Here is a 57,671-nt window from a genome sequence, read left to right as displayed (position 1 = left end):
AACCTGAAAATGCCATCGATATTTAAAGCTAACTTAAGCTATAACAAGATTATTGGGGAGCGATTAAGGCTGGGTCTTAATTTGCTTTATTCTTATACCACAAACAATTACGTGTATCTGGATAAGAATATGGCAGATAATCCATACTTCACTCTTGTCAATGAGGAAAATCGAGGGGTATTTGTACCTGCGGAAACGATTACCGCGTCAGGGATTACCAATAATGTTCTGGGCAGAAAAACAAACGAGGTGGGCCGGGTATTGATGTTGACGAACGGGGCTACCTTAACGCAAAAGGCCATGATCCTGGATGCGAGTTACCGATATTTGAAGGATGGATATGTTAACGTAAGCTATACGCTTAACGATGCGAAGGACAATTCATCCTACAACGGAAACGTAGCGAATACTTCTACCTTCCGCCCGGTAAAATCAGACCCGAGAGACCTCTCACAGGTGGTGTATTCGGATAATCAATTTAGAAACAAATTGGTAGTGTATGGTAGCACACCAAGCTGGAAGGGTTTTTCAATGGCTGCTACATTTAGAGGGATTGGCGGAACACGCTATTCGATGACGGTTGATGCCGATATTAATGGAGATTTTGTAGGAGGCCCCGGAAATGATAATGACCTGGCCTTTGTGTTTGATCCCAACAGCCCCTTAACCAGTGCATCCAATAAAGCTTCTATGGAAAAAGTGCTTAATAATCCTGATAACCGGGCAAAAGAATATATACTGAAAAGCCTTGGTAAGATAGCAGACAGGAATGGTGGTATTAATCCTTTTTCAGGAACCTTCGATATTCGGGTGCAAAAAGATTTTAAAACTTATAAAAACCAAAAGCTAACGCTGAGTTTCGATGCTTTCAATTTTGCCAATATCCTGAATAAAAAGTGGGGTGTAAATTATAACCTTGGCGACCAGACGCTTCTAACGGTAACGCGCTTTAATCAGGCAAGCAAACAATATGAATACAGGGTGAATGAAAATGTTGGCGTAACACAAGCTGCAGGAACACCCTACCAGATTCAGATTGGTGCGAGATATTCGTTTTAAATACAATATACATTTTATGGATTCACGTAGAGATTTTATTAAAAAGGCAGCCCTCCTTTCCGGAGGGGCTGCCTTAGCCAGTGTACTACCGCCTGCAATTCAGCGTGCCCTGGCCATTGACCCGGCTTATGGAAGTACTTTTTATGATGCAGAGCACATCGTTTTCTTAATGCAGGAAAATCGTTCCTTTGACCATGCGTTCGGGATGATGCAAGGTGTTCGTGGCTTTAACGATCCAAGAGCTATTGATCTTCCCAACAAAAATAAGGTATGGCTGCAAACGAACAAGGAGAAGGATACCTATGCGCCGTGGCATATGGATATCAAAAACACCAAAATTGCCTGGATGGGTTCAACCCCGCATAACTGGACGGATCAGACTGATGCCCGGAATGGTGGTAAATATGATAAGTGGCTGGATGTGAAAAAACCATATAAGGCCACTTATGCACACATGCCCTTAACAATAGGCTATTGTAAGCGTGAAGATTTTCCTTTTTATTATGCCCTGGCTGATGCCTTTACTGTTTGTGATCAGAACTTTTGTTCTGTTATTGCGGGTACACATCCAAACCGATTTTATTGGATGACGGGTACGGTGCGGGAAAGTAATACGCCGGAGGGTGTTGCACACTTGTGGAACAATAGCAATTATGATAAACCTACCCTAAACTGGAAGACTTACCCGGAAAGATTGGAAGAAAACGGGGTTTCATGGAAAATTTATCAGAATGAATTGACCATGGGTTTTGGTCTCAATGGAGAATCTAGCTCCTGGCTGAGCAATTTTGGTACTAATGTGATGGAATACTTTGAACAGTATAATGTCAGGCTAACTCCTACGGCAATTGCTAATTTAAAGTTGAAAAATGAAATGCTTTTAAAGCAAATCGCCGAATCAGACAAAGAAAATCTTTCGCCAGAAGAACGCAGCAAGCTTGAAGCCTTAAAAAAACTCCTTCTAAAAACCCAGGATGAACAAGAGAAATACACAATGGAGCACCATGCGGCGCTTTCTTCAAAGGCTAAAAATCTGAATAAAAATGCCTTTTGTGTAAACGAAGGTGATCCGGATTTTCACGAGCTAACTGCCATGAAATATGATGAAAAAGGAACTGAAAGGGAGCTAAATGTACCCAAAGGGGATATTTTGCATCAATTTAGAAAAGATGTAGACCAGGGCACGCTCCCAACTGTTTCCTGGTTAATGACTCCGGCAAACTTTTCTGATCATCCTGGAGTGCCATGGTTTGGGTCATGGTATGTAAGCGAGGTAATGGATATTCTGACTAAAAATCCGGAACAATGGAAAAAGACCATTTTTATCATGACTTATGATGAAAATGATGGCTATTTTGATCACGTTCCTCCATTTGTTCCTACTCATCCTTTCAAAAATCATGCGGGTAAGGTGTCTTCCGGGCTGGATACGAAGTTAGATTATGCCGCAAAAGCCCAGCAGACCAATCCTTCTACAAAGGAGGAAAATATCAGGGAAAGCCAGATTGGCTTGGGCTATCGTGTACCCATGGTGATTGTTTCGCCATGGAGCAGGGGTGGTTATGTAAACTCCGAAGTTTTTGATCATACCTCATCGCTCCAGTTTCTGGAAAACTTCATCGGTAAGAAATTCGGTAAAAAGGTGATTGAAGAAAATATAACGCCTTGGCGACGTACCGTATGCGGGGATTTGAGTTCCGTTTTCAGGCCTTTTAACGGCGAAAAGATTTCTTATCCAAACGGACTTGAAAAAAAATCATTCATGGAAAAGATCTATTCAGCTAAGTTTAAGGATTTGCCTGATGGTTACAAAAAGCTGAGTGATGAAGAAATCGATACCATAAACCATCATCACGACCGCTCACCTTTATTCCCGCAACAGGAAAAAGGAATCCGTGCGGCATGTGCGCTTCCCTACGAACTTTATTTGGATGGGAAGGTTTCCGGTGGTCAATTCAATCTGAGTTTTTCCGCCGGAAATCAGGTGTTTGGAAAACGGTCATCAGGTTCACCTTTTACGGTTTATGCAATGAATACTTTTAAAGGTGAAGTGCTTCGGGTATGGGATTATACGGTAAGCGCCGGAGATACCCTGCAGGATGATTGGTTAATTGATGATTTTCAAGATGGTAAATACCATCTTCGGGCTTATGGACCAAATGGATTTTTCAGGGAGTTTGCGGGTATGAAAGATGCTTCAGGGATCTCGGTAAAATGCAGCTATGAAAAAGCGCATGCTGGTTTAGGGTGGAGTGGAAATGTAATTATTCATCTCCATAATACCCAATCATCGCAAGTTACGGTCGTTATAGAAGATATGGCATACAAAACCGCTTCTCAGTCGATAACCCTTGCTGCTGGTGGCAATAAAAACTTGGTGATGAATTTAAGTAAAAGTTACAACTGGTATGATTTCAAAGTGAGTGCTCAAGGTAATAAAGACTTTATGGAACGTTTTGCAGGAAGGGTAGAAACAGGTAAGGAAGGTAAAACTGACCCTTTGATGGGCGGAGTGATTTAGATTTCCACTGCTAGTCTCTTAAAAATATCGAAATAGCCAGGAAATTTTTTCTGGCTATTTAATTTAGCGAAAGCTTATTCTGCCTAATTAAATACATTATTTTCGGATATTACCACTTCAAGGTCTGTCTAAAAAACTTTATACGCTAACTAATTTCAACAAATTACTATCGTTTTGATATTTTGTTATGTGTGATCGCTCTTTGTAGATTGCTTTTAAATCTGGTCATATCCTTCGCCCTTAAGGCAGCATGTTTAGTGGGACGGTTTTTCGTTCTCTTTCTCCATAATTTAAAACTGCTGGCCTTCATTTCTCTGCGCATCAATGCAATTACATCGGTCTGCTTCAGGCCAAACTGAATTTCAATGGCATCAAAAGTGGTACGGTCTTCCCATGCCATTTCTATAATTCTATCAATCTCTGTTAGCGAAAATATTCGTTCGTCCATATTTTTATTTCCTGTGTTGATGCTGTTAAATTAACTATACGTATTACATAGCTGAACAGTTTTACACTAGAACTGTTCGGTTAGTGATGTATTTTTTTATTGCACTTTAAACTTATTTAAACTAAAAACGTTCCCTGGAAAAGTTGATTATTTTTCCAGGGAACGTTTTTTCTATCAAAAATATTAATCTATTTCTTTCTGGATAGGTAAGTAATGGCAAGCGAGGCTACCAGGGCCGTAACAAAAACCTTTTTAACCAATCCTTTGGGGTTGTATTTCAGTTCGGCTTTCCATCCTCGTTCTGCTAAAATATTAGGAATGTAGCCTTTTTTTAAATCTTCAAAAATGCCTTCCCAACTATTCACTCTGTCTGCCAAAATCAAGGGAATCCAATGGCGGTACCTGTCTTCGCTATGTTTAAAAGCATATCGCCTGATGGCGCCACTCAAACCAGAAGGCGGAACGGTATTACCCAATACTGCTGAATATTGTGGCCTTTCAATAGATTTAAGAACTTCAACGTCAACTGGCTGCTGAGGTGATTTTTCATAATCACTGCGTTTATGGTCATCGCCCGTATAATTCTTCATCGGGTAGGTTGGCTCATTCTCCGGATCAATATCCATTCCCCATCCCGGGATGCTTTTATAATCGAAATTTTCTGTGTTCATCTTTTTATGCTTTAGTTGAAGTAATGAGAACGGTTTTGATACATTCATCCAATTTAGAAGAGAAAATGTGATAAGCATCAGATACCTCTTCCAAAGGAATCCGGTGGGTAATTAATCCTTTCGGATTCAGTCTTCCCGATTGTACATGATCAATTAGCTTTGGCAGGAGCCGTTTCACAGAAGCCTGATTTGCCCTGATGGTAATTCCTTTATTTAATACGTTGCCAATTGGAATATAATTAAACGGCGGACCATAAACGCCAACGATAGAAACGATGCCGCCTTTTTTAACGCTATTAATAGCCCATTGTAAAGCCGTTGCCGAACCGGCCTGCATTAAGGTAACTTTGCCCGTAAAGGTTTGCAGGGTATTTCCTTCCGCTTCGCAGCCTACGCAGTCGATACATACATCTGCTCCGTACCAATCGGTAATCTTTTTAATAAACATTACCGGATCTTCCATCGATTTGAAATTATACGCTTCACACTTGGCGTAGTTTTTTGCAAATTCCAAACGATAATCAACATGGTCGATGATAATTACCCTGGCAGGGCCAAAAAACCAGGCACATCTGGCGGCCATAATTCCAATCGGACCAGCGCCGAAAACAACAACGGTATCGCCTTCTTTTATTCCACCCATTTCTGCTGCCTGGTATCCGGTTGGCACTACATCGGTAAGTAAAACGGCATCATCCGGATCCATATCTGCAGGGATTACGGTAGGCCCAGTATTGGCATAAGGTACACGCACGTACTCTGCCTGGCCACCATCGTAACCACCGGCGGTGTGCGAATAGCCAAATATTGAGCCAACAGCAGTAGACATGGAATTGGATTCGTGACAATTTCCGTAAAGGCCCTGCTTGCAGAAGTTACACTTTCCGCAGGCGATATTAAAAGGCACTAAAACCTGATCGCCAATTTTTACATTGGTAACCAGTGGGCCAACCTCTTCAATTATACCTGTAAATTCATGGCCAAAGGTAGAGCCCACCCGGGTATCTGGAACCATGCCATGGTATAAATGCAAATCCGACCCACAAATACAGGTTCTGGTTACCCGTACAATTGCATCCTCCGGATGAAGGATTTCTGGCATCGGACGCTGTTCTGCTCTGACCCTGTAGGGACCTCGATAATTCATTGCTAGCATAACTTTTTCTTTTTTATTTATATGAACAGATATTTATTTTCGTCTGGCTTTTCCTTCCAATTGCTAATGGCTAAGTTCATTGCAGCAAGTGCAGTGTAAGGCCAAATGGTAGGCAAGTACTTTTTTCTTTCTGCGTACAAAATGAAAAAGAGGAAGGGTAGGGAGGAGCGCAATATTGAAAAGATCAATATGAAGGTGTGTTTTTCTCTTGATGGCTTTTGCTGCACTATAATAATGATAGCTTAGTAAATTGTAGGCCAATTGATTGATGCTCAATGTGCTGTAGCGGATTACAGAAGACCGATCCAATCCAATCACCTTGGGCAGAACCAGTGCAGAAGTTGTAAATGAGCAATCACTTATTCCATCATGATTGTAGGATAGTTTTTTTGTTTCCATGCCTAAAGAACAAGGGCATGTGAAATGAAGTTTAGAATAAGATGAATTAAACTTAAAAGCTGTCTAAAAATTATAATTGATCAACTTACGAAATTTCAAAAGGCTGTGCGCTGAAGAATTTCGCAAGTTTGATGACAGTACCATAAAACTTGCGAAGTATTTCCCACAACAAAGGTCACCAAAACTTCTCAAGTTGATCTTTCGTGATTTTTCTCCAAAAAGGAAAAGGATTCCGGTAGTTTTTTAGCCTCGCCTTATTTCAATTCTTTATGTTTCTGTGCCCATTTATCGAGGTGCTGAATAATAGGGCCTAATTCGTATCCAATCGGGGTAAGTTCATATTCTACTTTTGGCGGTACTTCTGCATAAACTGTTCGGGTTAACATTTTGTTTTCTTCCAGTTTACGCAGTTGCAGGGTAAGCATTCGCTCTGTAATGTTTGGTAAACGCTTTTTTAGTTCGCCAAACCTTAGCTTTCCATTCATTAACCAGGAGCAAATTACCAATGCCCATTGGCCGCTTATAATATTGCTTGCATAGGCTTCGCCGCATTCTTCTGCCAGGGCTTGTTTATTGGCAAAGTTGGTAGATGTTTCTTTGATGTTAGACATTAGTTACATTTTTTATAGTAGATAACAATGGGTAGCTAAAGTGGCTAATTTAGATTACCTACACTATTTTTACAACAGATAAATTTAAAATTGATCAAATGAAAACATTAATCGTTGTTATTCACCCAGATATTGAAGGTTCCATTATTAATAAAAGATGGTTAGCAGAATTGAGCAAATTTCCTGAGCAATACGCCATTCATCAGTTGCATAAGTGCTATCCTGATGGGAAAATTGATGTTTTAGCGGAGCAGAAGCTGATGGAGCAATATGATAAAATTGTTTTTCAGTTCCCGTATTATTGGTTTAACAGTCCATGGTTATTTAAAAAATGGCTGGATGAGGTGATGCTACACGGCTGGGCTTATGGAAGTGAAAGTGGTTATAAGCTTGCCGGGAAAAAGATTTCTATGGCCATTTCTCTCGGGGCAGATGAAGCAGACTATCATACCGATGGCATTTACCGTTATTCGTTGACAGAATTGCTGCGTCCGTTTGAGCTTTCTTTTAATTATGTAAAGGCCAATTACCAGGAACCGTTTGCCTATTATGGAATTGAATATAACTCATCAGCAGAATGGATTAAAAAAAGTGTTCCGTTGTATCTCGATTTTTTAAATTCATTGTAGCATGATTCAAAATTTACTTGAAAATTCATTAATGGGTTATATGAAGATTGGAAGATGTTCTTGTAAAGAAGGCAAGAAAACCAGAACGCTAACCTACCTCACACGGTCGTCATTGCGAGAAACGGTTTTTCTCGTGGCAGCCTCCTTGCTGCTTAAGTTTGATTATTAACTTTTAATACATTGAGTTTGCAGGTATGAGTTTTTCGGTTGGTGAGACACTAAACGATAGAAAAAATGGTTTCGCAAAGCCATTTGTAGGACAGGAAAGATCCGATTTTAAACTTTCGATGTATTTCCCCAGCAAAGGCAATCAAACTTTGCATGTTTCTAAACAAAACGCTCTTTACTCCTAATTAAATCGATTAATTGAAAAATGAATTGTGTGTTCGGTTTAATCATACAAAATATATAAAAAATGTATCGTTTTTCTTGGTTTATTTGATAGGTTTGTTCAGAAAACCAAACATTTTTCAAACCAATAGCCAAACATAAATCTAAACATCATTTTACATTAAAAATAAACGCCATTGCGTTGATCTATATGTGTATTTTAGGTTTTTAGAATTCTTTAACTTGTGGATAAAAGCATCGACGATATTGAACTGTGGAACCTTTTAAAAAAAGGTGATAAAGCTGCATTGGATATGATCTATACCAGACATTTCAATTCACTTTTTCAGTATGGTATGCGCATGCTCCAGGATGAGGATGCTGTTCACGATTGTATGCAGAATCTGTTTGTTAAGCTTTGGGTTAAGCGCAGTAGTTTAGCCGAAGTTACCAATCTTCGAAATTATCTCATTTCTTCTTTGCGCAACGGTATTACCAACTACAGGTTATCTGAAAAGAAATATGACAGCGTTGAATTAAATGGTGAAGATCATTTCGATCTTAAGTTCACTGTCGAATCTGACTTTATTAAAAAAGAGGAACATAGCGAAAAATCCATTAAGCTATCTGCTGCAATGAATAAACTCACTGCCAGGCAAAAGGAGATCATATACCTTAAATATTTTGAGGAAATGGAATATGCCGAAATCGCCGAGATTATGGATTTGACCATTAAAGGCACTTATAAATTAAGCGCCAGGGCGCTGGAAGCACTCAGGCAAATCTTAAATGTAGATAGTGCACTCTTGCTAGCCATGCTTTTGTCGATCAGGAAATAAAAAATAAACCTTTTTGTGCTTCTTTTCTCCTGAAAAATATTTTTAGGAGGTGTTAGGTGATTTTTTACTGGTCTTTTTTAAAATAATTTAAAATCCATGGGGTAATATCTAAATAATAACTGTCTTTACCGTAATAAGTGCAAAGAAGGCAGCCTAAATGAATAAAGAAATATACCAGTTTTACACTGTAGAGGAATTTTTAGCTGATCGTGATTTTATTCGCTATGTAAAATTCCATTCTCCTGACGATGTTTTGTTTTGGGAAAACTGGAGCGCAGAAAATCCAGATCGCCTGGTTACTTTTCAGGAAGCCTACTCAGAGTTGAAGATTATTTTTAGTGATCCTGGAATTGTGGTACCCCATGGTTTTATGGAGAAATTGAGGATGGATATCAATTCTTCAATTGATCAGGTTGAGGCGAAAAGAAAGAGGGCAAAATCTTACATCCTTTGGTCTTCATCCATCGCAGCATCTTTAGTAGTCGGTATTTTATCGGTATGGTACTTTACTAGTAATATTATTGTACTCACCAATTATGGTGAAACTAAAAAGATTCAATTTTCAGATGGTACAGAAATACTGTTGAATGCAAACTCAACGCTGAGCTATCCACGTGCCTATGCCTGGAAAAAAGTAAGATCAATTTCTCTTGATGGCGAAGCTTACTTCAAGGTTAAACACATCAATCAAAATCCTTTATCAATAAAATCAGGCGAATTATTTCAGGCCAAAACAAAAAGCATAGAAGTTTCAGTTTTGGGTACCGAGTTTAACTTAAAAGAAAGACACAATCTTGCAAATGTAGCCTTGGTAAATGGAAAGGTTAAGGTAAGATCAATCAAAACTAACATCGGATATTTCCTGCAACCAGGCAACACCATCAAAATCAATTCTACCAATGGCCAATTGATGCCTAATCAATACGGTTCGCTTGAACAAACAGCCTGGATAGATGGCAAACTCATCGTAAACCAGGCAACTGTTAATGAAATTATTACTGCTTTCGAAGATTTATATGGCTACAAGGTTATTCTAGATAATCCGGCTTTGGGCAATAAAAAAATCGACGGAAGTATTTCTATAAAGAGTGAACAAAGTTTACTCTTTACGCTCAGTAATATTTTAAATGTGAATATTAAAAAAGAAGGGAAGACTATTCGGCTGGAAACACGACGCTGAACATTAAAAAATTAATCAACCAAACCAAACCAACCAAATCAAAATGATTAGAAATCTAACTAAACCAATTTACTATCTGTTATCCGTTATTTTTTTGCTGAATATTAGTTATCCAGTCTCAGCTCAGGAGAAAACAATAACAATTGAGGCAGCACTTAATGCTATATCAAAAAAGTATAAAACTAAATTTGCTTACGAGCATGCCATTATTCAGGGAAAGTTTACTCCTGCCGGGAGTTTAAAGGCCAAATCGCTCGATGAATCTTTAAAACGCGTACTTTATCCTAACAATTTACTTTTTTTATATGTTAGTGAAGGTAGCTATACCATCGTTAGCCGGGATGATAAAACCTTGCAGAAGGATGCTTCAGCTACGCCTCTGGCAAGTAGAAATGATAATATTGAAGAGTTTTATCTTACTGGTAAAGTATCAGATGAAACCGGGAGCGGGTTGCCTGGCGTAACCATAAAATCTGATGGTTCCAATCGTGCTACCATGACTGATCGTGATGGTAAATTTGCCTTTTTTGTGCCGAAGATGGCAACCAGTATCAGCTTCTCCTACATTGGGTACCAAACTGCCATACAATCAGTAATAAGCCAGCCCAAAAACCTCATGATCTCGTTATCGCCAACAGCGGGAAGCCAGTTAAATGATGTAAATATTATCTCTAATGGTTATCAGGTATTGCCTAAGGAGCGCTCAACTGGTGCTGCTGTTGAAGTTAAGGCTACAGATCTAGAAAAGATCAAAACACCTAACCTGGTACAGCGTTTGGAGAATCAGGTTGCAGGATTAAAGGTTGATTTAAATTCTGATAACATGTTTACTTACGGAAACACGCAGGTGGGTATTAACAGTGGAACCAGATCATTGGGAAGAAGCGATTACAGTATGACCATAAGAGGTGCCAGTACCATAAGGGGGGAGAGTTTTCCGCTGGTAGTTATAGATGGTGCGATATCAGAACTGGATTTATCTGCACTGAATCCCAATGATGTAGAAAGCATCACTTTTTTAAAGGATGCCGCCGCCGCCTCTATCTGGGGGGTACGTGCGGCTAATGGTGTAATTGTAGTGACCACTAAAAAGGGATCACAAAATCAGGCTCCAAAAATTAGTTTTTCGGCATCAGCTACGGTTTCTAACAAGCCAGATCTGAGTTATCTGAATTTAATGAATGCTTCTCAAGCCATTGCTTATGAGCAAGATCTGGTTGCCAAAAATTTAATTACAGCACCAAATGCTTTAAACCCTTTCGGGCAACCAGTAGCCGGCGTAACAGATTTAACGTTTCAACTTAGGGCAGGAAGAATTACCCAGGCGGCATATAATGAGGCTATCGCTAAATACAGCACTATTAATAGCCTGGATCAAATTTCTCAATACCTGCTCAGGTCATCAAACAATCAACAATATGATTTTTCTGTTAGTGGTGGTGGAAAAAGCAGTGATTATTTTTATTCAGCATCATATAGTAAAGAAAATCCTCAAACCGTTGGTGTAGATGGACAACGCTTAACCTTTACCTTGAACAATAATTTTAAATTGTTTAAAGTAGCAACCCTATCTACAAATGTAAAAGGTTCATTCTTTAAGTTTAATAATAATGGCCAGGCATTAAATACGTTGTTAAGCCCGTCTTCAACCACGTTCATGCCTTATAATCAACTTGTAGATGATCAGGGAAACAGGGTGAGTTATTCCATGCAGTATTATTCTGGTTGGACAAATTCCCTCCAAAGCAGGGGTTATTTAAACTGGAATTATAATTCGCTTGATGAAATGGATAATGCCGATAATAGCCAGGAGGATAACAACTACACGGTTAATTTAAATTTAAATGTACCCATCTTTAAGGGGCTTTCTGCCAATGCATTTTATGGAAATGAGAGAAGTTTTAGTAACTCAAGAAGCTATTTTAACGAGCAGACTTATAGATACAGAAATTTAGTAAACGGCTATACACCTTTACCAGTAGCAGGTGCTATTGCAGCAAATTCAATCGGGTTATCTCCTGGTAGTGGCATTCTTGCAACTACCAATACCACAGGGAATAACTATACCTTAAGAGGGCAATTAAATTATGATAATATATTTAATGGCATTCACCAATTAACTATGATTGCTGGTTCAGAAATCCGCCAAACGAAGATTGGTCAGGGTACCAATACCCTATATGGATACAACATGGGTAACGGATTGGCCAGGCCTGTAGACTTTTTTACACCTTATTCAACCATTCAGGGATTCAGTTCTTCGTTAAATGGAAGCCCTGGTCAGCAAGATAAAACCAGGAGGTATTTATCCTATTATAGTAATGCTGCCTATACATTCAAAAGTAAATACACACTATCAGGAAGTGTTCGCTATGATGATTATAATAACTTTGGCGTAGATCGTAAATTCAGGGCCACACCGTTATGGTCTACGGGTTTAAAATGGGATGTAGCAAAAGAATCATTTTTAAGCAATGCTAAATGGATTAATAATTTAAGTATTCGCGCTACTTATGGCGTGAACGGAAATATTTCTACCAACACTTATCCCTTTACCTACATTGCGTTGGCTAGCAGTGATCTTACTACCGGGCTTCCTTATGCTTCAATCATTTCGCCGGCAAATCCTGAACTCCGGTGGGAAAAAACAACTGTCGCGAATCTGGGCATAGACTTTGGATTGTTAAATAACAGGCTATCTGGTGCGGTAGATATTTACACCAAAAGAGGAAAAGACCTGTTTTATGAATTTCCAATAAATGGAACTTATGGCGTAACTTCACTATTCCGCAATGTGACAAGTCTTTCAGGTAATGGAGTAGATTTAAACTTAAGGGGGGTAATTGTTCGCAATGATGATTTCGAAATGAATTCAGGAATTAATTTTGCCTACAATAACAATAAGATTACGGATGCAAGATTTGCCCTTACTTCTTCGTTTTATTCTAATCCGGCTTACGGAAACCTGCTAAATGATTATCCTAACGATAAAATATTCGTATATAGAAATGCTGGTTTGGATGCTGCAGGGCTTACCCAGGTGTTTAATGAAAAGGGAACTAAAGTTTCTGCAAATCAAAATGTTACTTCTATTGATGCCCTTAGCTATGCAGGAAGAAGAAACGCACCGTATTTCGGTAATTTTAATACCAACTTCAGGTATAAAAAACTAACCTTAATGGCTGTTGCATCTTATCAGTTTGGCAATGTCTTTTTACGGCCAACTATTTCGGCTTACCCGGCAGCGAGAACCGGAGTAAAATACGATTTGAATGAAGATATAACCAAGCGCTGGATTAAAGCTGGAGATGAAGCCATTACCAATGTGCCTGGTGCGGGCGGAACGTTCGCAGGAGTAAGCCTTTTACGCTATCAGCAGTCGGATATCAATGTACTTAAGGGTGACTACGTGCGTTTAAGGGAGTTGTCATTAACCTATCAATTACCTGTAGAGCAATTTACGAAATTGGTGAGATCAGCAAATTTTGCCTTTGCGGTAAGAAATCTAGGCTTAATCTGGACGGCCAACAAAGAAGGTTATGATCCAGACTTTGTGAGTGGTTTAACGGCGACTACATTAGGCTTGCCATCGGCAGTTTCGTATAATTTCTCACTTAATGTTAACTTTTAATTCCCGGCAATCATGAATTTAAAATATAAAATATATAGTTTTCTACTGGTAGCAACAGCTTTATCAAGCTGTAAAAAGTTTGTAGACATTAAAACACAGGGCAATCTGGTGCCCAATCAAACCATTAACTATCGTTACTTGTTAAACAACACACGGAGTTTTGAAAGTGTGGCTAGTTTAGCTGATTTTGCTTCTTCAGATATAGACCTAAACGATGCGGCACAACAGTTTGATTTATCAGGTAGCCAATTCAACTATTATTTTACGCAGAGCTACAGTTGGCAACCTGTTATCTCTCCTTTTGGCTCGCCATATGAGCAAGATCAGAGCTGGCTTATGTTATATGCTACCATTCTTAATTGCAATACCATCATTAATGAACTTCCTGCCAGTGATGGCACAGCAGCGGATAAAAATGCACTAATGGCCGAGGCATTTGTTCATCGTGCAGATGCTTATCTGAATTTGCTTAATACTTATGCTAAACCCTATAATGCAGCTTCTGCGTCTACAGATTTAGGTGTGCCTTTACTATTGGTGCAAACAGTTAGCCAATCGTTAAGAAGAGCAAGTGTAGAAGCCGTTTATACGCAGATTATAAATGATCTGACCGCGGCAGTTCCGTCTTTACCCAATTCGCAGGCTTATAATACTCTTCCATCAAAGGCATCAGCCTATGGCGAATTAGCCAGGTGTTATTTAATGAGGAATGATTATACCAATGCCGCAAGGTATGCAGATGAGGCATTGAAATTAAGGAGTACACTTATAGATCTTTCCAATTTAACTTCTATTACCAGTACAAATTATCCGTTAAGAATAAATAATCCGGAAATTTTGTTTTCTAAATTACCTGCAGGCGGTTCTATGACCTTTGCACCTGCGGCACTAAAGTTAAGTAGTGAATACTTAAATTTATTAGGAACTAAAGATCAGCGATACACGCTTTTTACTACTCCGGCCAGCACCATTTCTTCCACCTACACTGGTCGCTTTTTTTATAAGGAATCGGTAACCAGAGAAACCAGAAATGAGGGGGTATCGGTACCAGAAATGATGCTGATTCGTGCTGAAGCCTTTGCCAGAGCCGGGGATGTAAACAATGCCATGAGTTTAGTGAATGCACTTAGAATTAAAAGGTTTAAGCCTGCAGATTATGCACCTTTAGTGGCCAGCAGTGCAAATGATGCACTTGTTAAGGTAATTGATGAACGCAGAAGAGAGTTTTTTGGGACCATGCTTCGCTGGTGGGATATGCGGAGGCTTAATACTGATCCGCTTTTTCAGCGAACCTATACCAGAACTTTTAATGGGGTAACGACTACTTTGGCACCGAATAGCAATAGATACACTTTTCCAATAGCAGAGTACTACCGTAACTTAAATCCTGAATTAGAACCAAATCCTTAATACACACTAATAATCTGGCACAGCTTAATGGCTGTGCCTCTAACCTTTTGAAATCATGTTGAAAAAAAATGTCTTTTTACTCTTACTTATCTCACTCTCCTTTTCCGTATTTGCACAAACAACCAAGAACTTCCGGTTTACACCAGAAAAGGCTTACAACGGAAAGCCAATAACGATCTGGTATAATCCGGCAGGTACCAGTTTAGCGGGTAAAAATGGCCTGAAGGCAATTGTTTATCAGTATATTAATTATAAGTGGGATGCTGTAGATTTAAAGTTTATAAAGGCAGATCAAGAATGGAAAGCCGATTTTAATGTTCCTGCCAATTGCGGCTTATTGGGGTTCAAATTTATAGCTGGTGATTCGGTAGACAATAACCAGAACCTGGGTTATTTTATAATGATGAACGATAAAGACAGAGCAGGAGCGATGGCTCCCGGCGCTTATGCCGGCTGGGGTTTAGCACGTTCTCCAAAATATGGAAAAGATATTCCAGGATATATTAACTTCAAAGGGGTAAGCGATACCGCAACCTATCATTGGTTAAATCAGGAAATTTCTTACAATCAAAATTCAAAGCCAGTATTGGCGCTAGATTATGCTATTGCGCTCAAGGCATTTATGGGCAATGCAGCAACACCAAAATTAGTATTGGCTTGTAAATATTTAACAAGACCAGATGCAACGGAAGCCGATTTGCTCAAAGCCAGATACATCTATCAAAACCTGATGGGTAAAAAAGAAGCAACAGATTCAGTTACCAAAGTGTTAACCACCAGGTTTCCAAAAGGTAGCTTGGCGCGCCTGGCTGCTTATAGAAGTATCTCCCAAAACAGAGATCTCGATTCCGTGATAACTGCCTCGGCAAGATTTCTTCAGGCTTTTCCAGAATATAAGGCAGATGCGCAATTTGATTTAGAAAACCGCATTAATTATGGGGTGGTTTATCAAAATCTGATGGTTTTCGGTGCTTTGAAAAATTCATCAACTGATTATGTAGCTAAATATGCAGATTCTGTGGCTTACAATATGCTTACTTCAATCTACTATAAATTGGTTGGCATAGCCTATCACAGAAAAGAAGGTGATATGAAGAAGGTAGCCACGTATTCAGATTTACTTGTTCGCAGATATGAATCCTTTAAGCAAAACCGTCCGGAAAGTATGAGTTATCTCTCACCATCTGAGTGGCAAAAGGAATACAGGAAAAATTTTATATCAAGTATAGCTGCAGACCATATTGGCTTGTTAAATCAAAGCGGTAAATATGCCTTGGCATTAAAGTATGCAGAAGATGCACAATCAGAACTTAATTATAGCAAAGCCGATATCAATAATGAGCAGGCATTAAGTTTAAAGAAATTAAATAAAACAGAAGCACTAGAGGATTTACTGGTTAAAAGCATGTTCAATAACCAGAGTTCACCAGAGATGTTAGCCATGTTAAAAGAAGTTTATGTTCGTAAGCATAAATCTGAAGAAGGCTTTGATGCTTATGCCGATTCGCTTAAGAATCCGGCAGATAAAGTGAAGGAAAATGAAGAAATTAAGTCAACCATGATAAAAAGGGAGATGCCTTCCTGGAGCATGAAAGATCTAAATGGGAAAACAGTTAACTCAGCAGATCTTAAGGGTAAGGTTGTTATTCTTGATTTTTGGGCAACCTGGTGTGTGCCTTGTAAAGCCTCCTTTCCGGGAATGAAAATCGCCGTAGAGAAGTATAAAAATGATCCAAATGTAGTCTTCTATTTCGTAGACACTGAAGAGCGTGGTGATACGTATAAAGCAGAGAATGCTAAATTTATTAAGGATAATAATTATCCGTTTAATGTGCTTTTCGATAATAAAACGACGGGCTCAAAAACGAATTCTGAAGTGTATAACCAGATCTGTAAGTTAACGGAGAATTCCGGTATCCCACAAAAATTAATTATAGATAAGAACGGGTTTTTAAGATTTGTTTCTATTGGTTTTAAAGGAAGTGCTACTGGTTTAGCAGATGAAATGTCTGCTTTGATTGAAATGACTAAAACTGCTGAATAATTATGAAGAGGATCACATTATTACTGATCGGTGTTATGGGTTTGCTGAACGCAAGCCAGGCACAAAAATTTTTGAATACGGAGGTAACCTTTAAATCTCCCGATGACAAAATTACCTATGGAGGAACACTTTCTCTACCAGAAGGTAATAAAAAGTACCCCGCTGTGGTTATGGTTTCGGGTACTGGCCGGCAGGATAGAGATGGTTTAATGGCCGGGCATAAAATATTTCTGGATGTTGCTAATGCGCTCGCCACGAATGGATATGCAGTATTGAGACTGGATGATAGAGGAGTTGGATCTACTACTGGTGTTTATGAAACTGCCACTACAGCAGATTTTGCAAAGGATGCGTTACTGGCGGTTCAATATCTTAAAGGCGTTAAGCAAATTAATACAAAGAAAATAGGCTTAATTGGCCACAGTGAGGGTGGTGCAGCTATGGCTATTGCAGCAGTAGAAAGTAAAGATGTTAGTTTTCTAATCAGCCTTTCTGGGATAGCCATGAATGGTTTTGATGCATTGGTTTCGCAAAACGAAAAGATCGTTGCCGAATCTAAATTACCCGATTACGATAAGGCCCGCTCTAATGAAATTAACAAACTCATGTTTGAAACGGCTTTTAAATATGCCGATTCTGCTAATATGGAAGCAAAGCTAAACGAAACCTATACCACCTGGAAGGTAAAGGATGATGCTTACTTTAAAACTCTGAATATTGAGTTTGATCATTTTAGATTTCCGGTTTACAGCTATGTAAATTATGCTATCGGCCCTTGGTACAGGTACTTTATTAAATACGATGCACAGCTTACGCTGGCAAAAATTAAAGTTCCGGTGTTGGCTATAAATGGAGATAAAGACAATTATGTTGTAGCCTCTAATTTAAATAACTGGAAGAACTATATCACAGCCGGAGGCAATAAAAAGGTAGAAACCCATTTGCTAGAAAATGTAAACCATCTTTTGCTTCCTTGTCAAACTTGCAATCAGGCTGAAATTCCAAATATCAAAAGTTCAGTATCACCTGAGGCAATAAACATCATTCTTACCTGGTTAAAGAAAACAATTAAATAATGAAAAAAGTAACAATTTTATTTTTCCTCATCGGTTTGATGAGCTTAAGCGCAAGTAGCCAGATTCTTAAACCAATTACGTGGTCTTATGCCGCTAAAAGAACAAGTGCAACTACGGCTACACTTTATATTAAAGCAACTATAGATGATGGATGGCATCTTTATTCGCAATTTGTTAAGGCTGGCGGCCCGGTAAAAACAACTTTCACATTTCCTGCCGCAGGCGGCTACACACTTGTTGGTAAAACAATAGAGCCAAAACCTGTTGTTAAGTATGAAGATACCTTCAAAATGAATGTGAGTTATTTTGAACACAGTGTTATTTTTCAGCAAAAGATAAAACTTACCGGGAAGAGTGCTACTGTGAAGGGAACGGTAGAATCGATGGTTTGCAACGATAAACAATGCTTGCCACCAGAGGAAATAGCGTTTAGCATTGCGGTTAAATAATCCTGAAAAGATGATGATATCTTTAAAAAAGACGGTTCTTGGTGTGCTCTTTGCCTGTTCATTATGTTTAAGCAGCTTTGCCCAGGATAGTGTATCAACAGATGATTTACAATTTACCGAAATCCCTGCAGATGCCGTAGACACTACCACCATTGCGGTAGATACCACGGTAAAACAAGCAACGGCTTCTTCATCGGTAAAGCAACAACCAGCAACTGCTGCCAGCAACAATGAAGGTAGCTTTTGGGAGATCTTTCTAACAGGTTTTGTAGGTGGATTTGCGGCATTGCTTATGCCCTGTATTTTCCCAATGCTGCCCCTAACCGTAAGCTTTTTTACCAAGGGAGCAGAGAAGGGTAAGGCTTTTAGCAGGGCTTCGCTCTATGGTTTCTTTATCATAGTAATTTACGTAGTGCTTGGACTGTTGGTTACCGTAATATTTGGTGCAGATGCATTGAATAGTTTATCAACAAATGGAATTTTTAATTTCCTGTTTTTTCTATTGTTAGTGGTTTTTGCGGCTTCGTTTTTTGGTGCCTTTGAGCTTACCTTACCTTCATCATGGGTAAATAAAATGGATGCCAATGCAGATAAAGGTGGTATTGCTGGTCTGTTTTTTATGGCCGGCACACTGGCTTTGGTATCCTTCTCCTGTACAGGGCCAATTATTGGCACCTTGTTGGTTCAGGCGGCAACTACCGGAGCGCTTTTGGGCCCAGCCGTTGGCATGTTCGGCTTTTCTTTAGCATTAGCCATTCCATTTGCGCTCTTTGCATTATTTCCCTCGGTAATGAGCAAGTTGCCAAAATCAGGAGGTTGGCTAAATAGTGTTAAAGTGGTTTTAGGTTTTCTGGAACTGGCTTTTGCCCTTAAGTTTTTAAGTAATGTAGATTTAGCCTATCACTGGGAGTGGTTCGATCGAGAAATTTTCTTAGCCTTATGGATCGTGATTTTTACCATGATGGGGATTTATCTGTTCGGTAAAATCAGGTTTTCACATGATAGTGAAGTAGCTTTTATCTCTGTGCCAAGGCTTTTTATGGCAATAGTGGTGCTGGCTTTTACGGTATACCTGGTTCCCGGCATGTGGGGGGCACCATTAAAATCGGTGTCGGCATTTTTACCACCACAAGAAACACAAGACTTTGATTTATATACGGCAAGTTTAATAGGCGGTTCTATTAATTCCGTTAATACAGCAGATACCGTTCCGCATAAGTATGCAGATAAGTTTCAGGCACCGTTAAAACTGAATGCCTATTTTGATTATCAAGAAGGAATTGAACAGGCAAAAAAACTTAATAAACCTGTATTAATTGATTTTACCGGACATGCCTGCGTTAACTGCCGTAAAATGGAAGCCAATGTATGGCCAGATCAAGAGGTGTATAAACTGATCAGTCAGGATTATGTACTCATACAACTTTATGTGGATGATAAATCTGAACTGGCTGCGGCCGATGTGGTGGTTACTCCTGAAGGAAGAAAATTAAATACGATTGGTAAAAAGTGGAGTGATCTGCAAGCCAGAAAATTCCAGTCTAACTCACAACCTTTTTATGTGCTGTTAAACCCGAAAACTGAAACCATGCTGGTAACTCCGCAAGGGGCAGATTATGAAGTTTCTAACTATAAAAAATTCTTAGAAAGTGGGCTGGCGGCCTTTAAGGCTAAATAGCAGCGCATGTTAACCGATTAAATTAGAGTAAGTTAGTGATTGATTTTAGGGTAATGCTGGATGGATTACCCTAAATTACTAAAATTGATTATGCCTTTTATTTTTAATAAAATGTGTTTTCTTATCCTACATCAAGATCGGATAAACTAAAACATCGCAATTTTATCATCTCAAAGAGATCATAAACTTAAAAAAAATGTCAAAAATTCTTAGTGTTATATCAAGCCCAAGGGGTGAAGCTTCAAATAGTATCAAACTGGCTAATGCAATTATCGATGAGTTAAGAGCACAAGATCCAGCAGCAGTTGTAGAGGTAAAAGATTTAACTAAATCGCCTTTTCCACATTTAGAGGAAGCGCATTTAAATGCATTTTTTACGCCGATAGAACACCATACTGAAGAAAATAAAGCTGCGATTAGTCACTCCAATCAGGCAATCAAAGAAATTATGGATGCTGATGTAATTGTTATCGGCGCGCCAATGTACAATTTCGGTATTCCTTCAGTGTTAAAAGCATGGTTTGATCATATTGGTCGTGCAGGTATCACTTTTAAGTATGGCGCCAATGGTCCGGAAGGATTAGTAACAGGAAAAAAAGCATACATCGCTGTGGCAACAGGTGGTGTTTACAGCTCAGGCCCTGCAGCAGGTTACGATTTCGTAGTGCCTTATATCAAAGCCTTTTTAGGTTTCATCGGAATTACCGATGTAACGGTGGTTAGGGCAGAAGGTTTTGCAGTAGCAGATTTACAGGAAACCGCATTAGATAAAGCGATTGATAGTATTGTTTTATAAATAAGCACTGATTCGAATAAAAGGCCATCTCGAAAAACGAGGTGGCTTTTTGTTTTTAGGGAAATTCATCTATTGTTTGTTTCTCACCAATGCTATTAATTTAATGAATTTTTAACCACAGATAAACACGGATTTTAGATCTTTGTCCATCCTTCTTATCTGTGGTTAATGTTATAGATCGATCTGCTATTCTTCCGCATTTAAAGATTTATACCATTCATCGCAATCTGCCAACCAATCATAAATCATTTTATATGCATAGGTAATTTCATTAGAAAAGTTTAAGGTTGCGCCTTCAAAACCTTCATCCTGATAGATGTAAGCATCTAATCCAAAAAATAATAAATCATTAAGATGATCTATATCAAAGCTATTAACAGATGAGATTTGATAAATAAGCTTTTCTGTATAGCGTTGAAGCGATGCTTCATTGGTTAAATCTTTTGTTTTAGCAATCAGGTTGATGGTGTTGCGTACATGGTACAGCGTGTTAGAAATATCAATAGGCGCATGTTTTCCTGTAGAAGGATCTGGCCCTATGGCGGCACTAATTAATTCAATCAGTATCCGGTTAATCTCCGCTAAACTATTGACCTGAAAATAATCTGCAATAAGTTTTTGAAATTCTTTTACAGCTACTACCTGATCAGGGAGCTGAGTGTTTAAGTTTTTACCGTTGTCGTTTCGCATAACATTGTTAAAAAGTTCCTGGGTGCTGCGAAACAACAACTAACTCTTTACAGAGAAAATTTAAGATACGGCTCCAAACCGCTCACCCAGGAATATTATAAATAAATTTAATTGATTTTGGAACTCTGTTTTTAAGTAAAATTATATTAGTTATTATTTCGCAATGGCAATGTAGTAACTATAACTTAAAGCACAAAATAATTCAGCAGAATGATCAATAATTCATGGCCAGTTTTGTGAAATAAAACAGATTGACGAGGTAATATTAAGATCCTGTTTATCTGTGTTTAATACTTTTCATCTATCAATTGGTGAGGCAACAACCATCATGTTAAATTGATGTTTCGCATAACATGGTTAAAAAGTTCCTGGGCGCTGCAGAACAACAACTAACTCTTTACAGAGATTAATGTAAGATACGGCTCCAAACCGCTCACCCAGGAATATTATCTAATAACTCTGATTGATGCCAGAGCTTCGGATTTTAAATCCGTTTAACTTTTACTTCGCCTGGACAAGGTAAATACAAAAATCTAATCCACTAAATAATTATACAAAATGATTCATCTATCGGCTGGTGAGACACCAATGCTATTAGTTTAATGAATTTTTAACCACAGATCTTTATATCTGTGTCCATTCCTTCTATTGGTTGGTGTCTTATCAACCTAAAAACTTATATCTATAAATTCAGGGTTAACAGATTGACTAGATAAGACTTAGGACGATGGTGAGGCACCAACCATTAGGTTGAAATTCCAAAATTCGAATTTTAGGATGATCGCTTGCAAATATTAAAGAACATAATGAGCGATTCTTTTTAAGAAACCAGCTTCATTGCTTACAAAGTGAACTCCGAAACAAATTTCCGAGAAACAAAAAATTGTTTCCTGAAGAAATGTTTCGCTTTGGAATGGCGTAATTTTATTTATGGCGCTGTGTCTAATTCAGCTTTTACAAATTATTAGCGCTTGCAAGATTTTTTTTGTAAAAGCTTGCCAACCCCCAGTAATCCAGTGGATAATATCGATGATGCGGGTTGATGATTTTCCATTATGTGTTGTAGAAAAAGACAACACATTGCCCAGAAATTACACATCATTTCAATTTATGATCTGTAGTATAAGTATTACTAATATTCTTTGTAAGAAAAATACAAATATTTTCTGCAGAAAAATCTGCGTTTGAATACCTTTTAGCGAGCATTTATAAAGCACTTGTATTTGTTAGTGCTTATAAATGAGTTAAATACAGCATCATTGGCTTAATATTTGGTTGGCGTTTGAGGTAACACATACAATCATAACCAAATTATTTATTAATAATTTTTAACGCTCAACCCATTCAATTTCAGTTAAATGATTTAAACAGCAAACCTGAGAATGGGTTTAAATTCAATCTTGTGAACATGCTAAGCCATATGGAAAACAAACTCATTACCGAAATTAACATAGAAGATCAGGCAATACATCATTTTGCCTCATTTAGTTTACAGCAGGCGTTTAACAGTCACCATTATTTTGAGCTGCGGTTTAACCACGATCAGATGGGAGCGCCAGGGCTGATTAACCTGGATGATAGTCGCGATTTTGTTGGCAAAAGCCTAACCGCCTCCTTTGGTTATTCACCAGAACTGCTCCAGCAATTTTCTGGTTTGATTACCCGCGTAGAACTGGCACAAAGCCATGGCTACCATGGGGTATTAATAGTAAGTGGCTACAGCCCAACTATTTTAATAGATCGTGGCGAAGACCTTGGTTCTTACCTGGATAAAGATTTAAATGAAATTGTAAAGCTGGCCACCATTGATACCCCGGCCAACGATTTAAAAATAGTAGCAAACGCCAGTCGTACATCAAGCATAGATTACCTGATCCAGTATAAGGAAAGTGATTGGGAATTTTTGAACCGACTATCTGGCGAATACCACGAATGGCTATATTACGATGGCCAGCAACTCAATTTCGGAAAGCCAGATGTGCAGAAGGATATTGCCTTGTTTTATGGTAGAGATGTACATAATTTGCAATATGCCATGGAAGTGGCGCCACTTAAAAACAAACGTTTTGCCTATAACCCTAAACAGGATGAAATGTTGCAAAGCGAAAGCAGTGGCAAGGCAGATGGCAACCCCGATCTGGCACATGCCATCAAAGCTTCCAATTTAATGTACAGCAAAACCTTTAACCAGCCTTCGCTGATTAGGGTAGATAATGGCGGCGACATTAAAAGCCATGTAGAAAATGAAGAGAAGGCTCACATCAGCGAATTACTAAAAGTAAATGCCAGCGGCGATAATGCTGGATTGGGCATTGGTACCATCGCAGAAATTACCATGAGCATCAGGCAGGAAATTGCCTTCGCAACAGAAAGCCTGGGCCAGTTTTTAATTACCAGCATCACCCATAACCTGGATGGAACGGGAAAATACCACAATACTTTCGAAGGAGTAGTAGCCAGTACCGAACGGTTATTGGTCACGAATTATGATAAACCTAATCCGGATATGCAGCTGGCCGATGTGATCGACAATGATGACCCCCAAGGCCAGGGCCGGATTAAAGTGAAATTTAAATGGGAATGCCATACCAATGATGTAACCGAATGGCTGCGGGTGCTGAGTCCGAATGCGGGGAGTGGCGATACGGGTAAAAACCGTGGCTTCCATGTAATCCCGGAGAAGGGAGATCAGGTAGTAATTGCCTTTGAAGAAGGCAACGTAGCCCGGCCCGTGGTAATGGGTAGCGTTTACCATGGCAAGAGCGGCGATAGCAGCGGCTTTAAAAATAGTAACACCAAGGGTTTAACCTCCAGAAAAGGCAGTGCCTTAACTTTCGATGATTTGAACCACGCCCTGAATATGGGCACCAGTGCGGCCAACTTTCTCAATATCAAAAACGGCCAGGCTTTACTCACCGCACAGGCGGGAAATAAAATCGTGATCCAAAGTGGCAAAAGTACCATCACCCTGGACAAGGAAGGGAATATTGCCATCAGTGGCGAGAACATCAGCATCAATGGGCGGGCAAGTATTGATATTCAGTCGCCAAAAATTACCATGGGTAATCTGGCCCCGGCAGAAGGTGCTACACCAGAACAAACAGCAGCTGCTACCAAAACTTTAGATCTTAAAGGCGAAGTAATTACCGTTGAAGGGAAAGACCTGGTAGATGCCAAAGCCAAGGCCATGAACCTTGCTGCCACTGAAAACGATTTCACCATAGACGGTCAAAAAAACTTAACCATAGGCGTTACCGCAACAGCCTCTTTAAATGGTGGCAAGGTAGAAATTAATAAAAGCTAAGCCATGCTGTACAAAGAAACATATCCAATCAATTTTGGATTAAAAGAAGGCGCTTCGAAGGTTTACCAGATCGAACAGCAAATGAGCTATACGGTTGAAGATTACCAATACCACAATGAAATTAAAACAGAGGTAAGGGTTACGGTAGCGCAGAAAACGGCTTTAAGCTATGTATTTTCCATCCAGCTACTAAACCAGTGGCAGCTCAAAAATGATGGGGCCGATGCGGTAGACCTTAGCCTGGCCGAATTGCGGAAGAAATTGCTGATAGAAACAGATCTGCAAGGCAAAATTCAACAAGTGATCAACCTACCTGAAATTAAGGATCATTGGCTTGAAATCAGACCTGCAATAGCTAAAAAATATGCAGATCAAGAACAGCTTAAAGAAATGATCAACGATGCGGTATTACTGCTTTATACCGATGGAGGATTAAACGGCGCAATCCAATCATCCTATCTTTATCACGCCATATTGCCAGGATTACTGGAACAAAATTTTAGCAAAGAGCGTCATTATACTTTTAACAGCCACCGCGAAATACCCAATGCTATCGGCCAAACGGCCATCCCCTTTAAAACAAAGGTTTCGCTGACTGATTACAATGAAGAACAACGTAGCTGCACGATCAAAATAGATGGCGAGATAGATCGCGAAAATTTTGATCAGGATGGCGTAACCGAAATGTTTAGCGAACTGCTGGATGTGTATAACCTCGATGCCCATGTAGAAGGTTTTCATTTAGAAAACTATACCTACGGTAGCGATGGTATGCCCATGGAATCTTCACAGCTAACGCAATATGCCATAGAGGGCGTATTGATGTACCGTAATCTTTGTATTCTAACACCATTAAACGATTAGCCATGGCCAAAAAATATGTTCCAAATGGTGCCTACCTGGTTTGCGATAAAGGGCTTGGTTATGGGAAACTAAAGGTTACCAACCATAAAAATGTTCGCCTGTATGGCAAACAAATGGCTACCGAGGGCGATAAAGTGCCTATGGTTAATATTCCCTGCCTGGGTATTTGTTCCATTACCAAAAGCAAGTGCCAGCCCATCCCTTTGTTATGGCAAGGTGTACAACAGGGGATTACCATTGGCCCTTACCGCAAACTGCTCGAAGATTCGAAATTGCCCTGCGGCCTGGGTGGAAAAATTGGTATTCATTTTAGTGTGCCCGCTGCCTTGGCAGCTATTGAGGCGAATGTTACGGCGATGAGGCAGCGTGACATGAAAAGCCTCGGCGCAAAGGTTGATGACTGGTTTCAGAAGGGTTTTGATGATCAGGAAAAAGCCAATAACAAAATAGGTGGTCTCTACGGTAAATACGCCAACTTTAAATTGGGCGTAAATGAAGGGATATATGGCGGCGTGAAAGGCATTGGTGAAGGGTTAGTGTTTTTAAAAGAGATGGGTGATAAGGCCAGAGGTGCCGCCTTACATGCGGTAACGCACCCCACGGAAACAGCTGGCAAAGTAAAGGATGCTGCTGTAGCGACCAAGAATGCAGTAAGCGGTGCCGCCGATTGGGTAAGCACGCCCGGCAATGTAAAGAAAGTGGTAAGTGATGTTGGGCAGGCGCACATAAATGCCTATAATTGGGCAACCACACCTGGCAACCTAGAAAGTGCGGGTAAAGCTGCCATCACTAAAACGGGTGAAGGGTTGAAGCAAGCAAAAGACTGGGCATCAAAGCAAAGCCCACGCGATTGGGGCAGGTATACGGGACGTACCGGGTTCGAAGTGGGTCTCATGTTTACGGGCGTTGGCGAAGCCAAGGCTGTGGTAAGTGGTGCAGAGGTGGCTAATATTGCGGCTAAAACTGGTGAGGGTGCCAACATTTTGGCTAAAACTGCCGAAGCGGCAAGGGCAGCAAAAATAGCGGAAGAGGCTAATGCTGCTGCAAAAGCATTGGAGGCTGCCGAAGCTGCAGAAAAGGCTAAAAAGGCAAGGACGTTAGGGGAAGTAGTATCGGCAAAAGCAAAGAAGCCTAAACTAATAGCAGGTACTGTTGAACATAAAGCGGCGAGGTGGACTGAATATGAAGAACGGATGAAAAATAACCCAAAGAAATGGAGTTATGAAAGGTGGAGTAAGCAGTATGATACAAACATGAGAAATCCTAAAGTCGGTTTAGCAAGAGAGGCTGTTTATAGGAAGGAGCTTGGAGGGGTAAGCGAAACAGTTAAAACTCCACATACATACAGGCAAATAGATATTTCAAGACCAGATGAAATGTATGCGGGTCAACTAAAGACAGGTAAAGTTAGTTTGACAAAACAAGCAAAAATTGATATCGTAAAAGACGCGGAAATGGTTAAGCAAGGATATCAAGTGGAATATATATTGGAGAAAGGCGCTTCGAAACCCTTTATAGAAGCACTTGAAAAGGCAGGGATTGACTATCATATTGGACCTAAAATACCTTAAAATAAAACAGAATTATGAGTTTGAAAAATTTAACGGAAGAAGAATTAGAAGAGAAATTTGAAATGTTTATTTTCAACATCGACGATTGCTTGGAACAATTTATCGAAAAGACGGAGGGAAAAAACATCCTTTTAGACTATTCAGTGCCGAGCCTAAAATTATTGGAGAATTATCTAGTTGAAAATAAAATTACGATAAATGATGATGATTACAACGATGCTGCGTCATATTTAGGAGAAGTTATTCGGCGAAATTATGAAGGAAAATGGATATGTAATTTAGATAAGGAAAACAATTCCTTATACTATGGTTTTCCCGTGATTACAAAGCATGTCAACTATGATATTCTATATTCTCCTTTTCATGTTGTAAAAGCATTTCTTTTACGCCACAAAGAAAATTTATTTATTACATCCATTGAGAGTCAGCTTAATCCTCAAAAAATAGATTTATCTGATTTACCCGATGAGGATTAATTTACAAAAAGAAACTTAATGACAGTTGATGAAATTTATACATCAATAGCACGTGTAATCTTGATGCTATAAACATTGATGATTGGCAAAAAGCCCAATTAGAATTAGAAATTGTAGGTGAACATCAAGGTGGAATTTATGGCAGTGGAGCACCGTCTAGAGAAATATTTAAATATACTTATATTATGAGTAATTTTAGATTTTTAGAACAGTTCAAAGTAATTGATGTCAATCAGGAGAGTGCATTGGATCATAAACTATATTCAGAAAATTTGTCAGATATTGCAATTTCAGAGAATAAATTAGGTTTTCCGCTTCCAAAAGAACTAAAAGATTTTTATACGCAAATTGGATACGGTTTTTTTTGGCAGCTAAATAAAACCAGTTTTGATAGGTTTCTTGCCGCAGATCAGGTTGTGCAAATAAACCTTAAGGAAGATTTTTACGAGTTCGACCCTGATTTGGAATTATATGACCAACTATATCATGGTGATAAATTACTATTTTTCGAGGTAAACGAAGGTGTTTATTTAGCCATTGATAAAAAAGATGTAAATGGTAAGAATGCAATTTATTATTTTAGAGATAAAATAGCAGATTCGCTTGAATCGTTTATAAAAGATTTTATTAATAACGAGAATTTATTAAAGGATTTTAGCCAATAATAAATAAGAGAACGTTATAGATTTAAATTATACACAAAAGCCCTCTTTTTTCGAGGGCTTTTGTGTATAATCCTTTTCTTTAATAGGAAAGTTTACTACCAACATAGAAAATGCTGCGAAGGCCGGCACACAGTAAGCCCAAAAAAGTTTAATTAAGGCGAAAGACTGGGCAGCGAAATAAAACCCACGCGATTGGGGAAGATATACGGGACATACAGGGTTTGTGAAGTGGGGTTAATGTTTACAGGCGTTGGCGAAGCTAAAGCTGTGAGTCGAAGCGGCAAGGGCAGCTAAAGCGGCAGAAGAAGATAAAAAGGCAAGGACGCTTGGAGAGGTGGTATCAGCAAAAGCAAAGAAACCAAAACTAATAGCAGGTACTGTTGAGCATAAAGCGGCGAGGTGGGAAGCTTATAAAAAAGAGGTGGTAAGTGGGAGTATGATCGTTGGAGTAAACAATATGATACAAACATGCAAAATGTGAAGTTTGGATTGGAGCAAGAACAAAGATATCGTGATGAGTTCAGTGGTGTCAGTGAGACATTAAAAACGCAATACACAAATCGTCAAATTGACATTAGTCGACCAGATGAATTATATGCTGGTCAACTGAAAACAGGAAAGATGAGCTTAACTGAACAGGCTAAAATTGATATTAAGAAGGATGCATGGTTAGTGAAAGAAGAATATACGGTTGAATATATTCTCGAAAAAGGAGCTTCTAAAAATTTCCTCAATGCTTTGGATAAAGCAGGGATAAAATATAAAATAGGCAATCAATTACCTAAGTATTAAATAAAATGAAAAATCTAAACAAAGAAGAAGAAGAAGAGAAACTTCAGCATTTTATATTTTCTATAGACGACCGTATGGAAAATTTTGTAGACAAGTTGTCAAAAGAGGGTTACGAGCTAGACTATAGTTTATCCAGCCTAGACGAATTGGAAAGATACATGATTAAAGAACAAATTGATAACTCTGACGAAAACTTAGAAATTAGGACAGATTGCTGGATTTATTTAGGAGAAGTTTTTCGAATTCAGTCTAAAAAGGCTATATGGGAAGTTAGTTTGAATAAAGAAAATACTGCTAATCATGGTTTGTATGTATTAAAGGGCCATAGTGATAAAGGATTGGAATTTGTTCCAATCAGATATATTAAAGCTTTTATTTTGAAAAAAAAGATAGGCCTTTTGAAAAGTGTTTTTACAAATCATCTTAGCCCTTTAGAATTAAACCTAGATGAATTTCCAACTGAAGAAGAACCCAAAAAAAATAAAAACAGATGGAATTTATTAGATGATTCTGAAAATTAGTTAAAAAGCAGCGCCAGCTGCTTTTTTCATTTATCTCATTTTCTAAAATTGATGAAGCCTACAAAGCCTTTTGCAAACGAAAAGGTACAGCTGCCCGGAGTAAAGAAGAATGGTTTAGGGGTAAGAACGGTCGAGGAGGGTATGAAAATACACTAAAAGGAAAAATGGGCGAATACCAGGCTGATTAGTTTATGGCCAGCAAAGGGTATACAAAATTAAACCATAACGGCGAACTGATAGATCCACTCACTAAGGCAAAAGGAAAGGGAATAGATGGGATCTGGCATGACCCCGGGCCCCCGCCAAAGTATATCGTTAGCGAAACGAAATATGGCTCTAGTAAATTAGGAAAAGAGCAACTGAGTGATCAATGGATTAATAAAAATTTAAAAGATGCTGTTAGTGAAAAAGATTTAAATGCTATCCAAAAAGCACTAGATAAAGGTACATCAGAAAAGCAACTGTTAAAAGTGGATGATAAAGGTAAAGTCATCACAGAAATAATAACTAAGAAATAAAATGAAAAAGAGAGAGCCATTAATGAGTGAAGAGCACTTTGAAGGATGGATTACTTCAAGAACTGATCATATAAAAGAATATTTAGATGAAATAGATGATTTTAAAAATATTAGCTCGGCATATTATACAATTTATTTAGACTGCAAAGATTTAATCAATTCTAAGTATTCGGCAGGTTATCTTGTAGAACAAATGAGAGATGATGTGCAACATGCTTTAAACTGGCTTATAAGAAACAAAGAGCATCCTGACAATAGCGGAATTTTTTTTGATGTTTTAGATTTTTATGTCGATTATTTACAACTGTATGCATTAGGTGTTATTTTTAACATAGAAAAGCAAATCCTTCAAAAATTACTGACGCTTATTGGCCATGATGGAGAAGATGCTTTATTAGATAAACTTGCACTTTCAGTTCTTCCAGATAGAAAACAAGGAAATACACTGCAGCATCCCAAAGCCTACCAGTCACTTTTCGATGCTATTAATGCCACAAAAGAGGAGCAGTCCAAGTTGATGCAAAAATTTTTAAAAGGTTGGTATAAAAGCATGCGGAAATGTAGTTGGCACGATAGGCATTTAGGGCAAGGTAAATATGCCTTTACTGGTTACTGGTGCTGGGAAGCGGCTATGGCTACCATATTATATGAAATCGATGATAGCAGTTACCGCGATATGCCCTTTTATCCTAAAGACATGGTAGAATACGCGAGGCAACAAAAATTGTAGAACATAGGCCTGATTTTGATGCAGCAAAGAAATAAAATGAAAAAGCGTGAGCCATTAATGACTGTAGAACATTTTGAAGACAGAATTTCAAGTAGAACAAATCATATTAAAGAATATGAAACTGAGCTCCAAGATTTCGATGATTTAAGTGGTCCATATTATACATTATATATGGACAATTTAAAACTTCTAACTTCTAAATATTCGGCAGGTTTTCAGGTAGATGAATTAAAAGATAATGCAAATCAAACTATAAATTGGTTTATCAAAAACAAACAGCATCCAAAAAGTGATAATGTTGTTTTTGATGATTTAGATTTTTATCTTGATTATATACACCTTTATTCATTAGGAATAATTTTTAATATAGATAAAAAAATATTAGATACTTTATTAAATCTAATTGGCAATGAAGGAAAAGATGCCTTGCTAGACCAATTAGCACTATATGTTCAGCCAAATAGAGAACAAGGTAACAAACTACAACATCCCAAAGCCTACCAACCTCTTTTTGATACTATTATGGCTCCAAAAGATGATAAGCCAAAGCTAATGCAGAAATTTTTAAAAGGATGGTATAAAAGCATGCGCAAATGTAGTTGGCATGATATACACTTAAGCCCAGGTAAATATAACTTTAACGGTTACTGGTGTTGGGAGGCTGCCATGGTTACCCTATTATATGACATGGATGATAGCAGTTACCGCGATATGCCTTTTTACCCGAAAGATATGGTTGATTATGCGAGGCAACATAAACAATAATTGATATGGCAGATTTTGATCAAGAAGAGCGGTTGGCTTATTTAAAAGAAAAAGTAGATAACCTTAACGCAACCCTATCTCCCTTAATGGGAATGGCAGAAACTTTGGGCGTTAAATTCGATTTTAGTCTCGAAAGCCTGGATTACCTGGAGCTGATCTTAATGAAGATTAATCCTGATTTCAATGATCCGGAACATAGCGGGCTTTACGAAGACAGCTGGATTTACTTAGGCGAAACTTACCGAAGGATTCTCAATGGCAAATGGAGCATTGCCGATGATGAAGAATATTATAAGGAAAGCCACAACGGTTTGCCGATGATTACCGATTTTGATTCTTATAATTCTGAGCTTTTCCCGATGATTATTATTGATGTTTTTATGGAAAGGAGAACACCACAATTAATGCGGCAACAGGTAGCGCAATACTTATAACCACATACCTATTTAGAAATCATTTGATAAAGATTTGGTAGCCCTTTTTTAAACCAATCCGGAATTTGTTCATCCTTTAAAGGAGTATATCCACCTGCTTTAGAAATGTGGCAAACTGGAAGTATAGCATCGGAGGTGTCCAACACTTCAATGGTATCAAATATTTTATAGTTCTTTTCCAGCATTTCCATGTTGCCGTAGAAGTTGTTTCCGATATCTAGCGGGGTAACGTGGAAGCCACTTTTTTCACTCTAATTTCAACCCTTTGAATAGATTTGATCACTTCTTTTAATCCGCAGAATATTAGATGAATATCGAATCCAGCTTCTTTAAAATCAGCTGGCGTTTGCCATGCGCCTTGGCCAGTGAAATGTCCCTCATAGGCAAAATGGGCTTTATTCGCAATATGGTAAGCTACAAGCTGTCTGAAATGGAATTCTAGGGCTTCGTTTGCTTGTTTTTTAGCTTCCTTACTGCTTCCATGAACTTTATAGAATTCTCGACTTTTTTGTGTGTAAAAGATATCCCCATCAAAAATATGTAGGTTGTTAAAATCAGGAGGTAGTAAGGCTTGTTTAAGAGTTGATTTTCCTGCACCATTACTTCCTGTAATAATGAAAAGTTGGGGTTTAGCGGATGATGGCATTATTTTTCCTTAATGCCTTAGTCTCCGAACTGGTTAACACTCTAATAAGTTTACGTGGAATTTCAATATTATTTTTGTCCAAACGTTCAACACTTATTCGGCCATCAGGATACTCATAGAAAGCTTCATCCTCTTCAAGTTGCTCGCCGAAAATAAGGAAACAATGCCCACTGCCCAGGTCGTCCTTTCTTAGATTTTTGATTACCCGCTCTAAGGTTTTGATGCGATCCTCGTATTTGGGGTGGGTGATGGAATTGACTAGTTCTACATCTCCAAAAAGCTGGCCCTGTATATAATGCTCGCGTTTCATATTACAAAAATATTCATTTTAAATCATTGATAACAATTTATGCATATTTTTTGATTTTATTATATAATTGAAAATCACATGGCGAATCTGGATCATAGAACGATTGACATCTTAGGATAGAGAATCTATATTGCTATTAAATTTGTTAAGAATTGCCCTTGCTGGTGTAGGAGTGCCTATTTATAAACAAAAAAAGAAGACCATCACTAAAAATGCTATTATAAGAAAAGTAAATACTTTGCATGAAGTATGGTTCCTAAACTATTTATTGATCTCAGGAAAGAAATGGAAGGAGGTTGTTTTGTGAAGACAGGATTGGAAACCTACCAGGCTTATTGCAACAGAAAGAGTACTGCTGCCTGGAGCTAGAGCAATGCTCTAAGAGTAGAAATGGGCATGGTAGATATGGAAATATATTAAAAGGGAAGATGAATAAATACAAGACCTGTCATTTTATGGCCAGCAGAGGGTGTAAAAAGTTAAACCATGACGGAGAACTGATAGATACACTTTTACTGGTAAACTAACCACCCGAAATGCCCGCTAAACGCATTCGATCAAAATCCGGGGATGATTGGCTATTTTATGACTAGCCATTTGAATGCATTTTAAGTTAATCGGAATTACATTTGTTTTTTAACACCTTGGTGGGCGAATTTAAGGGTAAAGTGGCAAACCAAATCAATCTTATTTAATAGGGTAGAATCTATAATTGCAGCATTTGCCAGATCCATTTTAAGCCCTGATGGATTGTTCTGAATTTTTAAAAACTATCATGCCTTAGAAAAAACATGTATATTCGTTTTGGCCAAATATCATCCGCTTTTGCAATGTTGTCAAACCTTAAGATTTTTTTTCTTTCCGTTATTTTCCTTGTATTTAATCTTAGCCTATCCAGGGCTCAAACTTTATTCGGTTCCATCAAATATCTTGGCGTAGAAAATGGGCTATCGAACAATGTAGTCAACTCACTCTATATGGATCATTTTGGTTTCATGTGGATGGGTACTTACGATGGCTTAAATCGGTATGATGGTTATAACTTTAAAATTTTTAGAAACGGCTGGGGAGATAAAGGTAATTTAGTGAATAACCACATCACGGTGTTAAATGGCGATCTTCAGAACCGGGTTTGGGTAGGTACACAAAAGGGCATTTCCTATTATGATTATGCCGATTCTAAATTCCATCCCTTACAATACACAGAAAATAAAAGGAAAACCGAGGTTAGTTATGCCATTAATGCCATCACCGTGGGTCAAACTGCCGTTTACTTTGCAACCGATGAGAAAGGTTTATTTGTATTAAAAAACAAGAAAAAGCTGGCAGAACGGATTTCCTATAAAGGGAATAAAGATTTCAGCGTTAAGGCCATTTGTGCAGGTGGAGATAAGTTTGTTTGGCTTTTTATAAAAGATGTTGGTTTGTGCCAATTGGATGTAAAAACCAGGCACATTAAGCTAATAAATGCAGGAATCCGGCTGGTAACCAATATGGTTAAAGGCAAGGGCGAAGCGCTTTGGGTGGGCACAGAACGTGGGCTCTACCTTTATCAAACAGACCTAAAGAAACTAGAGAAGTGCAGTCAGTTTTCTGGAAACGAAAATATCATGAGCCTGACACTGGATCGTGAGCAGAAGCTTTGGATAGCAACAGACGGTGGAGGAATAATCGTTTACGATGTGGCGAATAAGGCAGTAAATTATCTGTCGGCAGGTAAAGAAAAGAATCTACTCAGCAGCAATTCGGTGGCGCAGGTTTACGAAGATAAAGAATCGAGAAAATGGATAGCTACATTGCGTGGCGGCGTAAACATCATCGATCCAGAGCAGGGCCAGTTCAAAACCATCAAACACAATTCGCATGAATCCAGTTCGCTCATTAATAATTTTGTCCTTTCTTTTAGTGAAGATAAAAACCATAACATTTGGATCGGGACAGATGGAGGTGGTTTAAGTGTTTGGAACAGAAGGAATGACACCTTTACCAATTATGCCAAAAGCAGTCGGCCGGGCGCTTTAGCCAGTAACTTTGTAACCAGTATTTTAAACGATGCAGATAACAACATCTGGGTAGCCACCTTTAGTGGGGGAATTGATCGGTTCGATCAATCGACGGGAAATTTCATTCACTACCCTTGTTATGATGCTGTTAAAGGCGTTAATGAAGAAAACCTTTGGAAACTTTATCAGGATAAACAGAAAAATATCTGGGCGGGTACCACAAAAGGGGGGGCGCTCTACCGCTACAATAAAGCCCTGGATAAATTCGAACTTTTTGATCATCAGCTTAAAAATATTCACACGCTTTTTCAAGATAGTAAAGGACGATTGTGGGGTGGGAATTATAGTCAGTTAATTCAGATTGATCCGATAGGTAAAAAACACAAGTATGTGAAAATTAATGCAGCCATTCGGGCCATTCAGGAAGCCGCTGACCATAAAATTTGGATTGGTACCGAAGGCGGAGGTTTACTGCTTTTCGATCCGCGAACAACCAACATGAAGCGTTACGTAGAGGGCGACGGTTTGCCGAGTAATTCTATTTTAAATATTTTAAAAGATAAAGAAGGGAATTTATGGTCGAGTACCTACAATGGCTTATCCCGGTTTGATGTGAAACACCAGACATTTAAAAATTATTTTGCCAACGATGGATTACAAAGCAATCAGTTTAACTATAATGCCGCGCTAAAATTATCAAATGGCGATTTTCTTTTTGGTGGGATTGGTGGTTTCAACCTCTTTTCGCCAGATAGCATCAGGAAAAATAGGCGGGTTCCTAAAATCAGGCTTACGGATTTTAAAGTAAATAATATCTCGCTAGATCAAGATTCCAATTACCAGAATATTTCGGTGGTTAACCTGGAGCAAATTTCCATCCCATATCAATCGGCAGTTATTTCAGTAAACTATGCCGCTATCGAATTTTCTTTTCAGGATCAGATTTCTTACGCTTATTACCTGGAAGGTTGGGATCGGAATTGGAATTATGTAAACAAATTAAGTACGGCATATTATTCTCGCCTGGATGAAGGAACGTATAAGTTGCACATTAAAAGTACCGATACAGAAGGGGTTTGGAGTAGCCATGAAAAAGTGGTAACCATTATCATTTTGCCGCCCTGGTACCGAACCTGGTGGGCATATGCCATTTATCTCCTCATTGGATCATCGTTATTTTATCTTTTCCAAATGTATCGCAACCGCCAGCACCGGTTAAAACATGAAATTGAAATCACCAACCTGAAAATGGAACGTGAAAAGGATTTGAATGAAAAAAAACTGAACTTTTTTACCAATATTTCTCACGAGTTGAGAACGCCATTAACGCTAATTGTAAACCCGATTAAAGATATTCTCAATAAAAAAGAACCTGGAACGGAGAAAGATAACCTCAACGTGGTGTACCGGAATTCGAGGAGATTGTTAAGCCTGGTAGATCAGCTGCTGCTTTTTAGAAAAACAGAAAGTGAAAATGACGCACTGAAAATTGTGCAGATTAACCTGTATAATTTTGCGAAAGAGATTTTCTTGTGCTTTAATTACCTGGCAAAAAACAATGATATCGACTATACCTTCGAATGTGAGGAAACAGAACTGATGATCTATGGAGATAAGGATAAGATAGAAATCGTACTGTTCAATCTGTTATCTAATGCCCTCAAATTTACGCCGAAGGGTGGTTTTGTATCGTTGGCTATTCGAAGTGCTAATGGAGGTGTTAAAATTGAAGTAAGCGACAGCGGACCGGGAATTCCGGCAGGGATTGGAGAAAAATTATTCGATAAATTTTATAAGGTAATGTCTAATGAATCTCTTAAAATGGGTTTTGGAATCGGCCTTTATCTCGCCAAAAATTTCGTAGAATTGCATCATGGGAAGATTTCTTTTGTCTCAAATCCTGGTGCCGGAACAGTATTCTCCATCGAACTTCCGGTAGGAGAGGCTAATGTTAATGAAGAAGCAGTTGCTTTTCAAAACGAATTAACCTATGTAAACGAGCTGATTGCCCAGGAGCAGGAAGATTCTGAAAAAAATACCAGCGAAAGTATAGGAAACCTGGAATTGCTGATCTCAGATCTCCACACCATTTTAATTGTTGATGATAATCAGGAAATTATCGATTACATCAGCAAAATTTTTAAAGAAAACTTTAGAATTTACACGGCTGATAATGGATTGGAAGGACTTAGGCTTTGTAAAGAATACCTGCCGGATATCGTTATTTCTGATGTAAATATGGATGGCTTGAATGGAATAGAACTCTGTAGGGCCGTAAAAGAAGATTCTGCATTAAGCCATATTCCGGTGATTCTGCTCACTGGCGATCCGAGCGCGGAGGTGAAGTTAAAAGGGATCGAAGTGGGTGCTTATGATTTCATCAGTAAACCGTTTGATAAAGAACTTTTTACTGCGAAAATTAATGGCATCATTAGAAACAGAACCAATCTTCAGTCTTATTTTTATAACGAAATCACCCTGAAATCTGACGCCCATAAAGTGTCGCAAGATGATAAAGGCTTTTTGCAGAAGTGTATTACCATTATAGAAGAGAACCTGATGGAAAATAGTTTTAATGTTAAGATTCTGGCTTCTGATTTGGGAATGAGCCATTCGAATCTGTATAAAAAAATTAAAGCTACTTCGGGCCAGTCTGTTAATGGTTTTATCCGTTTTATCAGATTACGCAAGGCTGCAGAATTACTGATCAATACAAATCTGAACATTAATGAGGCGGCGTTTCGGGTAGGAATAAATGATATTAAATATTTCAGGGAGCAATTTCAGAAGCTTTTTAAGCTCACCCCATCAGAGTTTATTAAGAAACATCGGAAAAGCTTTCACAAGTATTATAACATCAATGCTACAGTGTAGAGGGGCTAATATTAATATGTCCCCCCTAAAGTGTGATTTAACCCCCCGTCTAAAACATTAAAAATTCGGTACTTCGAATATTAACCAAATGATAAAAATCGAGCAGCTTAAACTCCAAATGCAATTCCTAATTAAAAGTATCATTTTTAGCACAATTTTCAGTTTGCTAACGGTATGTTGTATGGCACAACAAAGCGGGTTAAGTACCATTGCTCAAAATGGTTGGTCAAATAATTCGGTAAATACGGTCATTTTTAGAAAAAACTCATTGGTCACTTTTAAAGATATTCAGTATGCCGCTTATTACGACCGCGACGAATATCTGGTGCTGGCCAAAAGAAAACTCAATTCCAATACCTGGGAAACTTTGAAAAGTAATTATAAAGGTGATGCCGCCGATGCCCATAAATCGATTAGTATTATGGTGGATGGGAAAGGGATTTTGCACGTGGCCTGGAGCCAGCACAATAACAACTTAAATTATGCACATTCCATTACAAGTGGCAGTTTAATGTTAAGCGAAAAGAAATCGATGTTGGCCGAGCGGGAGAACAAAGTAAGTTATCCGGAATTTTATAAGCTGGCTAACGGAGATCTATTATTTCTTTACCGCGATGGCGGATCAGGTAATGGAAACTTAATGATTAACCGTTACTCGCTCAACACAAAAAAATGGAGCAGAATCCAGAATAACCTGATCGATGGAGAAGGGAAAAGAAATGCTTACTGGCAGGTTGCAATTGATCTGGCTGGCATAATTCACATTTCGTGGGTATGGCGTGAAAGTCCGGATGTGGCCAGTAACCATGATTTATGCTATGCAAAATCTGCAGATGGTGGCGTGACCTGGCAAAAGTCTGACGGACAAAAATACCAGCTTCCCATTAATGCGGAGAATGCAGAATACGCCTTAAAAATCCCACAAAAAAGTGAGCTGATCAACCAAACTTCTATGTTTGCAGATGCTACCGGAAAAGTATTTATTGCCAGTTACTGGCGTGATGAGCATGATCAAATACCGCAATATCACCTGGTTTATAAAACCAACGGAAATTGGCAGGTAAATAACCTGAATTTTAGAAAAACAGCATTTAGCTTAAGTGGTGGTGGCACCAAGCGAATTCCAATTGCCAGACCACAGATTATTGTTTGGAAAGCCGCCGGAAATTATGCTGCGGGCTTAATTTTTAGAGATGAAGAGCGGGGTGGAAAAGCCTCTATCGCATTAAGCAATAATATTCAGTCAAATAATTGGAACATTAAAGATTTAACAGAGAAGAGTGTTGGCGATTGGGAGCCAAGTTACGATACCGAACTGTGGAAAAATAGAAAAGTGTTAAGTTTGTTTTTGCAGGAAGTGAAGCAAATTGATGGCGAAGGAAAAGCAAATCAGCCACCTACAGCCATTCAGGTATTGAATTGGAAACCAAAAAATTAAATTATAATATGAGAAAATTGAAGATCAGAGCCTATACATTGTTTGTGTTTTTCTATGCATTTGCCCTAAGTGTTGGCGCATCTGCACAAAGCAAAAAGCAGGCGGGAAACAGTGCTTATTTGTTTGCTTATTTCACCGGAAATACAAAAGACGAAGAATCAATTCGCTTTGCTTTAAGTGAAGATGGTTACCGTTATAAAGCTTTGAACAATAATGAGCCAGTTATTTCATCAGAAAAAATTAGTTCTACAGGTGGCGTTCGCGATCCTCATATTTTAAGGGGAGCAGATGGAAAAACCTTTTATATGGTGGTTACTGATATGGTTTCGGCAAAAGGCTGGGATTCCAACCGGGCCATGGTGCTTTTGAAATCTGCTGACCTCATCAAATGGACCTCCAGTATCATCAACATCCAGAAAAAATATCCTAACCAGGAAAATTTGAAAAGAGTATGGGCGCCACAAACCATTTACGACCCGGCGGTAAAAAAATATATGATTTACTGGTCGATGAAACACGGTGATGATCCCGATAAAATATATTACGCCTATGCAAACGCTGATTTTACAGATCTGGAAGGTACACCAAAGCAGTTATTCTTCAGCCCTACAAATGGTTCTTGCATTGATGGTGATATTATTTACGATAAGGGAAAGTACAACCTCTTTTTTAAAACGGAAGGAAATGGTAATGGAATTAAAAAAGCGGTTTCTAATGAGCTAACTAAAGGTTATGTGCTTGGCGATAAATATTTACAGCAAACTACCGATGCGGTTGAAGGCGCAGGGGTTTTCAAACTTAACGGCTCGGATGAATATATTTTGATGTATGACGTGTACACCAAAGGCCGTTACCAGTTTACAAAATCTAAAGACCTGAACAACTTTAAGGTGATTGATGAGGAGATCAGCATGGATTTTCATCCCCGTCATGGAACGGTGATGGCCATCACCGCACAAGAAGAAAATCGCTTAATGAGCAAATGGTATACTGCTATTTCTGTATGGCAAGGAGCAGGAAATATCGCCATCAAAAAAAATAATATCGTGATTGATTCTGTTGCTAAAACAGTTTTCTTGCCCGTTAATTATGGTACTGATTTAAAAGCTTTCGATCCACAATTTTCAAAATTTGCCAGTGTAAGTATTAAGCCAATCGGTAAAGCAGATTTTTCTAAAGGTCCGGTAAATTATACCTTAAAAATTGGCGATCAGGCTGCACAAACATATGCGGTATCGGCGACCATCAATAACAATCCGGTTTTAAGCGGCTATTATGCAGATCCTGAAATTCTGTATTCCAATAAAACTTCCAAATATTATTTATACCCTACCAGCGATGGATTTACGGGGTGGAGCGGCACCTATTTTAAAACATTTTCATCACCAGATTTAGTGAACTGGAAAGATGAAGGTGTAATTTTAGACTTGAATAAAGATGTTTCATGGGCCAAGAAAAATGCCTGGGCGCCAACAGCTATTGAGAAAAAGATAAACGGTACCTATAAATATTTCTATTACTTTACTGCTGCGCAGAAAATTGGAGTAGCAGTTGCAGACAATCCAACAGGTCCTTTTAAAGATAGTGGAAAGGCATTGATTTCTAAGAGACCAGTGGGTACCAGAGGCGGACAAGAAATAGACCCCGATGTGTTTACCGATCCAAAAACGGGTAAAACCTATCTCTATTGGGGAAATGGCCATATGGCAGTTGCAGAATTAAATGCAGATATGGTTTCCATCGATACAAACAACATTAAAGTAATTACACCAGATAAAACTTTCCGCGAAGGCACAGAAGTTTTCTTTAGAAATGGAAAGTACTATTTTCTTTGGTCGGAAAATGATACCAGAGATCCTGATTATGGGGTAAGATATGGCTTCTCTGATTCGCCTACCGGAAAAATTACAGTTCCGGAGAATAATTTAATCTTAACAAAATTGCCGGATCAGGCCATTTATGGTACCGGGCATAATTCTGTTATTCAAATTCCTGGAAAAGATGAGTGGTACATCGTTTACCACCGTTTTACCCGGCCAAAGGGGATTACCATGGGAGAATCTGCAGGTTATAACCGAGAAGTGTGCATCGATAAAATGGAATTTGATGAAAATGGCGGCATTAAAAAAGTGGTGCCAACCTTAGAAGGTATAAAACCGATTAAATAATGAGAAAGATAAAATTATTGCCAATTGTAGCAGCAGTTATATTGCTGTTTGCTGTCGCAATGGAAGTCTCTGCGCAAACAAAAGAAACTGTTCTTGCACAACTCAATTTGGCCAATGGTTACTGGCAGATAAACAATAAGCCACAAGTAAGGGCTTTTTGGGATCACGCCGCTTACCAAACGGGCAACATGGAGCTTTACGCTTTAACCAAAAATGAAGCTTACCGAAAATATGCAGAAGACTGGGCGGAACATAATCAATGGATGGGGGCGAAGTCTGCCGATCAATCCAAATGGAAATATTCTTATGGCGAAACAGATGATTATGTACTTTTTGGCGATTGGCAAATCTGTTTCCAAACCTACATTGATCTGTACCATCTGCAGCCCGCTGAATATAAAATTGCCCGTGCAAAGGAAGTGATGCAATATGAAATGAGTACCGCAAAGAATGATTATTGGTGGTGGGCCGATGGACTTTATATGGTGATGCCCGTAATGAGCAAGCTTTACAAGTTAACCGGCGACCAAAAATATTCTGAGAAATTGTATGAATATTTCATGTATGCCAACAGTATTATGTATGATCAGGAAGAAAAATTGTATTACCGCGATGCCAAATATATTTATCCTAAACATAAAAGTGCCAATGGGAAAAAGGATTTCTGGGCAAGGGGAGATGGTTGGGTTTTCGCTGGTTTGGCAAAAGTGTTGAAAGATCTTCCGGCAAATGATCCGCATAGAAAAGCGTATTTAACCAAGTATAAAAATATGGCGAAGGCAATTGCTAAATCTCAGCAAAAAGAGGGCTACTGGACCCGAAGCATGTTAGATGCTGAACATGCGCCTGGAGCAGAAACTAGTGGAACTGCATTTTTTACTTATGGTTTGCTTTGGGGGATCAATAACGGTCATCTGAAAGCGAAAACCTATCTTCCAACGGCAAAAAAAGCATGGAAATACTTGTCAGAAACTGCCCTGCAGCAGGATGGTAAAGTTGGCTATGTGCAACCAATTGGCGAGAAAGCCATTCCAGGCCAGGTGGTTAATGCCAATTCCACTGCAAATTTCGGCGTTGGTGCCTTTTTACTGGCGGGTTGTGAAATGTATCGTTATTTATCTGTTCAAAAATAGAAGTAATCTAATGAAAATAAAAAATATTGCGGCACTCTTAATGATGCTGATTTGCTTTGGTGGAATGGCGGTTGCTCAGAAAACTAAAAGTAAAAAAAATGTGGTGCTGAGCGACAGGCAATTTTGGCTCCAGCAGATGGATAAAATGGTGCGTCCGGTAATTTACAATCTGGCAAAAGATAGCCTTAGAATTGCCATGCCAAAAGTAACCTCCATACATGTTGATAATAAAGATCACCGGATCAAGGTGCAGTACGTAGAAGTTTTAGGTCGGGTTTTGAGTGGTATTGCACCCTGGTTACAACTGGAAGGTGGCGCTCCCGAAGAGGTAGCATTAAGAAAACAGTATCGCGAATGGGCGTTAAGCGGATTGAAAAATGCGCTGGATTCTAATGCTAAAGACTTTATGACTTTCGATATCGGCGGGCAACAATTGGTAGATGCTTCATACGTGGCGCTGGCCGTAATCCGTGCGCCCTGGTTATGGGAAAATCTCGATAAGAAAAACCAAACATTATTAATGAAATCCATCGTTACCACCAGAAGATTTAAACCTGTTTTTTCTAACTGGCTTTTGTTTTCGGCCGTGAATGAAGCCTTTTTGGCAAGGTTTGGTTATGATTGGGACCCGATGCGTGTAGACTATGCTTTGCAACAAATGGAGCAATGGTATGTAGGAGATGGGATGTACGCGGATGGAACTTCATTCGCCTATGATTATTATAACAGTTATGTGATTCACCCATACCTGGCCACCCTATCTGACATTATTGGCAAGAAAACAAATGCGTATAAAGACATGTTCGAAAAGATCAAAAAGCGGAATGAGCGTTACGCTATTATCCAGGAAAGATTGATCAACACTGATGGCACTTATCCGGCTACAGGTCGTTCAATCGTTTACCGTGGTGCAGCATTTCACCATCTGGCAGATATGGCTTTCAGGAAAGCATTGCCTAAGCAATTGAGTGCAGAACAAGTTCGGTGCGCATTAACAGCCGTAATTAAAAAGACTTTAGAAAGCCCAGGCACATACAAAAATGGTTGGTTAACCATTGGTTTATATGGAGATCAGCCAGAACTTGGCGATTTCTACAATAATCAGGGGAGTCCTTATATCGCTTCTAATATCTTTTTACCTTTAGGTTTGCCTGCAAGTGATCCGTTTTGGGCAAATCCATCGGCAAAATGGAGTGCACAAAAAATATGGAGTGGCGAAAATTTCCAAAATGACCACAGTGTAAATTTAAAATAAAAAATCCCTCAAAAGCATTACTAACATATTCACCTATTTAACAGGCAGATGATCATGAAGAGAAAAATCAATTTAATTGTATGTTTTTTAACCATCTCACTGATGGCGCACCAGGTTGTTTTAGCGCAGCAAAAATATGCTTCTTTTACGCCAGGCAAAATCTGGAAAGATGATAAGGGCGTTCACATTAATGCGCACGGTGGTGGTGTCGTGGAATATAAAGGAACCTATTATTGGTTTGGCGAACATAAAGTTGAAGGAGAAAAAGGAAACACCGCACAAGTTGGTGTGCATTGCTACTCCTCAAAAGATCTGTACAACTGGAAAGATGAGGGCATTTCTTTAGCCGTTTCTGATGATTTGAAAAGCGATATCGCAAAAGGCTGTATCCTGGAAAGACCCAAAGTGGTTTACAATAAAAAAACGAAAAAATTTGTGATGTGGTTCCATTTGGAGCTGCTCGGGAAAAGTTATGAGGCCGCCAGAACCGGCGTAGCGGTAGCTGATCAACCTACCGGACCATATACTTTCATAAAAAGTTACAGGCCAAATGCGGGTATCATGCCTTTTTATGCAGCGGGTACACCCGAAACAGAAAAAGTGAATTGCGAAAAGCCCGCAAATAAAAGCGATGGTTTCTTCTGCAGAGATTTACCTGGCGGACAAATGGCTAGAGACATGACCGTTTTTGTTGATGACGATGGCAAAGCTTATCATGTTTTTTCTTCTGAAGAAAATTTTACCCTTCATCTGGCTGAGCTATCGCCAGATTATTTGAGTCATACGGGTAAATTCATCAGAATTTATGTTGGTCAGCAAACAGAAGCACCTGCTTTATTTAAGAAAAATGGCATGTACTATATGGTGGGTTCTGGTTGTACCGGTTGGGCACCTAACCCGGCAAGGTGGTTTAAAGCAAGTTCCATCTGGGGGCCATGGACTTTCATGGGCAATCCTTGTGAAGGTCCTGGTGCAAATATCACTTACGGCGGACAAAGTACTCATGTGCTTCCAGCCCCGGGGAAAAAAGGCAATTTTATTTTTATGGCTGATAAATGGGAACCTAAAAATGCCATTGATGGTCGTTATTTATGGCTGCCAATTAAGTTTGATGGCGAGAAAATCAAAATCAACTGGCAGGATGAGTGGGATTTGAGTACTTTTAATAAATAAGAATATCTATGATCAAATCGAACTTCAAATGATACTTGGGGTTCGATTTGTTTGTTTATTATTCGCCTAATAATCTTTGATAAAATAGTTCCTGAATCAAGTTCAGGATGACGCATCGAGGGGTTTTTATTAATGCCTTAATGTTTCAATCAGAACGCAACCGATGCTTCGTTTTGGTTCTACGAAATAGTTCCTGAATCAAGTTTAGGATGATGCATCGAATGGTTTTTCTTAATGCCTTAATGTTTCAATCAAAACGCAACGGATGCTTCGTTTTGGTTTTGCAAAATAGTTCCTGAATCAAGTTCAGGATGACGCATTGAGGGGTTTTTATTAATGCCTTAATGTTTCTATCAGAACGCAACTGACGCTTCATTTTGGTTTTACAAAATAGTTCCTGAATCAAGTTCAGGATGACGCATCGAGGGGCTTTTATTAATGCCTTAATGTTTCAATTAAAATGCAACTGATGCTTCATTTTAGTTTTACAAAATAGTTCCTGAATCAAGTTCACTGTTGTCCGGTTAAAGTTTAAACGATCTATTAAATCCTTTAAATCAAGCTAAAAAAGCTGTTTTTATCTCATTTTTAAAAGGTAAGCCCATTGTTTTATAGGTTTCCTAAAAATCTTGCACTAATTCGGCTGTCCGGTAAAAAACTATCATTTTCAGAGGTTTTAATATTTTAAACCGCTCATAGCTTCCATATCCTGCAAAATATTCTTTTGGTTAAGGAATATTGCAGCCATTTGTGATTAGGCTGTCCGGTAAAAATTTGTTCAAAAAGTTTTACCGGACAACAGTGAATCAAGTTCAGGATGACGCATCGAGGGGTTTTTATTAATGCCTTAATGTTTCAATCAGAATGCAACTGACGCTTCGTTTTGGTTTTACAAGATAGTTCCTGAATCAAGTTCATGATGACGCATTGAGGGGTTTTTATTAATGCCTTAATGTTTCTATCAGAACGCAACTGACGCTTCATTTTGGTTTTACAAAATAGTTCCTGAATCAAGTTCAGGATGACGCATCGAGGGACTTTTCTTAGTCGTTCAGGGTGACACGTTGAGGATTTTCCCTACCACATTTATAATATAAAGTCAAAAAACTCCTTTTTTGATATAAAAGTAACGATTTAACCCCTAATTAATACTGTATTACCCCTCACTATGAGTATAATTTTAGTAGTTAATTTGTTAAAACTAAATCATAATAAAAAGACATATAACCGTAATCTATATTTTACATAATCGTAATTGATCAGCTGCTTTTACAGTAAAATATACTCATCTATTACATCTAAACCAAATGAAAAATGAGAGGGCTCAGTCAGTAGTTAATTAATCAAACAAATAATCTATCTAAAAATGAAAAAACAATTTAAAAATTACTTCGTATTAAGTTATGCGATTATTGCCATGTTTACCGCATGTAAAAAAAGTGGAAATGCAGAGATGGAGCACCCGGCGAAAACCGAATCGACGGGTAAGCTAGCTACCATTAGCGCTGCATCAAGTAATGACAGCATTGCATTCAATTTTCCTCCCATGCATATTGTGGGTTCAACAGTAGCGGCGGCAGATATAGAGGTACTTACTGATGGCGGTAACGCTGTAACCGAAAGAGGGATTGTTTGGGGCACAGCACCGAATCCTTCGATAACGAATAATAAAGTTAAGCATGGCAATGCTGGTCTGGGCAAATTTAGGGTGATGCTTAAGGGCCTTACGCCAAAAACACCCTATTATGCCAGGGCTTATGCTATTAATGGCAATGGAGTGAGTTACAGCAGTAATGTTACTTTCAAAACCATAGCAGAAGGCAATATTACTTATACCTTCAACAAATCTGCAAACCCTACAGCACAAGAACTTGCCGCTTATGGTAGGTTACAGGTAGCTATTGATAGTGCCGTTTGGTACCTAGAAAATTATACTTCTGCAACGAAACACCTCTACCTGAATTATGATAGTGGTGTGCCAACTGCAGATGCAAATAATGAGGGTTGGATGAGATTTGGAAGCAATTCTTCCTATCAAAACCTGCGGACTATGCTCCATGAATCTGATCATTCATTAGGCACAGGAACTTCATCATGGTGGTCAAGTCATATTGTGGGCGGTAAACTTCAGGCACCTAGTGTAACGTCACTATTGCAGATCATATTAAATGATAGTACTGCCAAACTTAGTGGCGATTCGCAACACTGGTGGCCTTATGGTCTCAATCAAAATTCTGAAGTTTCATCTAGTTGGGATTATGTATACAATTGCTTAATTCTGGAGGCCATGCGTAAAGATGGTTTAACTCAATTTAGCGGTGCATACAACCCTTAATGCATCTAAATTTAATTACTCGTGCAGCCTCAATCTGCGGGCGCATGAGTAATTATTTCTGGTAACCTTATGCGTTTTTTAATTTTTCCTAACATAAAAGATGATTTATCTTCTTAAAAATTTTGATTTTCTCCATCTTAGGATGCCAATCTTCCGCAACTTATAAAATATAAGATCAGGGTTCAGATATCAGAAGTATAATGTGATTCTATTTTCCTACCAGTGCTCCACTCAAATTCATTCTCTAAATAAATGTCAATTTGACGGTTAAAAATCGAAAAAATGCCCGTTTTTGCTTCCAATTGCCCAAAATATCATAATTTACCACCTACAATTTACCATATTGCCCCTTCTAAAAGTTTAATATTTAATGGTTATTTGAGTAATCAGATCATCAACCTATGAAAACTTCAAAACCAAAAATTCCTTTTCCCGTGTCTTCGCACAACCAACTAAAAGTTATTGAAATGATGTCCTAACCAGTCAAATTTCAAAAATTTATTAAAATCCTTTATGCTATAAATCAGTAGCAAAAATTCATTTCACTAATCAAAATAAACAAGAATGGCTAAAAAATTACTAAACATGCGAAAATGCATTTTTATGTTTCTAATGACCACAATTCTAACTGGAATTTATTCGGAAACATTAAATGCACAAATCACCAAGGTATCTATAAATGGGCGGATAGCAGATGATAAAGGAATTCCGATTCCTGGTGTAACCATAAAAGAAAAAGGAACATCCAATGTAACCATGAGTAACACAGATGGCAGTTACAAAATGAGTGTAAGTAAAGGATCAACATTAGAGTTCGCTTTTATTGGCTATGCAACCAAAAGCACTATTGTTGGTGATCAGGCACAAATTAATATAACCTTAATTGATGATGTAGCGCAAGCGTTAGATGAGGTAGTAGTGGTTGGTTTTGGAAAGCAAAAGAAAGTAAATTTAACAGGTTCAGTAGGAACAGTAGATGCAAAAGCTTTAGAAAACCGTCCGGTTCAAAATGTGTCTCAGGCCTTACAGGGTTTGGTACCAGGATTGAACATTTCACAAAATAATGGCTCGCTGGAAAGCAGGCCATCTATTAACATCAGGGGAGTAGGCACAATTGGAAATTCCTCTTCAGATCCATTAATTTTAATTGATGGTATGGAAGGTTCGTTAAATGCTTTGAATCCACAAGATGTAGAAAGTATTTCGGTATTAAAAGATGCATCAGCATCATCTATATATGGTTCAAGAGCTGCATTTGGTGTGATTTTGGTGACCACAAAAAGAGGTAAAGCAGGTAAGGTGCAGATAAATTATAATAATAGTTTCCGTCAAACCAGTCCGGTTTTATTGCCAGAAATGATGGATTCCTACACTTTTGCACTTTATTTTAATGATGCCGGCAAAAACGGTGGCAGTGCACCTCATTTTGATGAAGCGAGTTTAAAAAGGATAAAAGATTTTCAGGATGGTACACTTAAAAGTACCATTATTCCAAGTCCTAATAACAAATTGGTTTGGGCAGATGGTTACGCTTTTGGTAATGATAACAATGATTGGTACAAGGTGATGTATCGGGATCATAGCTTTTCGCAAGAGCACAACGTAAGTTTAACTGGCGGCACAGAGGCTACTTCATATTATCTATCTGGCAACTTTCTGGATCAAACTGGGATGATGCGCTTTAATCAGGATGGCTATGCACGTTATGGCGCAACGGCTAAAATCAACACCAAGATCTCCGAATTTTTAACCGCGAATTACAGCAATCGTTTTCTAAGGGAAACTTATCATCGCCCTGCGGCATTAACCAATGGTTTTTATGAGGGCATTGGCCGTCAGGGCTGGCCAACTTTACCGTTATATGATCCTAATGGATACTTATATAGTTCTCCATCACCTGCTTTAGAAATGGCAGAAGGTGGTGATGATAATGAAGTTAAAGATTGGATGTATCAGCAAATTCAATTAGTTTTTGAGCCAATTAAAGGGTGGAAAACATTTGGAGAGGCGAATTATCGAATACAAACGCAGTTCCGCCACTGGGATTCGCAGCAAACATTTAACTACGATGTAAATGGAGTTCCGTATCTCTACAGAAGAAGTTCGAATGTAAACGAATATGGCTATAAGGAAAACTATTTCAATACCAATATTTATTCAGAATATTCGAAAAGTTACGGTAAACACAACCTTAAAATTATGGCTGGTTTTCAGTATGAAGATACCCGATACCGTGATTTAAGTGCGCAAAGAAATGGCATCATTGTGCCTGATATCGCTACATTAAACACTACTTCGGGTTTAGATGCCGATGGAAAAGTGCTGGCGCCTGTGGTTTCTGGTCAGTATCAAAATTGGGCTACGCAGGGACTATTTAGCCGTTTAAACTATGATTACGATGGTATTTATTTGTTAGAAGCTAACCTTCGCTATGACGGATCATCTCGTTTCCGTTCTGATAAACGCTGGGGATGGTTTCCATCAGTTTCTGCGGGCTGGAACATTGCCAGAGAAGACTTTTTTAAAGACAGGTTTACTTTTGTAAATACCTTTAAGTTTCGGGCTTCTTACGGTAGTTTAGGAAATCAAAATACCAAAGTCTGGTATCCAACCTACTTAACTATGCCTGTAGGTACTGCAAATGGAGCCTGGCTGATTAATGGGGGCCGTCCAAATACTGCAAGTGCGCCAGGGATTGTAAGTTCAACCTTAACCTGGGAAACGGTAAAAAGTTATAATGCAGGTTTAGATTTTGGCTTTTTGAAAAACAGGTTAACCGGGTCTTTCGATTGGTTTAATCGAAAAACCTTAAACATGGTTGGGCCGGCACCAGAGCTTCCAGTAACTTTAGGAACAGCGGTACCACAAACCAATAATACCGATTTAAAATCTATGGGTTTTGAGTTTGAAATTGGCTGGAATGACCGTACCAAAAGCGGCCTGGGTTACGGTGTGAAGTTCTTGTTATCTGATTTGAAAACTACGGTTACCCGTTATCCAAACGAGACTATGTCTTTGGCTTCTGATACTTATAGAACAGGTCAGCAATTAGGTGATATCTGGGGATACACTACCATTGGAATTGCCAAAACCCAAGAGGAGATGAATGCGCATTTGGCAACGTTAAGTAACGGACAGTCGGCATTTGGTTCACAATGGTCTGCTGGTGATATCATGTATGCCGATTATAATAATGATGGCAAACTGGATTGGGGAAGCTGGAGACAGGGAGATTCTGGCGATGCACACCTGATTGGAAACAGCACTCCACGTTACCGGGTGGGGTTAGATATTAATCTGGATTATAAAGGCTTTGATTTCAGGGCATTTTTCCAGGGGGTATTAAAGAGAGATTTTTGGCAAGGCAGTTATTTCTTTTGGGGCGCTACATCAGATAAGTGGTGGTCTACAGGTTTAGTGCAGCATACAGATTATTTCAGGAATGATCCAAATAGCCCATTGGGTTTAAATTTGGATTCATACTATCCAAGACCAACATTTGGAACAGGTAAAAATCAACAAACCCAAACAGGCTATCTTCAGGATGCATCCTACATCCGATTAAAAAATATTCAATTGGGTTATACCATCCCTCAACGATTGACAAAAAAGTTCGGTGCGCAGAAATTAAGATTTTTTGCTTCTGGCGAGAACCTGGTAACCTGGACTAAACTAGCAGAAATGTTTGATCCGGAGACTATTGATGGGGGTTCTAATGGAAGTGTTTACCCACTTTCTAAAGTAATGTCTTTGGGTTTAAGTGTAACTTTTTAATCAAATAGAAATGAATTTTTCAAAGTATAAAAAATATAGTTGCTTAGCAACATTAGCAGTTTTCGCGCTCCTATCCGGAGGCTGCCAAAAGGCTTTAGATAAAGCTCCACTTTCAAATATTACCCCAGAAAGTTATTTAAAAGAAGAAGGACAACTTGCCGCTTATGCGATTGCACGTTATCCGGATGCACTTCCTTCACACGGAAACTATTCTTTCGGCACCTTTGGTATCGATGGTAATACTGATAATATGATTTTGCCTGTTTTGGATAATAAATTTATTCCAGGTTTATGGCGCGTAGAAGCTTCGGGTGGTGAATGGAGCTTTGGAAACATTTATCAGGCAAATTATTTCCTGAGTACTGTAATTCCCAGATGGAAAGCAGGAGGGATTGTTGGTAACGCAGATAACATTAAACAATACATCGGCGAAATGTATTTCATCAGGGCTGTAGAATATTTTAAAAAACTGCAATCGCTGGGTGATTTTCCAATTATAAAAACGGTTTATCCCGATGAAAAGGATATTTTAATCCAGGTGAGTAAGAGACAGCCACGCAATGAAGTGGCAAGGTTTATTTTATCTGATCTGGATTCTGCTGCACTGTTATTGAAAACATCGCCAGACGGAACTAAAAACAGAATTTCTAAACTCTGTGCGCAATTGATTAAATCTAGAGTGGCCCTGTATGAAGGAACATGGCTTAAATATTTTAAGGGAACAGCATTTGTTCCAAATGGTCCGAACTGGCCGGGTAAAGCAAAAGATTATAATGCCAACTATCAGTATCCTACAGGAAGTATCGATTCCGAAATCCAATATTTTTTAGGCGAGGCGATGTCTGCAGCCAAAAGCGTTGCTGATGCGGTTCCATTGGTTGCCAATACGGGAATTATAGAAGCGCCAAACAATGAAAATCCATATTTTAAAATGTTCGGAGCAGTTGACATGTCTGGATATAGTGAGGTTTTATTGTGGAGACAATATGGTGCTGGTTTGGTTACACACAACATTCCGGTATATACCCAGGCCGGAAACTATGCGGTAGGTTTATCAAGAAGTATGGTAGAAAGTTTCTTAATGGCAAACGGTCTGCCGATTTATGCTACCGGAAGTAATTATCAGGGAGATGATTACATTACTGATGTTAGAAAAGATAGAGATGGGCGGTTAAATTTATTTTTGAAAGAGCCAGGCCAGAAGAATGTACTCGTAAATATTGGCCAGGGAACACATGCTACACAAATTGAACCTACACCGAGAATTTGGGAGTCTAGCTACGATCAAAAATATACCACTGGTTATGCCATCAGAAAAGGGATCAGTTATGATGGGGCACAAGCCAATAATGGGCAAGGATTTACCGGAAGTATTACTTACAGAGCCAGCGAAGCTTACTTAAATTACATTGAAGCGAGCTATGAAAGAAACGGATCAATTGATGCAGATGCGACTAAGTACTGGCAACAATTAAGGACAAGAGCCAAAGTAAATACTGATTTTCAACAAACCATTGCAGCAACTGTAATGGCGAATGAAACGCAGGATTGGGGAGCATACTCTGCCAATACCTTGGTTTCCCCTACACTTTACAATATTCGCCGTGAAAGAAGAAACGAATTGATGGCAGAAGGTTTGAGGTATATGGATTTAAAAAGATGGAGAGCGATGGATCAGATGATCAGCACGCCGTACCACTTTGAAGGTTTTAAACTTTGGGGACCAATGAAGAGTTGGTTTACAGCTACTCAAATTGTTTATGGTTCAAGTAATTCTAATGCCGTTGTTTCTGATCCGGCTTTGAGTATTTATTTACGTCCGCAGGAAATTCGTGCAAATGCCGATTCTTACAAAGGGGCAAGGTGGACAATGGCACATTATTTAAGCCCAATTGCCACACAACATTTCAACATAACCGCTACAGATGGCAACATAGCCAGTTCACCTATTTACCAAAATCCAGGTTGGCTAACCACTGGTGGCTCAACGCCAACCGGAATGTAAAAATACTTTCAGTTACAGACATCCTCAACGGGAATCTGTAACTGAATAATTTAAATTTACTTTATGAACTTAAGAAAAAAAATAGTTGCAGTTTCGCTGGCGATTTTATTTTCACAGCAGGTTAGTGCACAGAACAACGATTGGGAAAACCCCACGTTAGTGGATCAAGGGAAAGAAAAAGCCCATGTAACCTTCATGTTATTCGATCATCAGAAAGATGTAATACAGGATGATTACTCAAAGTCGCCTTACTATAAATCTTTAAATGGGAACTGGAAATTCAACTATGTTGATAAACATCAGGATCGCCGGGTAGATTTTTTCAATACCAATCTGGATGATAGCGGCTGGGCAAATATTCCCGTTCCATCCAATTGGGAATTGAATGGTTTCGGAATTCCTATTTATACCAACATCACTTACCCTCACCCAAAAAATCCACCTTTTATTGGTGAGAATAATCCAGTAGGCACATACCGGAAAACTTTTACTGTTCCAGAAAACTGGGAAGGCAAGGAAACGATCATCCATTTTGGTTCTATTTCTGGCTGCGCTTTCATTTATGTAAACGGTAAAAAGGTGGGGATGACCAAAGCCTCTAAAACCCCTGCCGAGTTTGACATTACGGCATTTTTGAAATCGGGCACTAATGTATTGGCCGTTCAGGTTTTTCGCTGGTCGGACGGAAGTTATTTAGAAGATCAGGATTTCTGGCGTTTGAGTGGAATCGAGCGTAATGTTTATTTATACGCCATGCCGAAGCAAACCGTTTGGGATTTCTTCCTGAAAGGTGATTTAGATCAAAATTATACCAATGGCTTATTTTCTGCTGATATTGATGTGCGCAAATTTGCAAAGCAAAACCCAGCTGGTGGATCCATTACTGTATCGCTTTTAGATAAAAGTGGAAGAACCGTTTTTACCAAGAACCAAGCATTTAAAGCGAGTGCAGATTCTATTCAGACTGTTAATTTTAGTGGAGCCATTAAAAACCCGTTAAAATGGAATGCAGAGCAGCCAAATTTATACGATTGCATTATTGCCCTGGCGGATGAAAAAGGAAAACAAATCGCGGTAACTGGAGCGAAAGTAGGTTTCAGAAAAGTGGAGATTAAAAATGCGCAACTTTTAGTAAACGGTGTAGCCACTTACGTTCACGGGGTGAACCGCCACGAGCATGATGATGTAACCGGCCATACCACAACCAAAGAATTAATGTTAAAGGATATCCGGTTGATGAAGGAATTTAATATCAACGCCGTTCGGTTATCACATTATCCTAACGATCCGCTTTGGTATAAGCTGTGTGATGAATATGGACTTTACCTGGTGGATGAGGCAAACATAGAAACGCATGGAATGGGAGCAGAGTTACAGGGTTCATTCGATAAATCAAAGCATCCAGCATATTTACCGGAATGGGCTGCGGCACATGTAGACCGTACCGTTCGCATGGTTGAACGCGATAAAAATCACGCCTCAATTATCATCTGGTCGCTTGGAAATGAATGTGGTAACGGACCCGTGTTCCACGATAATTATAAATGGATTAAGCAACGCGACAATACCCGCCCGGTTCAGTTTGAGCAAGCCGGCGAAGATTGGAACACCGATATTGTTTGTCCGATGTATCCAAGCATTGGCTCGATGAAAAAGTATGCCAATGATAACACTAAAACCCGTCCATACATCATGTGCGAATATGCGCATGCAATGGGAAATAGCAATGGTAATTTTAAAGAGTACTTTGATATTATCCGCAGTAGTAAACACATGCAGGGTGGTTTTATCTGGGATTGGGTAGATCAGGGAATTAAAACTAAAGATGCGAATGGCAAAACGTTTTGGGCTTACGGAGGCGATTTGGGTGGCTTTTATTGGCAGAATGATGAAAATGGTGTAGCTGATGGAATGGTGAGTTCTGATCGGACACCGGATCCAGGTGCTTACGAGATTAAGAAAATTTATCAGAATATTTTATTTACCTCAGCTGATATTTCTAAAGGAAACTTAATGATAGAGAATCTTTTCGATTTTACCAACCTGGATCAATATGATTTTAAATGGGTATTGTTAAGCAATGGCAAAGTTATTAAGGAAGGCACTTTCGACGTAAGTCTTAATCCGCATACTAAAAAAGACATCAAACTCAACCTGCCGATGTTTAAATCCATAGCCGGAACAGAGTATTTCTTAAATGTTTATGCTTACCGCAAAAAAGCAAGCGCCCTGTTACCAGCAGGATTTGAAGTAGCCAATGAACAGTTTTTCTACAGCGGCAATTTCTTTGCAAAGGCAAACCAGGCTGCAAGTAAGTTAACGGTGAAGACAGAAGGCAATAAGCTTTCTTTCACTGCCGGTGATGTGAACGGAGAATTCGACACCAAATCTGGCAGGTTTATCAGATACAGTAAAAATGACGGGAAAAACTTTAACCGTTTTCCTGAACCTTATTTTTGGAGAGCGCCAACCGATAACGATTTTGGAAACGACATGCCACAACGTTTAGGCATTTGGCGTTCGGCACATGAAAGTAAAAAGCTTATTGGCGTAAACGTAATGAAACAAACAGATAGTGGTGTACTGATTAATGTAAATTACCTATTGAATAGCATTGCCGTTCCTTATGTGGTAAACTACCTGATCCAAAACGACGGATCGGTAAAAGTTTCTGCTACAATGGATTTGGGCGATAGAGATTTGCCAGAATTACCTAGGTTTGGAATGCGTACGGAACTGCCACAAGCCTATCAGAATCTAAAATATTATGGCAGGGGGCCATACGAAAACTACAGCGATCGTAATTTTGCTTCTCTTGTTGGTTTATACGAAGATCAGGTAGAAAATCAGTTTTATAAAGGTTATATCCGTCCGCAGGAAAGCGGCAATAAAACAGATGTTCGCTGGTTAAGTTTGACGGCTAATGATGGTAGCGGACTCTTAATTGAAGGTGCGCAACCCCTTTCATTTACGGCGATAAATCATTCAACAGAAGATTTAGATCCGGGTTTAACCAAAAAACAACAACATCCTACAGATTTGCCTGTACGGAATAATGTGTACTTAAGCATTGATCTTAAGCAGCGTGGTGTTGGTGGCGACGATAGTTGGGGCGCTTATCCGCATGCGCAATACCGACTAACAGATAAGAAATATTCATACAGTTACACCATAAAACTTTTGGGTAACTTTATTTCAAATGCGAGATAAAATGCAATATATCTTTTGTTCAATACTAATTTTTATCACAGCATTTTGCGCCCTTAAAGAGGCGCAAAATGTTGCGCATTCAAAATATTTCGGAGATGGATATCAGCTGGTATGGGCTGATGAATTTAGTGAGGACGGGCCACCAAATCCTAAAAACTGGACTTATGAGCATGGTTTTATCCGCAATGAAGAACTGCAATGGTACCAGAAAGAAAATGCTTTTTGCAAAAATGGCTTATTAATTATCGAAGCCAGAAAGACTGAAGAACCTAATCCTGATTTTGTTCAGGATAGCAAAAACTGGCGGGAAAAGAGAAAAAATATTGACTATACTTCAGCCTGCTTAATTACCAAAGGTTTGAAAAGCTGGCAATATGGCCGCTTCGAAATGCGTGCCAGAATTGATATCAGCGAAGGCCTTTGGCCTGCCTTCTGGACTTTAGGCATTGACGGTGCCTGGCCTGCCAATGGCGAAATCGATATTATGGAATATTACCGCGGTAAAATATTGGCAAACATAGCCAGCACCGCAAAAGATGGGAAAACAAAATGGTTTAGCAAAACAAAGGCTGTTGCTGAACTGGGTGGTAAAGCATGGGGCAAAAAATTTCATGTATGGCGAATGGATTGGGACGAGCAATCCATCAGTTTATTTGTTGATGATTTATTGCTTAACAAAACATCATTAGCTGATCTGGATAATGACGACCGGAAAGGTCTGCATCCTTTTAAGCAAAAACATTATATTTTATTGGATCTGGCTATTGGAGGGATGAATGGTGGAGATCCAAAAAACACTAAATTTCCAAATCGATTTGAAGTAGACTATGTGCGTGTTTATCAAAAATAGATTGTCTAACAATGAGAATGAATGCGCAGAACAGCAATTGTTTTTAGATTCAACTATATCATCTATCGGTCGTGTGTCCCACCGACCGAAATGATGAAAGATCCTGAATCAAGTTCACTGTTGTCCGGTAAACATTTTTTTTTGATAAAATAAAAGGGGTTGCTTTTGGCTTCCCCTTTTTAGTGTTGATATTTGAGTTACCACACTTAAACATTCAACATGGGCAAAAATACTTTTTTT

General features: G+C 38.8%; 43 protein-coding genes (1 of these 43 running past the window's edge). 34 read left to right on the top strand and 9 right to left on the bottom strand.

What is annotated here, in order from left to right; genetic code table 11:
- Together ACN1CD_RS09180 and ACN1CD_RS09175 are read left to right on the top strand one after the other, a co-directional pair.
- Positions 1–1,059: the 3' portion of a carboxypeptidase regulatory-like domain-containing protein gene (locus ACN1CD_RS09180; RefSeq protein ID WP_419130093.1), read on the top strand. Its footprint begins 2,064 nt before the window's first position; 1,059 of the gene's 3,123 nt are visible here — the last part of the coding sequence; its start codon lies beyond the left edge, outside the window; its stop codon occupies positions 1,057–1,059.
- Positions 1,060–1,075: 16 nt separating this feature from the next.
- Positions 1,076–3,580: a phosphocholine-specific phospholipase C gene (locus tag ACN1CD_RS09175; protein WP_419130092.1), complete on the top strand. Its 2,505-nt coding sequence runs from the start codon at positions 1,076–1,078 to the stop codon at positions 3,578–3,580.
- Between the two features lie 166 nt (positions 3,581–3,746).
- Here ACN1CD_RS09175 and ACN1CD_RS09170 read toward each other — a convergent pair whose 3' ends face one another.
- The 5 genes from ACN1CD_RS09170 to ACN1CD_RS09150 all read right to left on the bottom strand — a co-directional run bounded on the left by ACN1CD_RS09170 (position 3,747) and on the right by ACN1CD_RS09150 (position 6,865).
- Positions 3,747–4,028, bottom strand: coding sequence for a TIGR03643 family protein (locus tag ACN1CD_RS09170; RefSeq protein ID WP_419130091.1), 282 nt, complete (start codon positions 4,026–4,028; stop codon positions 3,747–3,749).
- 188 nt (positions 4,029–4,216) lie between these two features.
- The gene (locus ACN1CD_RS09165) at positions 4,217–4,699 is read right to left on the bottom strand and encodes a hypothetical protein (protein WP_419130090.1); all 483 of its coding nucleotides are present in this window, start codon (positions 4,697–4,699) and stop codon (positions 4,217–4,219) included.
- Between the two features lie 4 nt (positions 4,700–4,703).
- On the bottom strand, positions 4,704–5,855 hold the full coding sequence (locus tag ACN1CD_RS09160; RefSeq protein WP_419130089.1) for a zinc-dependent alcohol dehydrogenase: 1,152 nt from the start codon (positions 5,853–5,855) through the stop codon (positions 4,704–4,706).
- A 63-nt stretch (positions 5,856–5,918) separates the two neighbouring features.
- Positions 5,919–6,254, bottom strand: coding sequence for a hypothetical protein (locus ACN1CD_RS09155; protein WP_419130088.1), 336 nt, complete (start codon positions 6,252–6,254; stop codon positions 5,919–5,921).
- A 254-nt stretch (positions 6,255–6,508) separates the two neighbouring features.
- Positions 6,509–6,865: a winged helix-turn-helix transcriptional regulator gene (locus ACN1CD_RS09150; RefSeq protein WP_419130087.1), complete on the bottom strand. Its 357-nt coding sequence runs from the start codon at positions 6,863–6,865 to the stop codon at positions 6,509–6,511.
- Positions 6,866–6,963: 98 nt separating this feature from the next.
- Here ACN1CD_RS09150 and ACN1CD_RS09145 point away from each other — a divergent pair, with 98 nt between their 5' ends.
- From ACN1CD_RS09145 to ACN1CD_RS09100, 10 genes are all read left to right on the top strand, one after another.
- Positions 6,964–7,494: an NAD(P)H-dependent oxidoreductase gene (locus ACN1CD_RS09145; RefSeq protein ID WP_419130086.1), complete on the top strand. Its 531-nt coding sequence runs from the start codon at positions 6,964–6,966 to the stop codon at positions 7,492–7,494.
- Positions 7,495–8,069: 575 nt separating this feature from the next.
- Positions 8,070–8,663, top strand: a complete 594-nt coding sequence (locus tag ACN1CD_RS09140; RefSeq protein WP_419130085.1) for an RNA polymerase sigma factor — start codon at positions 8,070–8,072, stop codon at positions 8,661–8,663.
- Positions 8,664–8,820: 157 nt separating this feature from the next.
- Positions 8,821–9,843, top strand: coding sequence for a FecR family protein (locus ACN1CD_RS09135; protein ID WP_419130084.1), 1,023 nt, complete (start codon positions 8,821–8,823; stop codon positions 9,841–9,843).
- Between the two features lie 43 nt (positions 9,844–9,886).
- Positions 9,887–13,474, top strand: coding sequence for a SusC/RagA family TonB-linked outer membrane protein (locus ACN1CD_RS09130; RefSeq protein ID WP_419130083.1), 3,588 nt, complete (start codon positions 9,887–9,889; stop codon positions 13,472–13,474).
- 12 nt (positions 13,475–13,486) lie between these two features.
- Positions 13,487–14,884, top strand: coding sequence for a RagB/SusD family nutrient uptake outer membrane protein (locus tag ACN1CD_RS09125; RefSeq protein ID WP_419130082.1), 1,398 nt, complete (start codon positions 13,487–13,489; stop codon positions 14,882–14,884).
- Between the two features lie 55 nt (positions 14,885–14,939).
- The gene (locus tag ACN1CD_RS09120) at positions 14,940–16,928 is read left to right on the top strand and encodes a TlpA family protein disulfide reductase (RefSeq protein WP_419130081.1); all 1,989 of its coding nucleotides are present in this window, start codon (positions 14,940–14,942) and stop codon (positions 16,926–16,928) included.
- 2 nt (positions 16,929–16,930) lie between these two features.
- A complete protein-coding gene (locus tag ACN1CD_RS09115; protein ID WP_419130080.1) occupies positions 16,931–18,004 on the top strand; it encodes an alpha/beta hydrolase family protein in 1,074 nt (357 codons plus the stop codon).
- Positions 18,004–18,453: a protein-disulfide reductase DsbD N-terminal domain-containing protein gene (locus tag ACN1CD_RS09110; RefSeq protein ID WP_419130079.1), complete on the top strand. Its 450-nt coding sequence runs from the start codon at positions 18,004–18,006 to the stop codon at positions 18,451–18,453. The genes ACN1CD_RS09115 and ACN1CD_RS09110 overlap by 1 nt, the downstream gene beginning before the upstream one ends.
- A 10-nt stretch (positions 18,454–18,463) precedes the next feature.
- Positions 18,464–20,131, top strand: a complete 1,668-nt coding sequence (locus ACN1CD_RS09105) for a protein-disulfide reductase DsbD family protein (protein ID WP_419130078.1) — start codon at positions 18,464–18,466, stop codon at positions 20,129–20,131.
- 196 nt (positions 20,132–20,327) lie between these two features.
- Positions 20,328–20,927 carry an FMN-dependent NADH-azoreductase gene (locus tag ACN1CD_RS09100; RefSeq protein ID WP_419130077.1) on the top strand — a complete coding sequence of 200 codons (600 nt, stop codon included), beginning with the start codon at positions 20,328–20,330 and terminating at the stop codon, positions 20,925–20,927.
- A 186-nt stretch (positions 20,928–21,113) separates the two neighbouring features.
- On the opposite strand, the gene ACN1CD_RS09095 is transcribed toward ACN1CD_RS09100, so the two are convergent.
- On the bottom strand, positions 21,114–21,617 hold the full coding sequence (locus tag ACN1CD_RS09095) for a hypothetical protein (protein WP_419130076.1): 504 nt from the start codon (positions 21,615–21,617) through the stop codon (positions 21,114–21,116).
- Between the two features lie 1,420 nt (positions 21,618–23,037).
- On the opposite strand from ACN1CD_RS09095, the gene ACN1CD_RS09090 reads away from it, so the two are divergent.
- From ACN1CD_RS09090 to ACN1CD_RS09040, 11 genes are all read left to right on the top strand, one after another.
- Entirely contained in the window at positions 23,038–24,921 is a 1,884-nt protein-coding gene (locus ACN1CD_RS09090; RefSeq protein ID WP_419130075.1) for a type VI secretion system Vgr family protein, read from the top strand.
- 3 nt (positions 24,922–24,924) lie between these two features.
- The gene (locus ACN1CD_RS09085; protein ID WP_419130074.1) at positions 24,925–25,785 is read left to right on the top strand and encodes a hypothetical protein; all 861 of its coding nucleotides are present in this window, start codon (positions 24,925–24,927) and stop codon (positions 25,783–25,785) included.
- Positions 25,786–25,787: 2 nt separating this feature from the next.
- Positions 25,788–27,356: a DUF4280 domain-containing protein gene (locus tag ACN1CD_RS09080; RefSeq protein WP_419130073.1), complete on the top strand. Its 1,569-nt coding sequence runs from the start codon at positions 25,788–25,790 to the stop codon at positions 27,354–27,356.
- 14 nt (positions 27,357–27,370) lie between these two features.
- Positions 27,371–27,832, top strand: a complete 462-nt coding sequence (locus ACN1CD_RS09075) for a hypothetical protein (protein WP_419130072.1) — start codon at positions 27,371–27,373, stop codon at positions 27,830–27,832.
- 185 nt (positions 27,833–28,017) lie between these two features.
- Positions 28,018–28,497 carry an SMI1/KNR4 family protein gene (locus tag ACN1CD_RS09070; protein ID WP_419130071.1) on the top strand — a complete coding sequence of 160 codons (480 nt, stop codon included), beginning with the start codon at positions 28,018–28,020 and terminating at the stop codon, positions 28,495–28,497.
- 468 nt (positions 28,498–28,965) lie between these two features.
- Complete coding sequence (locus ACN1CD_RS09065) at positions 28,966–29,289, top strand: hypothetical protein (RefSeq protein ID WP_419130070.1); 324 nt, start codon at positions 28,966–28,968, stop codon at positions 29,287–29,289.
- Between the two features lie 5 nt (positions 29,290–29,294).
- Positions 29,295–29,810, top strand: a complete 516-nt coding sequence (locus ACN1CD_RS09060) for a hypothetical protein (protein WP_419130069.1) — start codon at positions 29,295–29,297, stop codon at positions 29,808–29,810.
- Between the two features lie 191 nt (positions 29,811–30,001).
- The gene (locus ACN1CD_RS09055; protein ID WP_419130068.1) at positions 30,002–30,328 is read left to right on the top strand and encodes a hypothetical protein; all 327 of its coding nucleotides are present in this window, start codon (positions 30,002–30,004) and stop codon (positions 30,326–30,328) included.
- A 1-nt stretch (position 30,329) separates the two neighbouring features.
- Positions 30,330–31,058, top strand: coding sequence for a PoNe immunity protein domain-containing protein (locus ACN1CD_RS09050; RefSeq protein WP_419130067.1), 729 nt, complete (start codon positions 30,330–30,332; stop codon positions 31,056–31,058).
- A 36-nt stretch (positions 31,059–31,094) separates the two neighbouring features.
- Positions 31,095–31,823, top strand: coding sequence for a PoNe immunity protein domain-containing protein (locus ACN1CD_RS09045; RefSeq protein ID WP_419130066.1), 729 nt, complete (start codon positions 31,095–31,097; stop codon positions 31,821–31,823).
- 5 nt (positions 31,824–31,828) lie between these two features.
- Positions 31,829–32,257: a hypothetical protein gene (locus tag ACN1CD_RS09040; protein WP_419130065.1), complete on the top strand. Its 429-nt coding sequence runs from the start codon at positions 31,829–31,831 to the stop codon at positions 32,255–32,257.
- Between the two features lie 8 nt (positions 32,258–32,265).
- On the opposite strand, the gene ACN1CD_RS09035 is transcribed toward ACN1CD_RS09040, so the two are convergent.
- Genes ACN1CD_RS09035 through ACN1CD_RS09025 form a run of 3 tightly spaced genes read right to left on the bottom strand, consistent with a single transcriptional unit; the run spans position 32,266 to position 33,213 of the window.
- Positions 32,266–32,448: a hypothetical protein gene (locus ACN1CD_RS09035; protein ID WP_419130064.1), complete on the bottom strand. Its 183-nt coding sequence runs from the start codon at positions 32,446–32,448 to the stop codon at positions 32,266–32,268.
- A 26-nt stretch (positions 32,449–32,474) separates the two neighbouring features.
- Positions 32,475–32,903, bottom strand: coding sequence for a zeta toxin family protein (locus tag ACN1CD_RS09030; protein ID WP_419130063.1), 429 nt, complete (start codon positions 32,901–32,903; stop codon positions 32,475–32,477).
- Positions 32,887–33,213, bottom strand: coding sequence for a hypothetical protein (locus ACN1CD_RS09025; RefSeq protein ID WP_419130062.1), 327 nt, complete (start codon positions 33,211–33,213; stop codon positions 32,887–32,889). The genes ACN1CD_RS09030 and ACN1CD_RS09025 overlap by 17 nt, the downstream gene beginning before the upstream one ends.
- A gap of 791 nt (positions 33,214–34,004) precedes the next feature.
- Here ACN1CD_RS09025 and ACN1CD_RS09020 point away from each other — a divergent pair.
- The 11 genes from ACN1CD_RS09020 to ACN1CD_RS08970 all read left to right on the top strand — a co-directional run bounded on the left by ACN1CD_RS09020 (position 34,005) and on the right by ACN1CD_RS08970 (position 57,431).
- The gene (locus ACN1CD_RS09020) at positions 34,005–38,090 is read left to right on the top strand and encodes a hybrid sensor histidine kinase/response regulator transcription factor (protein ID WP_419130061.1); all 4,086 of its coding nucleotides are present in this window, start codon (positions 34,005–34,007) and stop codon (positions 38,088–38,090) included.
- A gap of 181 nt (positions 38,091–38,271) precedes the next feature.
- Positions 38,272–39,528 carry a BNR repeat-containing protein gene (locus ACN1CD_RS09015; RefSeq protein WP_419130060.1) on the top strand — a complete coding sequence of 419 codons (1,257 nt, stop codon included), beginning with the start codon at positions 38,272–38,274 and terminating at the stop codon, positions 39,526–39,528.
- An 8-nt stretch (positions 39,529–39,536) separates the two neighbouring features.
- Positions 39,537–41,696 (top strand): family 43 glycosylhydrolase, encoded by a 2,160-nt coding sequence (locus ACN1CD_RS09010; RefSeq protein WP_419130059.1) that lies wholly within the window; start codon positions 39,537–39,539, stop codon positions 41,694–41,696.
- Entirely contained in the window at positions 41,696–42,829 is a 1,134-nt protein-coding gene (locus ACN1CD_RS09005; protein WP_419130058.1) for a glycoside hydrolase family 88 protein, read from the top strand. Before ACN1CD_RS09010 ends, ACN1CD_RS09005 begins: the two co-directional genes overlap by 1 nt.
- A 10-nt stretch (positions 42,830–42,839) precedes the next feature.
- Entirely contained in the window at positions 42,840–44,084 is a 1,245-nt protein-coding gene (locus ACN1CD_RS09000) for a DUF2264 domain-containing protein (RefSeq protein ID WP_419130057.1), read from the top strand.
- Between the two features lie 54 nt (positions 44,085–44,138).
- Positions 44,139–45,257, top strand: coding sequence for a glycoside hydrolase family 43 protein (locus tag ACN1CD_RS08995; RefSeq protein ID WP_419130056.1), 1,119 nt, complete (start codon positions 44,139–44,141; stop codon positions 45,255–45,257).
- A gap of 1,366 nt (positions 45,258–46,623) precedes the next feature.
- Positions 46,624–47,592: a hypothetical protein gene (locus ACN1CD_RS08990; RefSeq protein WP_419130055.1), complete on the top strand. Its 969-nt coding sequence runs from the start codon at positions 46,624–46,626 to the stop codon at positions 47,590–47,592.
- 612 nt (positions 47,593–48,204) lie between these two features.
- On the top strand, positions 48,205–51,366 hold the full coding sequence (locus ACN1CD_RS08985; RefSeq protein WP_419130054.1) for a SusC/RagA family TonB-linked outer membrane protein: 3,162 nt from the start codon (positions 48,205–48,207) through the stop codon (positions 51,364–51,366).
- A gap of 10 nt (positions 51,367–51,376) precedes the next feature.
- Positions 51,377–53,371, top strand: coding sequence for a RagB/SusD family nutrient uptake outer membrane protein (locus ACN1CD_RS08980; protein WP_419130053.1), 1,995 nt, complete (start codon positions 51,377–51,379; stop codon positions 53,369–53,371).
- Positions 53,372–53,434: 63 nt separating this feature from the next.
- Entirely contained in the window at positions 53,435–56,581 is a 3,147-nt protein-coding gene (locus ACN1CD_RS08975) for a glycoside hydrolase family 2 TIM barrel-domain containing protein (protein WP_419130052.1), read from the top strand.
- A 1-nt stretch (position 56,582) separates the two neighbouring features.
- Positions 56,583–57,431 carry a family 16 glycosylhydrolase gene (locus ACN1CD_RS08970; RefSeq protein WP_419130051.1) on the top strand — a complete coding sequence of 283 codons (849 nt, stop codon included), beginning with the start codon at positions 56,583–56,585 and terminating at the stop codon, positions 57,429–57,431.
- Positions 57,432–57,671: the final 240 nt, after the last annotated feature.

This window comes from Pedobacter sp. N23S346 (assembly GCF_048515415.1).
In the GTDB taxonomy this organism is placed as follows: domain Bacteria; phylum Bacteroidota; class Bacteroidia; order Sphingobacteriales; family Sphingobacteriaceae; genus Pedobacter.
The sequence above is the reverse complement of the archived record's forward strand: the minus strand, read 5'-3'. Positions and strand labels throughout refer to the sequence as shown.

Coding starts and splice junctions, on each gene's coding strand:
- ACN1CD_RS09175 (WP_419130092.1), top strand. CDS start 1,076: ATGGATTCACGTAGAGATTTTATTAAAAAGGCAGCCCTCCTTTCCGGA.
- ACN1CD_RS09170 (WP_419130091.1), bottom strand. CDS start 4,028: ATGGACGAACGAATATTTTCGCTAACAGAGATTGATAGAATTATAGAA.
- ACN1CD_RS09165 (WP_419130090.1), bottom strand. CDS start 4,699: ATGAACACAGAAAATTTCGATTATAAAAGCATCCCGGGATGGGGAATG.
- ACN1CD_RS09160 (WP_419130089.1), bottom strand. CDS start 5,855: ATGCTAGCAATGAATTATCGAGGTCCCTACAGGGTCAGAGCAGAACAG.
- ACN1CD_RS09155 (WP_419130088.1), bottom strand. CDS start 6,254: ATGGAAACAAAAAAACTATCCTACAATCATGATGGAATAAGTGATTGC.
- ACN1CD_RS09150 (WP_419130087.1), bottom strand. CDS start 6,865: ATGTCTAACATCAAAGAAACATCTACCAACTTTGCCAATAAACAAGCC.
- ACN1CD_RS09145 (WP_419130086.1), top strand. CDS start 6,964: ATGAAAACATTAATCGTTGTTATTCACCCAGATATTGAAGGTTCCATT.
- ACN1CD_RS09135 (WP_419130084.1), top strand. CDS start 8,821: ATGAATAAAGAAATATACCAGTTTTACACTGTAGAGGAATTTTTAGCT.
- ACN1CD_RS09130 (WP_419130083.1), top strand. CDS start 9,887: ATGATTAGAAATCTAACTAAACCAATTTACTATCTGTTATCCGTTATT.
- ACN1CD_RS09125 (WP_419130082.1), top strand. CDS start 13,487: ATGAATTTAAAATATAAAATATATAGTTTTCTACTGGTAGCAACAGCT.
- ACN1CD_RS09120 (WP_419130081.1), top strand. CDS start 14,940: ATGTTGAAAAAAAATGTCTTTTTACTCTTACTTATCTCACTCTCCTTT.
- ACN1CD_RS09115 (WP_419130080.1), top strand. CDS start 16,931: ATGAAGAGGATCACATTATTACTGATCGGTGTTATGGGTTTGCTGAAC.
- ACN1CD_RS09110 (WP_419130079.1), top strand. CDS start 18,004: ATGAAAAAAGTAACAATTTTATTTTTCCTCATCGGTTTGATGAGCTTA.
- ACN1CD_RS09105 (WP_419130078.1), top strand. CDS start 18,464: ATGATGATATCTTTAAAAAAGACGGTTCTTGGTGTGCTCTTTGCCTGT.
- ACN1CD_RS09100 (WP_419130077.1), top strand. CDS start 20,328: ATGTCAAAAATTCTTAGTGTTATATCAAGCCCAAGGGGTGAAGCTTCA.
- ACN1CD_RS09095 (WP_419130076.1), bottom strand. CDS start 21,617: ATGCGAAACGACAACGGTAAAAACTTAAACACTCAGCTCCCTGATCAG.
- ACN1CD_RS09090 (WP_419130075.1), top strand. CDS start 23,038: ATGGAAAACAAACTCATTACCGAAATTAACATAGAAGATCAGGCAATA.
- ACN1CD_RS09085 (WP_419130074.1), top strand. CDS start 24,925: ATGCTGTACAAAGAAACATATCCAATCAATTTTGGATTAAAAGAAGGC.
- ACN1CD_RS09080 (WP_419130073.1), top strand. CDS start 25,788: ATGGCCAAAAAATATGTTCCAAATGGTGCCTACCTGGTTTGCGATAAA.
- ACN1CD_RS09075 (WP_419130072.1), top strand. CDS start 27,371: ATGAGTTTGAAAAATTTAACGGAAGAAGAATTAGAAGAGAAATTTGAA.
- ACN1CD_RS09070 (WP_419130071.1), top strand. CDS start 28,018: ATGAGTAATTTTAGATTTTTAGAACAGTTCAAAGTAATTGATGTCAAT.
- ACN1CD_RS09065 (WP_419130070.1), top strand. CDS start 28,966: ATGCAAAATGTGAAGTTTGGATTGGAGCAAGAACAAAGATATCGTGAT.
- ACN1CD_RS09060 (WP_419130069.1), top strand. CDS start 29,295: ATGAAAAATCTAAACAAAGAAGAAGAAGAAGAGAAACTTCAGCATTTT.
- ACN1CD_RS09055 (WP_419130068.1), top strand. CDS start 30,002: ATGGCCAGCAAAGGGTATACAAAATTAAACCATAACGGCGAACTGATA.
- ACN1CD_RS09050 (WP_419130067.1), top strand. CDS start 30,330: ATGAAAAAGAGAGAGCCATTAATGAGTGAAGAGCACTTTGAAGGATGG.
- ACN1CD_RS09045 (WP_419130066.1), top strand. CDS start 31,095: ATGAAAAAGCGTGAGCCATTAATGACTGTAGAACATTTTGAAGACAGA.
- ACN1CD_RS09040 (WP_419130065.1), top strand. CDS start 31,829: ATGGCAGATTTTGATCAAGAAGAGCGGTTGGCTTATTTAAAAGAAAAA.
- ACN1CD_RS09035 (WP_419130064.1), bottom strand. CDS start 32,448: ATGGAAATGCTGGAAAAGAACTATAAAATATTTGATACCATTGAAGTG.
- ACN1CD_RS09030 (WP_419130063.1), bottom strand. CDS start 32,903: ATGCCATCATCCGCTAAACCCCAACTTTTCATTATTACAGGAAGTAAT.
- ACN1CD_RS09025 (WP_419130062.1), bottom strand. CDS start 33,213: ATGAAACGCGAGCATTATATACAGGGCCAGCTTTTTGGAGATGTAGAA.
- ACN1CD_RS09020 (WP_419130061.1), top strand. CDS start 34,005: ATGTATATTCGTTTTGGCCAAATATCATCCGCTTTTGCAATGTTGTCA.
- ACN1CD_RS09015 (WP_419130060.1), top strand. CDS start 38,272: ATGGCACAACAAAGCGGGTTAAGTACCATTGCTCAAAATGGTTGGTCA.
- ACN1CD_RS09010 (WP_419130059.1), top strand. CDS start 39,537: ATGAGAAAATTGAAGATCAGAGCCTATACATTGTTTGTGTTTTTCTAT.
- ACN1CD_RS09005 (WP_419130058.1), top strand. CDS start 41,696: ATGAGAAAGATAAAATTATTGCCAATTGTAGCAGCAGTTATATTGCTG.
- ACN1CD_RS09000 (WP_419130057.1), top strand. CDS start 42,840: ATGAAAATAAAAAATATTGCGGCACTCTTAATGATGCTGATTTGCTTT.
- ACN1CD_RS08995 (WP_419130056.1), top strand. CDS start 44,139: ATGAAGAGAAAAATCAATTTAATTGTATGTTTTTTAACCATCTCACTG.
- ACN1CD_RS08990 (WP_419130055.1), top strand. CDS start 46,624: ATGAAAAAACAATTTAAAAATTACTTCGTATTAAGTTATGCGATTATT.
- ACN1CD_RS08985 (WP_419130054.1), top strand. CDS start 48,205: ATGACCACAATTCTAACTGGAATTTATTCGGAAACATTAAATGCACAA.
- ACN1CD_RS08980 (WP_419130053.1), top strand. CDS start 51,377: ATGAATTTTTCAAAGTATAAAAAATATAGTTGCTTAGCAACATTAGCA.
- ACN1CD_RS08975 (WP_419130052.1), top strand. CDS start 53,435: ATGAACTTAAGAAAAAAAATAGTTGCAGTTTCGCTGGCGATTTTATTT.
- ACN1CD_RS08970 (WP_419130051.1), top strand. CDS start 56,583: ATGCAATATATCTTTTGTTCAATACTAATTTTTATCACAGCATTTTGC.